The organism is Chitinophaga sp. (genome assembly GCF_035761305.1).
GTDB lineage: Bacteria > Bacteroidota > Bacteroidia > Chitinophagales > Chitinophagaceae > Chitinophaga.
In genome coordinates this window covers 1-57671 of sequence record NZ_DASTRI010000282.1, presented here as the reverse complement: position 1 = coordinate 57671, position 57671 = coordinate 1, and the positions used below count along the sequence as shown (strand labels likewise).

General features: G+C 50.9%; 43 protein-coding genes (1 of these 43 running past the window's edge). 22 read left to right on the top strand and 21 right to left on the bottom strand.

Features of this window, described 5'->3' with window-relative positions:
* Nucleotides 1-461, bottom strand: part of the annotated coding region (gene ytpR / locus VFS25_RS23760) for a YtpR family tRNA-binding protein (protein ID WP_349256405.1) (this coding region is incomplete at its 3' end). The annotated region extends 133 nt beyond the left edge of the window; 461 of its 594 annotated nt are in view.
* Nucleotides 462-957: 496 nt separating this feature from the next.
* Between ytpR and dnaB the strand changes: the two genes are divergently transcribed.
* From dnaB to VFS25_RS23745, 3 genes are all read left to right on the top strand, one after another.
* Nucleotides 958-2520 carry a replicative DNA helicase gene (dnaB, locus tag VFS25_RS23755; RefSeq protein WP_326464675.1) on the top strand — a complete coding sequence of 521 codons (1563 nt, stop codon included), beginning with the start codon at nt 958-960 and terminating at the stop codon, nt 2518-2520.
* Between the two features lie 142 nt (nt 2521-2662).
* Nucleotides 2663-4033 (top strand): MATE family efflux transporter, encoded by a 1371-nt coding sequence (locus VFS25_RS23750; protein WP_326464674.1) that lies wholly within the window; start codon nt 2663-2665, stop codon nt 4031-4033.
* A gap of 179 nt (nt 4034-4212) precedes the next feature.
* Nucleotides 4213-4920 carry an RsmE family RNA methyltransferase gene (locus VFS25_RS23745; RefSeq protein ID WP_326464673.1) on the top strand — a complete coding sequence of 236 codons (708 nt, stop codon included), beginning with the start codon at nt 4213-4215 and terminating at the stop codon, nt 4918-4920.
* A gap of 177 nt (nt 4921-5097) precedes the next feature.
* Here VFS25_RS23745 and VFS25_RS23740 read toward each other — a convergent pair whose 3' ends face one another.
* The gene (locus tag VFS25_RS23740; RefSeq protein WP_326464672.1) at nt 5098-5874 is read right to left on the bottom strand and encodes a TerC family protein; all 777 of its coding nucleotides are present in this window, start codon (nt 5872-5874) and stop codon (nt 5098-5100) included.
* Nucleotides 5875-5900: 26 nt separating this feature from the next.
* Complete coding sequence (locus tag VFS25_RS23735) at nt 5901-6929, bottom strand: quinone-dependent dihydroorotate dehydrogenase (RefSeq protein ID WP_326464671.1); 1029 nt, start codon at nt 6927-6929, stop codon at nt 5901-5903.
* 214 nt (nt 6930-7143) lie between these two features.
* Between VFS25_RS23735 and VFS25_RS23730 the strand changes: the two genes are divergently transcribed.
* Both VFS25_RS23730 and VFS25_RS23725 read left to right on the top strand, forming a co-directional pair.
* A complete protein-coding gene (locus VFS25_RS23730) occupies nt 7144-9798 on the top strand; it encodes a TonB-dependent receptor (RefSeq protein WP_326464670.1) in 2655 nt (884 codons plus the stop codon).
* Between the two features lie 3 nt (nt 9799-9801).
* Nucleotides 9802-10677, top strand: a complete 876-nt coding sequence (locus tag VFS25_RS23725; RefSeq protein WP_326464669.1) for a DUF4249 domain-containing protein — start codon at nt 9802-9804, stop codon at nt 10675-10677.
* Here the strand turns inward: VFS25_RS23725 and VFS25_RS23720 are convergent, their stop codons facing one another.
* Complete coding sequence (locus VFS25_RS23720; RefSeq protein ID WP_326464668.1) at nt 10678-10929, bottom strand: hypothetical protein; 252 nt, start codon at nt 10927-10929, stop codon at nt 10678-10680. It abuts the gene before it with no gap.
* A gap of 453 nt (nt 10930-11382) precedes the next feature.
* On the opposite strand from VFS25_RS23720, the gene VFS25_RS23715 reads away from it, so the two are divergent.
* From VFS25_RS23715 to VFS25_RS23675, 9 genes are all read left to right on the top strand, one after another.
* The gene (locus VFS25_RS23715; protein ID WP_326464667.1) at nt 11383-12219 is read left to right on the top strand and encodes a helical backbone metal receptor; all 837 of its coding nucleotides are present in this window, start codon (nt 11383-11385) and stop codon (nt 12217-12219) included.
* A complete protein-coding gene (locus VFS25_RS23710; RefSeq protein WP_326464666.1) occupies nt 12212-13258 on the top strand; it encodes an iron ABC transporter permease in 1047 nt (348 codons plus the stop codon). Before VFS25_RS23715 ends, VFS25_RS23710 begins: the two co-directional genes overlap by 8 nt.
* On the top strand, nt 13258-14103 hold the full coding sequence (locus VFS25_RS23705) for a heme ABC transporter ATP-binding protein (protein ID WP_326464665.1): 846 nt from the start codon (nt 13258-13260) through the stop codon (nt 14101-14103). The genes VFS25_RS23710 and VFS25_RS23705 overlap by 1 nt, the downstream gene beginning before the upstream one ends.
* A 5-nt stretch (nt 14104-14108) precedes the next feature.
* On the top strand, nt 14109-15146 hold the full coding sequence (locus VFS25_RS23700; protein ID WP_326464664.1) for a hemin-degrading factor: 1038 nt from the start codon (nt 14109-14111) through the stop codon (nt 15144-15146).
* A 381-nt stretch (nt 15147-15527) separates the two neighbouring features.
* On the top strand, nt 15528-15842 hold the full coding sequence (locus tag VFS25_RS23695) for a hypothetical protein (RefSeq protein ID WP_326464663.1): 315 nt from the start codon (nt 15528-15530) through the stop codon (nt 15840-15842).
* Between the two features lie 26 nt (nt 15843-15868).
* Nucleotides 15869-17917, top strand: a complete 2049-nt coding sequence (locus tag VFS25_RS23690) for a TonB-dependent receptor (RefSeq protein WP_326464662.1) — start codon at nt 15869-15871, stop codon at nt 17915-17917.
* A gap of 24 nt (nt 17918-17941) precedes the next feature.
* Complete coding sequence (locus tag VFS25_RS23685; protein WP_326464661.1) at nt 17942-19009, top strand: HmuY family protein; 1068 nt, start codon at nt 17942-17944, stop codon at nt 19007-19009.
* Between the two features lie 118 nt (nt 19010-19127).
* Entirely contained in the window at nt 19128-20048 is a 921-nt protein-coding gene (locus VFS25_RS23680; protein ID WP_326464660.1) for a J domain-containing protein, read from the top strand.
* Nucleotides 20049-20161: 113 nt separating this feature from the next.
* The gene (locus tag VFS25_RS23675) at nt 20162-20620 is read left to right on the top strand and encodes a response regulator (RefSeq protein ID WP_326464659.1); all 459 of its coding nucleotides are present in this window, start codon (nt 20162-20164) and stop codon (nt 20618-20620) included.
* On the opposite strand, the gene VFS25_RS23670 is transcribed toward VFS25_RS23675, so the two are convergent.
* From VFS25_RS23670 to VFS25_RS23660, 3 genes are all read right to left on the bottom strand, one after another.
* On the bottom strand, nt 20615-20827 hold the full coding sequence (locus VFS25_RS23670; protein ID WP_326464658.1) for a hypothetical protein: 213 nt from the start codon (nt 20825-20827) through the stop codon (nt 20615-20617). The genes VFS25_RS23675 and VFS25_RS23670 overlap by 6 nt on opposite strands.
* A gap of 257 nt (nt 20828-21084) precedes the next feature.
* Nucleotides 21085-22266 (bottom strand): TolC family protein, encoded by a 1182-nt coding sequence (locus VFS25_RS23665; protein WP_326464676.1) that lies wholly within the window; start codon nt 22264-22266, stop codon nt 21085-21087.
* A 527-nt stretch (nt 22267-22793) separates the two neighbouring features.
* The gene (locus VFS25_RS23660; protein WP_326464657.1) at nt 22794-23588 is read right to left on the bottom strand and encodes an SDR family oxidoreductase; all 795 of its coding nucleotides are present in this window, start codon (nt 23586-23588) and stop codon (nt 22794-22796) included.
* Between the two features lie 403 nt (nt 23589-23991).
* Here VFS25_RS23660 and VFS25_RS23655 point away from each other — a divergent pair, with 403 nt between their 5' ends.
* Both VFS25_RS23655 and VFS25_RS23650 read left to right on the top strand, forming a co-directional pair.
* Nucleotides 23992-27063: a SusC/RagA family TonB-linked outer membrane protein gene (locus VFS25_RS23655; RefSeq protein ID WP_326464656.1), complete on the top strand. Its 3072-nt coding sequence runs from the start codon at nt 23992-23994 to the stop codon at nt 27061-27063.
* A gap of 18 nt (nt 27064-27081) precedes the next feature.
* Nucleotides 27082-28464, top strand: a complete 1383-nt coding sequence (locus VFS25_RS23650) for a SusD/RagB family nutrient-binding outer membrane lipoprotein (RefSeq protein ID WP_326464655.1) — start codon at nt 27082-27084, stop codon at nt 28462-28464.
* Nucleotides 28465-28467: 3 nt separating this feature from the next.
* Here VFS25_RS23650 and VFS25_RS23645 read toward each other — a convergent pair whose 3' ends face one another.
* The 4 genes from VFS25_RS23645 to VFS25_RS23630 all read right to left on the bottom strand — a co-directional run bounded on the left by VFS25_RS23645 (nt 28468) and on the right by VFS25_RS23630 (nt 32858).
* The gene (locus VFS25_RS23645) at nt 28468-30843 is read right to left on the bottom strand and encodes an ABC transporter permease (RefSeq protein WP_326464654.1); all 2376 of its coding nucleotides are present in this window, start codon (nt 30841-30843) and stop codon (nt 28468-28470) included.
* A 144-nt stretch (nt 30844-30987) separates the two neighbouring features.
* Nucleotides 30988-31767 carry an Fpg/Nei family DNA glycosylase gene (locus tag VFS25_RS23640; protein ID WP_326464653.1) on the bottom strand — a complete coding sequence of 260 codons (780 nt, stop codon included), beginning with the start codon at nt 31765-31767 and terminating at the stop codon, nt 30988-30990.
* A 6-nt stretch (nt 31768-31773) separates the two neighbouring features.
* Nucleotides 31774-32520, bottom strand: a complete 747-nt coding sequence (locus tag VFS25_RS23635; protein ID WP_326464652.1) for a hypothetical protein — start codon at nt 32518-32520, stop codon at nt 31774-31776.
* A 20-nt stretch (nt 32521-32540) separates the two neighbouring features.
* A complete protein-coding gene (locus VFS25_RS23630; RefSeq protein WP_326464651.1) occupies nt 32541-32858 on the bottom strand; it encodes a hypothetical protein in 318 nt (105 codons plus the stop codon).
* Between the two features lie 110 nt (nt 32859-32968).
* On the opposite strand from VFS25_RS23630, the gene VFS25_RS23625 reads away from it, so the two are divergent.
* Nucleotides 32969-33829, top strand: coding sequence for a serine hydrolase (locus VFS25_RS23625; protein ID WP_326464650.1), 861 nt, complete (start codon nt 32969-32971; stop codon nt 33827-33829).
* Nucleotides 33830-33934: 105 nt separating this feature from the next.
* On the top strand, nt 33935-36061 hold the full coding sequence (locus tag VFS25_RS23620) for a GH116 family glycosyl hydrolase (protein ID WP_326464649.1): 2127 nt from the start codon (nt 33935-33937) through the stop codon (nt 36059-36061).
* Here VFS25_RS23620 and VFS25_RS23615 read toward each other — a convergent pair.
* From VFS25_RS23615 to dusB, 7 genes are all read right to left on the bottom strand, one after another.
* Nucleotides 36056-37492, bottom strand: coding sequence for an NAD(P)/FAD-dependent oxidoreductase (locus tag VFS25_RS23615; protein ID WP_326464648.1), 1437 nt, complete (start codon nt 37490-37492; stop codon nt 36056-36058). The genes VFS25_RS23620 and VFS25_RS23615 overlap by 6 nt on opposite strands.
* Nucleotides 37459-38016 (bottom strand): c-type cytochrome, encoded by a 558-nt coding sequence (locus tag VFS25_RS23610; RefSeq protein WP_326464647.1) that lies wholly within the window; start codon nt 38014-38016, stop codon nt 37459-37461. The genes VFS25_RS23615 and VFS25_RS23610 overlap by 34 nt, the downstream gene beginning before the upstream one ends.
* Complete coding sequence (locus VFS25_RS23605) at nt 38000-39622, bottom strand: hypothetical protein (protein ID WP_326464646.1); 1623 nt, start codon at nt 39620-39622, stop codon at nt 38000-38002. Before VFS25_RS23605 ends, VFS25_RS23610 begins: the two co-directional genes overlap by 17 nt.
* Before the next feature lie 25 nt (nt 39623-39647).
* Entirely contained in the window at nt 39648-41018 is a 1371-nt protein-coding gene (locus VFS25_RS23600; protein ID WP_326464645.1) for a DoxX family protein, read from the bottom strand.
* 21 nt (nt 41019-41039) lie between these two features.
* Nucleotides 41040-42383 carry a RagB/SusD family nutrient uptake outer membrane protein gene (locus VFS25_RS23595; protein WP_326464644.1) on the bottom strand — a complete coding sequence of 448 codons (1344 nt, stop codon included), beginning with the start codon at nt 42381-42383 and terminating at the stop codon, nt 41040-41042.
* A gap of 22 nt (nt 42384-42405) precedes the next feature.
* Nucleotides 42406-45471, bottom strand: coding sequence for a TonB-dependent receptor (locus VFS25_RS23590; RefSeq protein ID WP_326464643.1), 3066 nt, complete (start codon nt 45469-45471; stop codon nt 42406-42408).
* 374 nt (nt 45472-45845) lie between these two features.
* Nucleotides 45846-46883 carry a tRNA dihydrouridine synthase DusB gene (gene dusB / locus VFS25_RS23585; protein WP_326464642.1) on the bottom strand — a complete coding sequence of 346 codons (1038 nt, stop codon included), beginning with the start codon at nt 46881-46883 and terminating at the stop codon, nt 45846-45848.
* 46 nt (nt 46884-46929) lie between these two features.
* Between dusB and VFS25_RS23580 the strand changes: the two genes are divergently transcribed.
* Entirely contained in the window at nt 46930-47454 is a 525-nt protein-coding gene (locus VFS25_RS23580; protein ID WP_326464641.1) for a class I SAM-dependent methyltransferase, read from the top strand.
* A 6-nt stretch (nt 47455-47460) separates the two neighbouring features.
* Here VFS25_RS23580 and VFS25_RS23575 read toward each other — a convergent pair whose 3' ends face one another.
* From VFS25_RS23575 to VFS25_RS23565, 3 genes are read right to left on the bottom strand one after another with little or no spacing between them, the layout of a single operon-like run.
* Nucleotides 47461-48207 carry an SDR family oxidoreductase gene (locus tag VFS25_RS23575; protein ID WP_326464640.1) on the bottom strand — a complete coding sequence of 249 codons (747 nt, stop codon included), beginning with the start codon at nt 48205-48207 and terminating at the stop codon, nt 47461-47463.
* 12 nt (nt 48208-48219) lie between these two features.
* On the bottom strand, nt 48220-50343 hold the full coding sequence (locus VFS25_RS23570; RefSeq protein WP_326464639.1) for an alpha-glucuronidase family glycosyl hydrolase: 2124 nt from the start codon (nt 50341-50343) through the stop codon (nt 48220-48222).
* 16 nt (nt 50344-50359) lie between these two features.
* Nucleotides 50360-51388, bottom strand: a complete 1029-nt coding sequence (locus tag VFS25_RS23565) for a LacI family DNA-binding transcriptional regulator (RefSeq protein ID WP_326464638.1) — start codon at nt 51386-51388, stop codon at nt 50360-50362.
* 265 nt (nt 51389-51653) lie between these two features.
* Between VFS25_RS23565 and VFS25_RS23560 the strand changes: the two genes are divergently transcribed.
* The 3 genes from VFS25_RS23560 to VFS25_RS23550 all read left to right on the top strand — a co-directional run.
* Nucleotides 51654-54689 (top strand): TonB-dependent receptor, encoded by a 3036-nt coding sequence (locus tag VFS25_RS23560; protein ID WP_326464637.1) that lies wholly within the window; start codon nt 51654-51656, stop codon nt 54687-54689.
* A gap of 10 nt (nt 54690-54699) precedes the next feature.
* Nucleotides 54700-56475, top strand: coding sequence for a RagB/SusD family nutrient uptake outer membrane protein (locus tag VFS25_RS23555; RefSeq protein ID WP_326464636.1), 1776 nt, complete (start codon nt 54700-54702; stop codon nt 56473-56475).
* A gap of 9 nt (nt 56476-56484) precedes the next feature.
* Nucleotides 56485-57671: glycoside hydrolase family 3 protein (locus VFS25_RS23550; RefSeq protein ID WP_326464635.1), on the top strand; the 1187-nt coding region annotated here is incomplete at its 3' end.

Here is a 57671-nt window from a genome sequence, read left to right as displayed (position 1 = left end):
GCCGGGGTACCGGGTTGTAAGGCTGCATCCAGCACCAGTATGCCGGCATGGCTGCTGCCAAGGCCAATTTCATCTTCGGCGCATATCATACCGTGGCTTTCCTCACCCCGGATTTTGGCCTTTTTCATGGTCATAGGCTCGCCGCTGACAGGGTAAATGGTAACGCCAATGGGGGCTACCACCACCTTTTGCCCCGCAGCTACGTTGGGCGCGCCGCATACGATATGCAGGGGCTCGCCGGCGCCTGTATTTACAGTGGTTAGTTTCAGCTTATCGGCATTGGGATGCGGTATGGCAGTGAGCACTTCGCCTATCACCAGCCCTTCCAGGCTGCCTTTTACAGACTCAAATTTTTCCAGGCTCTCTACCTCCAGGCCTATACGGGTTAAAATAACAGATAAATCCTCCGGTGAGGGCTGTACCGGCAAATATTCACATAGCCAATTGTAAGAAATCGTCATTTTGCTAAAATAATAAAGTGGTGTAAAGATAGTCAAAAACTCCACAGTCAATGGTTTGTGCTTCAGCAGCAGGGAGGGAGGGGGGATAACGGCCGGCTGTGTTGTTTACAAAGACTAACGTTGCACGCGGTGAATGTGTGAATTACTTTCCAAGGATTATGTGGAAAATCTTTTTACACAAAGTGTGTGAATAATTGGAACTTTACAGGGTATTTTTGTGCCAATAAGTGGATAACCGATACACAGTCAGTGGATAACTGACATTTTGCGTGTGCATATCGTGTGCGCCGGGTTTTATAAATATTATCGGCTTGTCGTAAGGCTTTAATGAAAAAATGCCTTTACCTTAGTTTGGACGGCTCAAAAAAGTTTACAATTTATTAAAGGAGAACTGAACACCAGGATGCGAAAAAAATTGTAGGGAACCCACCATATTGGGGACACAAGCCATGACAGTAATCTATTTCATTCATTCTTTTTAATTCTTTGAACATAAATGGATCTTAATCTCAAGAAAGACCGTAATAATGTACGTAGGAAGCCGTCCATTGATGTTTCCAGCATGGTATACGGAAAAATTCCCCCGCAGTCCAAAGACATGGAAGAAGCGGTACTGGGAGCCATTATGCTGGAAAAGGGCGCTTTTGACACCGTGATAGAGATCCTGAAACCGGAATGTTTTTATGTGGAGGCGCACCAGCGCATCTTTATGGCTATGCAGCGGCTGGCGGCTAAATCCATGCCGGTGGATATTCTTACTGTAGTGGAAGAGCTGAAGTCTTCCGCGGAGCTGGAAATGGTAGGAGGGCCTTTTTATGTAACACGGCTTACCAACACCGTAGTTTCCTCTGCCAATATTGAAGCGCATGCGCGCATCATCCTGCAAAAATTTATACAACGCGAGCTCATACGTATATCCGGTGAAATACTGGGTGAGGCGTATGAAGATACCGCTGATGTGTTTGACCTGCTGGATGCGGCAGAATCCAAGCTGTTTGAAATTACCAATAATCACCTGCGCAAGAACTATGACTCTATAGACCGCGTGCTGGTGAATACCATGAAGCGTATTGAGGACCTGCGTAACAAAGGCGATGATATTACCGGGGTGCCTTCCGGCTTCCCGTCGCTGGATAAGGTTACCTATGGCTGGCAGCCAACGGACCTTATTATTATTGCGGCCCGTCCTTCAGTAGGTAAAACGGCCTTTGCGCTGAACCTGGCCAGGAACGCGGCGTTGCACCCGCGCTTTGCCAAAGGCGCAGCCATCTTTTCCCTGGAAATGTCGTCCGGGCAGATCGTACAGCGTATCCTGTCCGCAGAATCGGAGATCAAGCTGGAAAAAATTGCCCGTGGTAAGCTGGAAGAATACGAGATGAAGAAGCTGATGACCCACGGTATTGAACGGCTGGCCAAGGCGCCCATCTTTATCGATGATACGCCGGCGCTGAACATTTTTGAGCTGCGCGCCAAATGCCGCAGGCTGGTGCATAACCACGGCGTGGGGGTTATTATCATCGACTACCTGCAGCTGATGAGCGGCGGCGGCGAAGGCCGTAATACCAACCGTGAGCAGGAGATCAGTAAAATTTCCCGCGACCTGAAAGGCCTGGCAAAAGAGCTGCATGTGCCGGTAATAGCGCTTTCACAGTTAAGCCGTGATGTGGAAAAGCGTAAGGATGGCAATAAAATGCCCCAGCTGAGCGACTTGCGTGAATCCGGCGCCATTGAGCAGGATGCCGACATGGTAATGTTCCTGTACCGCCCCGAGTACTACGAGATCACCGCCAATGAAATGGGTGAATCCAACAAAGGGGAAACGCACGTGCGTATAGCCAAGCACCGTAACGGCCAGCTCGATACCATTAAGCTGCGTGCTGTGCTGGAGTTCCAGCGTTTTGAGGACGACGGCAGCCTGGAAGGCGGCGGTGGCGGCATGAGCAACCCGTATGCCGGCATGCGCCCGGGAAATGAAGACGCCAAGGTATTTATCCAAAAAGGTTCTAAAATGAACGATATGAACTTTGACGATGAAGGGTTAGAAGATGCTCCGTTTTAATAGAATGTAAAAGGTAAAATCCGATTGTAGCATGTAAAAGTTGGCGGATGTGCTTCAACGTGGCCCGGTTGTCATGATTGAACATTTCCACCAACTTTTGCATTTTACATTTAAAATTTTACATTTTTCCCCTCTTTTATCCATGCTATCACGATACAAGCCATTCTATAAAGAAAATTTCCGTTTAGCCTACCCCGTAGTTATATCGCAGCTGGGGCATACCCTGGTGGGTTTGTCGGACAGCATTATTATAGGCCATACCGGTGAAGTGCCGCTGGCAGCCGTATCTTTAGGGAACAGCCTTTTTACCATTTTTATGGTTACGGGCCTGGGCATTTCCTATGGACTAACACCGCTGATAGCGCAGGAAAACGGGCGGGGTAACTACGCCTACTGCGGCTGCCTGCTGAGCCAAAGCCTGTTGATAAATATTATAACCGGGGTGCTGCTGGGAGGCGTAATTATTACCGGCAGCTATTATATCCCCCTGCTGGACCAGCCGCCGGCGGTAGCCGTGCAGGCCAAGCCTTTTTTGCAGTTCCTGGGCTTTTCTTTTCTGCCGCTGATGATATACCAGTCGTTTAAACAGTTTGCAGAGGGACTGGGCTTTACCCGGCAGGCCATGCACATCAGTATTATCGGTAACATAATTAATATATTATTAGGTATTACGCTGGTGTTCGGGTTATTCGGTATGCCGCGTATGGGCGTAATAGGCGTGGGTATCGCCACTTTAACGGACCGCCTGCTTATGGGCACTGCCATGGGCTGGTATGTGCTTACCGCGCGCCGTTTCAAGCCCTATTTGCAGCAGTTCCGTTTCCGGGATGTATCAGGGGCCGTAATACGAAAAATACTGGGTATTGGCGCGCCGGTGGCCCTGCAATATATTTTTGAGGTGAGCGCTTTCAGCGGCGCTGTAATAATGGTGGGCTGGATTGGCGCGCGCGAGCAGGCGGCGCACCAGATAGCTATCAGCCTGGCCACCATGACGTACATGATGGCCAGCGGCGTATCTGCAGCAGCAGGCATTAAAAGCGGCAATTTTTACGGCGCCCGGCAGTTCCGGCAGCTGCGCCTGTCGGCCATAGCCAGCTATCATATGGTGCTGGTGCTTATGGGCACCTCCGCACTGGTATTTATGCTGGGCAACCATGTACTGCCGCTGATGTATGTGAAAGAGCCGGATGTGATTGTAATTGCAGGGCAGCTGCTTATTATCGCCGCCTTTTTCCAGCTGTTCGACGGCACACAGGTGGTAGGGCTGGGCATATTGCGCGGCATGGGGGATGTAAAGGTGCCTACTGTTATTACATTGCTGGCTTACTGGGGCCTGGGCCTGCCTATAGGTTACCTGTTGGGCATTCATTTAAAAGCAGGCATACAGGGCATCTGGTGGGGATTGTTACTGGGGCTGCTAACCGCTTCTGTGCTGCTGTTCATCCGTTTCCAGGTAAAAACCCGGCGGCAGGCCCTGGCTGTGCAGCCGGAAACGGTTGCCGCGGGCGGATAGTATTTCAGCAGGTACGGCCGGAGCTGCCGGGAGCAAGGAGAGGCGAAGGAGAAGGCCGGGAGAGTCGAAAGAGAAGCGGGAGAAAATGTATTGCAAGTCATGAACGCTGTCCCGGAACGTTTACAGGCTACAGGCCTGTTTTTAGAAGGATAGCATGTATTTAATCATTAATTGCTAGTATGGAATTACCTGTTTTTTATGCCAGGGGGCTGGATGCTACAGCTACTGCTTACACTATGGATGAAGCAACCTCTAAATACTGTGTGCAGGTGCTGCGCAGGGAAAAAGGACAGCCCGTGCTGCTGGCCAACGGGCAGGGACAAAAATTTTCCGCCATTATTACGGATGATAACCGGAAAAAATGCGTGGTACAGGTAACCCATTGTGAAACCCTGCCCAAACCGGCGCCCACCTTACGTATAGCCATTGCCTTTACCAAACACGCCGGCCGTATGGAGTGGTTCCTGGAAAAGGCCACGGAAATTGGTGTGCAAAGCATTATTCCCTTGCTCACCCACCGTACGGAGAAGGAGAAGTTTAAAACAGAACGGCTGGAGAGCATACTGGTGGCTGCCATGCTGCAAAGCCAGCAGTATTATTTACCGGAGCTGGCGGCCCCTGTTGCATTTGAAACGCTGGTACAACGGCCCGGCGTTGAGCAGCGTTTTATTGCGCATTGCCTGCCGGAGCAAAAAACGCCTTTACAGCAGGCTATGCAGCCGGGGCAGAACACATTGATCCTGATTGGCCCTGAAGGCGATTTTACACCGGCAGAAGTGCAACTGGCGCTGGAGCAGGGATTTCAGCCTGTATCACTGGGAAATACACGTTTACGTACAGAAACCGCGGGTATGGTAGCCTGTGTGCTGATGAACGCAAGTAAATAATGTGCGGATATGCAGCTGTGCAAGTGTGCAGATAATGAAAAGATGTGCAGGTGATTAAATGTAAACATTGCTGTTTTTCATCTGCACATCTGCATCCGCTCTATCATCTGCACATCTGCACATCTGCACATCTGCACATTTGCATATCTGCACATCCTATCGCCTCCTTACATTGGATCACTTTTCCTCTTTTACTACCGGCTCCCGCAGCTCAACTGGTTTGACGGTTTTTTTGCGCATCGCCATATTCAGCATTTCTACGCCAAAGGAAAAGGCCATGGCAAAATATACATAGTTCTTGAGGTGCAGCTCCTCTGTTTTCTCTGCATCCCATCCTTCTATGATCAGGATAGCGCCTACCATTACCAGGAAGGAGAGGGCCAGCATTTTAAGTGTAGGATGTTTATGTATAAAATCGCTGATGCGGGGTGCAAACAGGAACATAATGATCATGGCTATGATCACGGCAATGATCATGATTGGTATATGCTGCGCCAGGCCAACGGCCGTAATAATACTGTCAAAAGAAAAAACCATGTCAATTACAATAATCTGTCCTACCACATTCAGCAGCGATACTGCTTTCTTATCCCCGCCTTTTATATTCATTTCCTCTTCGTCCCCTTCCAGCTTATGGTGAATTTCACGGGTAGTTTTAATAAGCAGGAATAAACCGCCGCCCAGCATAATCAGGTCGCGGAGGCTGATGCCGTGGCTGCCGATGAAAAACAGCGGGCTTTTGGCTTTTACAATATATCCAATGCACAGCAGCAGTATAACCCGTACGCCTATGCCGGTGAACATCCAGATCCGGCGGGCCTGGGTACGTTTATGCGGCGGCAGCCGGTTCATAACAATCGATACGAAAATAACGTTGTCAATGCCCAGTACCACTTCCATTAATACCAGGGTCAGGAGGCTGATGAGCGCTTCTGTAGTGAACAATTGTTCCATAATAGGTTGATGTTATAGAATGGATATTATTTTTTTTCCAGCCCTTTACAAATATTTTTAACAATGGCCGGGCCTTCATAAATAAAGCCGGTGTACACCTGTACCAGGGAGGCGCCGGCATCCAGCTTTTCCCGGGCATCGGCAGCGGTAAAAATGCCGCCGGCTGCAATAATGGGCAGCTGGCCGCCGGTTTTTTCATGAATGTACCGGATCACTGCAGTGGACCTGTCTTTTACCGGCAGGCCGCTTAATCCGCCTGCGCCTATGGCTTCCACGGCCGCCGCCGGGGTTTGCAGGCCTTCCCGGCTAATGGTGGTGTTGGTTGCTACAATACCGGCCAACGCGGTTTCCTGCACAATTTCAATAATATCGTCCAGCTGCTCATGGGTGAGGTCTGGCGCTATTTTTAATAAAATAGGTTTGGGCTTGTTTTTCTGCGCGTTCAGCAGCTGCAGGTGATGCAGCAGCTGCTTCAGGGGCTCTTTTTCCTGGAGGGCGCGCAGGTTGGGGGTGTTGGGAGAGCTTACGTTCACCACAAAATAATCCACTACATCAAATAACGCATGAAAGCATTTTTCATAGTCGCTCACTGCTTCTTCATTAGGCGTTACCTTGTTCTTACCAATATTACCGCCAATGATAATGCCGGACCTGCGTTTTTGCAAGCGTTTGGCGGCGGCCACCGCGCCTTCATTATTAAAACCCATGCGGTTAATGAGGGCTTTATCCGCCGGCAGGCGAAACAGGCGGGGCTGCTCATTGCCGGGCTGCGGCAGGGGCGTAACCGTACCTATTTCTACAAATCCAAATCCCAGGCTGGCCAGTTCGTCGGTATAGCGCGCATCTTTGTCAAAGCCCGCAGCCAGGCCTACGGGATTGCGGAAAGTAAGTCCCCACAGCTCTTTTTCCAGGCCCGCAGCGTGCGGGTTAAAAAGGGCATTCAGCACGGTTTTGCCCAACGGCAGGCCATGGAACAGCTTAATGCCCCGCATTACGCTATGGTGAATGCTTTCAGGAGGAAATTTGAACAGTAGTTGCTTGATAAGATGGTACATGCGTGGTGCAAAGATATAAACTAATGCGCTAATATGCAGCCCTATGCAGGCATTACCACATCATTACATAATTCCTATTTTTGAGCCCGGAATAGGGGAAAGCAGCTGCCGGACCGTTTGTTAAAAAGGAGGCCGGCCGTATGTTCCCCGTTGTACTGTGCCGTCAATTTATATGTCACACAACCTGTTTAATCATCAAAACCGCTGTGTAGCTATGCCATTTACCGCAAAACTGCTGTTGGGAATACTTTTGAGCGCTTTCCCGCTGCAGGCAATGGGATGGGACTGGCATACCCGGGTTACGCTTAATGTAAAAGACCAGCCGCTGCTGGCAGTATGCCGGCTGCTGGAAACAAAGTACGGCATCCATTTTTCGTATAGCCGCGATGTGGTGGACCTTTCTCATAAAATAACGCTGCATGTACGCAATAAACCGCTGAAAAAGGTGCTGGAAGCCATGTTTGAACCCTATGATATTGCCTTTGACCGTATTGGCAACCAGGTGGTGCTTACTGTAAAGGCTACGCCGCTGCGCACCATCAGCGGTTATGTGGAAGACATCCGTACAGGCGAAAAGCTGATAGGCGCCACTATTTACTGCCCGGCGCAGCAGGCAGGCACAGTTACCAATCAATATGGTTTTTACAGTATTACCTTAAAAAAAGATACCAGCGGGCTGCTGGTTTCTTATATCGGCTACAGCCCGCAGCATTGCACACTGCCGGCTACGGGCAACCGGCAGCTTACCGTGGCGCTGCAGCCTGTAAATAGCCTGCAGGAAGTAATAGTTACAGAAAATATGCAGCCGCACCTGCAGGAGCAAACGCAAATGAGCAAGGTGGATATTCCAATTGCGGAAGTAAAGGCCATGCCCCGGCTGCTGGGTGAGGCCGATGTGCTGCGCACGCTGCAAAGCCTGCCGGGGGTTACCGGCGGTGCAGAAGGCAGCGGCGGTATGAGCGTGCGGGGCGGCAGTCCCGACCAGAACCTGTTTTTGCTGGATGGCACGCCGGTGTTTAATTCAGAGCATGTATTCGGCATTTTTTCCGTGTTTAACCCGGACATTATTAAGCATGCCGACCTGTATAAGGGCGCGTTCCCGGCCCGCTACGGCGGACGCCTGTCCTCTATTGTAGATATTTCGATGAAGGACGGGGATATGAAAAACTATCACGGAGAAGTATCTATCAGCACCATTGCCGCCAAGTTTATGGTAGAAGGCCCTTTGTGGAAAAACAAAACATCGTTCATTATATCCGGCCGCCGCTCTTATATAGACCTGCTGATGAATGGCGCCGTTAAGTCGCTGGCAGACCTGGGCGATAAGGGCGACTTTTATGCTTTTTTCTATGACGCCAACGTACGCATCAACCATATTTTCTCGCCCAGGGACCGCCTGTACCTCAGCGCCTATGGCGGAGAAGATGCATTGATCATAAAGCAGGACCATGATTATGAAACAGAAGATGCGCCGGACCAGCGGCGGTACCAGGAGCAGAGCGGCTTTAAGCTGGGATGGGGTAACCTTACAGGCACGCTGCGCTGGAACCATGTATTTAGCCAGCGCCTGTTTTCCAATGTAACGTTTAATTATTCCCAGTACTTTTTTCTTACGCACTATAACTACAATTTTAAATCCTACACGATTGATGAACGTTCGGAGCTGTATGGCCGCTACCACTCAAGAATACAGAATGTTGTAGGGAAAATAGATTTTGATTACCGTCCGCGTCCCGGCCATGCCATAAAATTCGGGCTGGGCTCTACCACCCATATTTTTAAGCCGGGTACTTTTTTCTTTGAGGATAATTCCGATTCCACCACAGCTTCCCTGCCCGATACAGCCTATAACAATTTTAATACTGTGGGAGTAGATATGGTATTGTATGCAGAGGATGACTGGCAGTTGTCGCCCAACCTTCACCTGAATGCAGGCATACATGCCGCGGGCTTCCTGGTGGAGAAGCGTTTTTATAAATCCCTGCAGCCCAGGCTGGGCTTGCGTTACCTGCTGCCGCAAGGCTGGGCGCTGAAGCTGGCCTATACACATATGTACCAGCCCATACACCTGCTTACCAACAACAGCACCAACCTGCCTACGGACCTTTGGGTGCCCTCCACGCACAAGGTAAAGCCCATGCTATCCCGGCAGCTGACCATAGGCGCCGCCAAAACCACGGATGATCATCAGTACGAGTTTTCACTGGAAGGCTATTATAAAACCATGAATAACGTAATCGAATATACGGAGGATGCTTCGGTATTCAATTCGGCCGGTAAAAAGTGGGATGAGCAGGTGATTGTTGGTAAAGGCCGCAGCTATGGCGCAGAGTGGCTGGCGGAAAAAAAGCAGGGCCATCTCCGGGGTTGGCTGGGTTACACGCTGGCATGGTCCGACCGGCAGTTTGCAGCCGTAAACAACGGTAAACGGTTTCCTTATAAATATGATGCACGCCACAACCTGGAGCTTACAGTAATACAGCGGCTGGGCAAACACTGGGAGCTGTCGGCCGGCTGGCAGTTCACTACCGGCAAACCGCTCACGCTGCCCGTGGCCAGCTACGAAGGCGTGCTGGAGCCTTCGCCTTACAACCCGCCGGGGCAAACATTGCCGCCAAGGGTAGACGACCTGGGAACGCGTAACCAGTTCCGCGCCGGCAGCGTGCACCGCCTGGACCTTAGCATTACCTACACTAAAAAGAAAAAGCGATGGACCAAGAGCTGGAACCTGAGCCTGTACAATGCCTATAACCGGAGAAATCCTTTTTATTACTATGTAAAATCAGACGAGGAGCGCAACCAGCGCTACCTTGCACAGGTAACTATTTTACCCATACTGCCCAGCATTGCTTACTCCGTTAAATTTTAAAAAATGCGCCTGCGTTTCATTATCGTATATACTATAGGGTTAGCCATACTGGCTACCGGCTGTGAAAAAAAGGCCAGGCTGAACCTGCCCTATGAAGGAGATAAAATTGTGCTGAACGCTTTTATACAGGCAGATAGCCCCGTGTATATCCGCGTTACCAAAAGCGAGCCGGTAGTATCGGATAATGATACGGAGTTTACGGCGCTGGCGCATGCGCAGGTAACCATGCTGGAAAACGGGCTGCCCTTTTCAGCCGTGCACTGGCGGGAAATAAACGGTCGCGGTTATTTTGTATCTGATACAGCGGCGCGACCAGGAAAGGTTTATACCATTATGGCGGCGGCTACCGGTTTAACGGCTGTAACAGGTACCGACAGTATTCCCGGCCTGCCGGAAGCAAGCGGTCTTTTTGCACAGCAAACCGCCAGCCAGGTAAAATTTACCCTGAAAGACCCGGCAGGCATAGCCAACTATTACCGGGTTCATTTATATGCGGCAGACAGTATAAACGGCAGCATACAGCCGCTGAGCATGATCAAATACCGTATGGACCCCTCTCTCAATGATAACTTTGCGGATATTATCAGTGACACTTACTACCAGGACCTGGTGGTAAAAGATGAGCGTTTTGACGGAAAAGCCATACGCTTTGTGCTGCAAACCGACAAGCCGGTTACATACAAATACCTGGTAGCGGAGGTGACCGCCCTTACAGCACAGGGCTACCGTTACCTGAAAAGTGTGGATGAGCAGCAGAACGGGCAGGACGATGGTAATTTCTTGTCGCAGCCGGTAAAGGTTTACTCTAACGTAACAAACGGGTATGGCATAGTAGCCGGGATGTACACCCAAAGAATGGCCTGTAAGGTAACAAAATAACTATTCGTTAATATGATACCGGTTAATTACCTCATTGATCTTACAGGAAAACTTTACGCATTCCGTGATAATAACAGATTCCAGCTCCTTATAACCTTCGGACTCCAGGTGATATAGTTGTGGATATACCGTTTCTATCATTTTTTTTGTGGCGTCTATCAGGCCATCCTGCATACTTACCAGCTGCTGCTGTTCATACATAGCATCCTGGTATAGTGGCGATAGCGGGTTCAGAATTTCATCCCAATCCATATTGTTTGAGTGGTTTTAATGAACGGATATGTTTTACAGATCAACGCAGGGTCCCTTAATTAGAACAACTTTCAACCGGTTTGGTTCAGCAGCGGGTGCATTTGTTTTTCCTTTTGCGTAAATGCTCCCTGTTTAAATTCCCGATTTGATTAAGGTTTTACATTTTCATGACCTAGCTTTGCCTTACTCCTTTACTCCGCCGCATGAATGTAGCAGCCTGCCGCCCCTGTGTAATATCCGCTTACACGGGCAGGCCTGGTATTCACAAGCAATCTGCTGTTTAATAACGTGACCCTGTTCCGGGCGTATGGAACAGGAGAAGATCGCTATGCCCCTGAAGATACTTGCCGGAACATGGCGGAGTAAAGTGTTCCTTGCAGGTGGTGGTTGGCCCGATCCCGGGTAGGGTCAGCCATTTTTTTTAATACATACTATTAATAAATCAAATCATTTATGCAACGCATCCGGCTAAGGCCCTTTCTTATATTATTACCTGTTTTCCTGTTTATTGCTGCAGCCCTGTGTGCGCAGCGCCGTATTGTATCGCTGAACGGTACGGTTACAGAAGTGGTTTGCGCCCTTGGTTTTGAAAAGGCGCTGGCAGGGGTGGATGTTACCAGCACTTACCCGGCCACCGTACAAAAGCTGCCTAAAGTAGGGCATAACCGGAATATTTCCGCTGAGCCGGTGCTGGCGCTGCAGCCCGACCTGGTACTGGCCACCACTAATTTTCTGTCGCCCACTGTAATTGACCAGCTGAAGGCTACCGGTGTAAAAACAGTAGTGCTGCAGCAGGAGTATTCCATAGCCGGCACAAAAAAGCTGATCCGCGCAATAGCTGCTGCGCTGCAGGCAACGGCCAAAGGCGAAGCCTTGTGCAAACAGCTGGAACAGCAGCAACAGGCATTACAGGTAAGCCCGCAATCTAAAAAAGTATTGTTCATTTATGCCCGCGGCGCCGGCACATTGATGGTAGCGGGGCAGGACACGCCATTGGATAAAATAATTGCGCTGGCCGGCGCAAAAAATGCCGCTACCGGTTTTAAAGATTTTAAACCGCTTACCACCGAAGCGCTGGTAGCCGCCAACCCGGACGTGATTCTGCTGTTTGACAGCGGCTTGGAAAGCATTGGCGGTGTAAACGGGTTGTTGCGGGTGCCGGGCATTCCGCAAACCACGGCCGGTAAGCAGCAGCACATTATTGCCATGGACGGGCAGCTTCTCTCAGGTTTTGGGCCGCGCGTTATTGAAGCCATTAAGGTATTGTCGGAGAAAATTAAAGATGCGTAAAAAATACATCAGTCTTGCCATATTAAGCGCAGTACTGTTGCTGGTAATGATCGTTGCCATTGGCACCGGCGCTATGCATATGTCGCCGTTACAGGTAGTGGCTATTTTACTCAAGGGCATAGGCATACAGCTGCCGGTTAGCTACCCGGCACAGCTGCCTGCCGTACTATGGATGATCCGTTTGCCACGCGTGGTGCTGGCGGCGCTTGTAGGAGCCGGATTGGGAATTGCCGGCGCTGCCCTGCAGGGGCTGTTCCGCAACCCGCTGGCAGATCCCGCACTGATAGGCGTCAGCGCCGGTGCATCCCTTACTGCTGCTATGCTTATAGTGCTGCATGCGTATATACCGTTTATGGCAGGTAGCGGCATTTTACAGGCCTATGCACAGCACTGTATTACTTTCGTGGGAGCGATGCTTACCGTGCTGGTTGTTTTTCGTATGTCCGTTTACGGTAGCAAGGCCATTGTATCTGTTATGCTGCTGAGCGGTATTGCCGTAAATGCCATGTGCGGCGCCTTTACCGGCTTAATAACCTATGTAGCGGATAATGAGCAGCTGCGCAGCATTACCTTCTGGACGCTGGGCAGCCTGGGAGGAGCCTCCTGGCAAACCGTAGCAGCGGTATTGCCCTTTGTGCTGGTGCCGGTAATTATGCTGCCCCGCATGGCGCCTGCGCTGAATGTATTTGCACTGGGAGAGCAGGAGGCAATGCATAGCGGCGTACAGGTGAACAGGTTAAAGACACAGCTTATTATTTACGCTACCATGGCCGTAGCAGCCGGTGTGGCGGTAGCAGGTATTATTGGTTTTATAGGATTGGTGGTGCCGCATATTATCCGGCAGTTCACCGGTCCGGACCATCATATGCTGATACCTGGCGCAGCCCTGGCAGGTGCGGTGCTGCTTACGGTGGCCGACCTGCTGTGCCGCACCATTGTGGCACCGGCAGAGCTGCCGGTAGGCATTATTACGGCTATTACCGGCGCACCGTTTTTCATTTGGCTGATCATAAAAGAGAAGCGTTTAAATACTGTATAATGCTGGATGTAGAAAATGTATCGCTGTCGTTTGGAAATACGCCGGTGCTGACGCAGGTAAGCCTGCAGGCTCATCCGGGCGAGCTGTGTGTGCTCATGGGGCCTAATGGCGCCGGTAAATCAACCCTGCTGCGTGCTATTGCCGGCGAGTATATGCATTACCGCGGCAGCATTGCCATTAACGGGCAGGAGCTGCATCAGCTTCCGGCAGCGGTGCAGGCCCGGCAACGCGCCGTACTTTCACAACAGCTGCATTTGCAAATGCCTTTTACCGTAGCAGCGGTAGTGGCCATGGGCCGCTATGCGTACCGCCTGCAGGAGCACGCGCACCACCAGGAGATTATCACCTATGTTTTGAAATTACTGGAGGTGTATGACCTGCGGCACCGTACCTATCCCACATTATCAGGCGGGCAGCAGCAACGCGTGCAAATGGCCCGGGTGCTGGCGCAGCTGCTGGAAGCGCCCGACCTGCACGCCATGGACTACACCGGTAAAAAAATGCTGCTGCTGGACGAGCCGGTAACGGGCATGGATATACTGCATCAGCAGCTGTCGTTACAGCTGGCCGCGCAGCTGGCCCGGCAGGGTGTGCTGGTAGTAGCAGTGCTGCACGATTTTCAGCTGGCAGCTGCTTATGCGCAACGTATCTTTTTCCTGAAAAACGGGCATGTATATATACAGGGACCAGTGCAAACGGTATTGTCGGCCTCCCACATCCGGGGCTGTTTTGGCGTAGAGGTTTCCGTACTGCAGCATCCATTGTTTGCCTTTCCCCTGGTGGTCACCGGTACCACTACTACCTTATTTCCATCATTTGCCGCACAGGCAATAAAAGCTTGTTAATAACTATGAATAATACACTCACTTCCGGCTTAAAAGAACAATGGCAGGCGTTCCGCCTGCAAAATCCTAAAACCAGGATAAGGGATGCCGCCCGTGCGCTGCAGGTAAGCGAAGGCCAGCTGGTGGCTGCCTGCACCGGCGCTACCGTGGCGCATTTGCGCAATGATTTTCCGGCGCTGCTGCAACGGATGCCCGGCGTTGGGAAAGTAATGGTGCTTACCCGCAACGAAAGCTGTGTAATTGAAAGAAAGGGCATATTTGAAGATGTACGTACAGGAAGCCGGCATGTAGGCGTAGTAGTTGGGAAAGATATTGACCTGCGCATGTTCTTCTCCAAATGGGTACATGGCTTTGCAGTGAGGGATGATGAAGCCCTGGGCTTTAAAAATTCCCTGCAGGTATTTGACGGGCAGGGGAATGCGGTAATAAAAATATACGCCCTGGCCGAAACCAACCTGCCTGCATGGGAGCAGCTGGTGCATGATTTTACAGCTGCCGCGCAGCCAGCTGCTATGGCGCCTGTACCGGCGCCGGCGCCGCCTGCTAACGCACAAAACGTGGATGTTGCTGCTTTCCTGGAAGACTGGGCCGCCCTGCAGGACACACATGACTTTTTTCCCATGCTCAGTAAATACAAGGTAGGCCGTTTGCACGCCCTGGAAATGGCCGCGGGCCGTTTCACGCAGCAGGTTCATACGGGCTGTGTAAAAACATTGCTGACACGGGCAGCAGCCGACGGGCAGGAAATCATGGTGTTTGTAGGCAACCACGGTAACATTGAAATTCATACCGGCCCGGTGCAGAAAATAGTGGAAATACCAGGATGGATCAATGTAATGGATGCCGACTTTAACCTGCACCTGAAAACAACCGATATTAACCAGTGCTGGGTGGTGGAAAAACCGTCGGCAGATGGGATTATAACTGCTGTAGAAGTATTTGACAACAATAAAGAGATGATTGTGCAGTTCTTCGGAAAACGCAAGCCCGGCCAGCCCGAACAACAGCAATGGCGGGCGCTTGTGGGAGAATGTAAAATGTAAAATTTTAAATGTAAAAGCAGGCGGCGGTGAGTTTATGAAACCCACGTGGTTTTAATGAAGCGCATGCAGCCATTAACTTTTACATTCTACAGTGTTATTATAAAGTAAACACTGCCCTGACTTTTACATTCAACATTTTACATTTAATATTTTGCATTTTTTCTTTTGTCGTAAATACTTTTCCTGATCCGATCATTACTACTACCTGCTGCTGCCTATTTTTGTAATGCCGTTCTCCGCCGGCTTATAATAATCAATTTTTCTACTGATAATATCTGCTGGTCTATGAAACTCGCTGTCTGCCCGCTGTACCGGCAGAATGCTGCATGCGTATGGCGGGTATGACAGGCCAATCATAGTCGTTTGTTAAACAAGTAATCTATGTGTGAAACCAGGATGCTGGCCCATAAAGGGCACACGCATATAGGGCATTGTATGCAATGTAAAACCGTTTTCCTGTGGCATGGCAATGTGCTGCTGAATTTTACTCCGGACGATTTTATTCATTTCAGCAAAGCGCTGAACCGGGGAAAGTTCAGCGAGTGTGCGCTGCCTTTCCCTGATAACCAGGAGCGGGTGATTGTGCATACGCCCTGCTATGACATTAGCTTCACTTTTACCAGGGCAGAATGGGAAGTTATGGTGGCAACAGTGCAAGAGGCGCTGCTGATGCAGGAGGTATATACCCTGGTATAAGCAAAACAATAATAAACTGATCCCTGATGAAACAATTAATGGCGCTGTTCTTTTGCTGGCTCCTGTGCCGTGTGAACAGCTTTGCGCAAGACACTGCCGTGCAGCTGAAAGATGTGGTGGTAACCGGCCAGTACCAGGCGCAATCCATGAAACAATCCGTGTACCGGGTGCGCACTATTAACAGCAGGCACATACAGCTGCGTGGCGCCACCGATGTGCTGGGTGTGCTAAGCAATGAGCTGGGCATCCGCTTTTCCAATGACGCTACTTTGGGTGAAACAGACGTGGAGCTGATGGGCATGTCGGGCCAGAGCGTAAAAGTATTGCTGGACGGCGTGCCGCTGGTAGACAGGGGCAGCACTAAACAAAGCTTAAGCCAGGTAGATGTTAACAGCATTGAACGTATAGAAATTGTAGAAGGCCCTATGTCGGTCGTTTATGGTACAGATGCGTTGGCAGGCGTTATCAACATCATTACCAAAAAGCAAACAGATAATCTTACGGTTACAGCACGTGTGCAGGAAGAAACAGCCGGTACGGAATACCAGCCATTTAACGGCAAAGGACTGCATAATGAGCACCTGGGCATGCAATGGGGCCACGGCAGCTGGTTTGCCAATGGCAGCTATACCCGCAACGGTTTTGGCGGCTGGCAGGGTGATTATACCGCGCGTAAAAAGGAATGGCATCCCAAAGACCAGTCTTTCGCCAGCGGCATGCTAGGTTATGGCAACAATAAATGGGAAATGTGGTACCGCCTGGATTACCTGCATGAGAATATCAAAAACCTGGGTGATATTAATACCGGCAACTACAAGTCAACCGACCAGTATTTTTATACCAACCGTTATACCCACCAGGCGCAGGCCGCCTGGAAACCCGGTGAGCGCCTGAGTGCGAACGGAGCGTTCTCTTACCAGGACTACCGTCGTAGAACAAAAACTACCATTAAAGATTTTCGTACCAACACATCTGCCCTGTCGGAAGATGCCGGTGCGCAGGACGTGTCAAAATTCAATACCCTCTTTTTCAGGGGCACGGTACAATATAAAATATCCGGCAGGGTTGCGCTGCAGCCGGGTGTTGAAATTAAAAGGGATGCCAGCAGCGGGCAGCGTATTGAAGGTTCGCCGGTGATTACGGACTATGCGGTGTTTGCATCTGCAGAAATAAAACCGGCGCGCTGGCTGAATGTACGGCCGGGCGTGCGCGTTATCCATAACTCCGTGTACGATGCGCCGCCGGTAATACCTTCCGTTAATACCAAAGTGGCGCTGGGGAATAGCGTGGACCTGCGGTTGTCCTATGCGCGCGGTTTCCGGGCGCCGGCCCTGCGCGAGCTGTATTTTTATTTCTTTGACGCCAGCCATTCCATTAAAGGTAATCCCAACCTGGAAGCGGAATATTCGCACAGCGTAAACGGCTCGCTTACCTGGCAGGCAGCCAGTAACAACAAGCTGCATTACGCGGTGGCCTTATCGGGCTTTTATAATAATTTCAGCAACCTCATAGATATTGGATATGATGCCGCAGATCCATCCATTAGCACTTACATCAACATTAATAAATTCAAAACCACCGGCGGCATGCTGGAACATACGCTGCAATGGGAAAACCTGCAGGCCGCAATAGGACTGCTGTACGCGGGCCGCTATAACCGCTTTGCAGATGACACTGCGTACAATAAACGTATGCCATCACCTTCCTTTACCTGGGCGCCTGAAGTGAACGCCAACATTACCTGGCAGCTGCTGCGTATGGGCGGTACCGTTAGCTTGTTCTATAAATTCAGCGGCGTGCGGCCAACCTATGAGCTGGCAACGGTAAATAATGCGGAAGCTGTGCACCTGGCCAAAACAGCTGCGTTCCATTATGCGGATGTAACGGCATCCAAAAGGGTGAACAAATACCTGACCTTACAGGCAGGCGTAAAAAATGTATTTAATGTAGACCGGCTTAAAAACACGTCTGCCGACATTGGGCAGGCGCACAGCACCGGCGGTCCGGTGCTTATGTGGTATGGCCGCTCTTATTTCCTGGGCCTGCGCTTTTGCCGGGCCGCCAATAGCAACTAACAACCAATAAATATTAATAAGCACATGTACACAAAAAAACAATCACAGTGGCAGCGCATGCGCCGGGTTTTGTTTTCTCTTACTTTAATAGCAGCCCTGGGCGCCTGCAGCAATGATGATGATACAGCCCCGGTAATACCGCCTTCAGACGGCGCATCTATGAAGCTGGATGGCGGGGGCGGTACCGGCGCGCCCAATGCTGTGTATGTTGATTTCAGCGCCGACAAGCAAACTGCCGTTGCACGCACCGGCTGGGACCTGGGTTTTTATAGCGGCGGCGATTACCGTGTGATCCTGAACTATACTTCTTCCATGGCGGTAAAAGCCCTGGATAAAACAGACATTACCCAGGCAGGCCTGGACGATACAACCGGCATTAGCCTGGCCCTGGGACAGGGCGCCGGCACCCTGGATATGGTAGACGATGTATATGGCAGCCTGTCCAAAACCGCCATAGCAGCCGTAAACGCTGCAGATGCAGCTAACAGGGTGTACCTGGTAAAGCCGGAAACCGCTTCAGCCACGGACCCGGCTACCTGGTATAAAATAAAGATCAGCCGTAACGGTAACGGCTACAGGCTGCAATATGCCCTGCTGGCGGCAACCGCCATACAAACTGCCGACATCAGCAAAGACACCCGTTTCAATTTTACCTTTTACTCCTTTACGGGCAATAAAGTAGTAAGCGTGGAGCCGGAAAAAGCAGCGTGGGACATTCAATGGTCATACGGCGTGTACTTTGCCGGCAGCGGTACAGCAGTTATTCCCTACCTGTTCTCGGATTTTGTGTTCAGCAACAGCCTGGCCGGCGTACAGGCCGCGGAAGCTACTACGGCCGATGGGTTTAATTATGATACCTTTGCCGCCGCTGATCTTACCAGCTCCAAGCTGGTATTCACTGCCACCCGCGATGCCATTGGCAGTAAATGGCGGGCTACTGCCGGCGCTACTTTGGGCATAAAAACAGACCGTTTTTACATAGTAAAAGATACGGGCGGCAATTACTATAAGCTGAAGTTTGTAAGCGCCGGCATAGGCCAGGATGGCGGACAGCGCGGATACCCTGAAATTGCGTATAAGTTGATAAAATAGCGTAAAGAGCACAAGGCAGGGGCTGGCGTTTGCCGGCCCCTTTTTTTGCCCCTGCCGCTCCCGGTAAAAGTGACAGGATTGCAGCCGGTGGTATATTTATTGATAGCTTTAAGGCATTATGGAATTCAAGGATTATTATAAAACACTGGGCGTGGAAAAAGGCGCAACAGAAGCGGAGCTGAAAAAGGCTTACCGTAAGCTGGCGGTTAAATACCATCCCGATAAAAATCCTGGTGACAAAGCGGCAGAGGAGAAGTTCAAGGAAGTGAACGAAGCATATGAAGTGCTGGGCGATCCCGAGAAACGGAAAAAGTACGACCAGCTGGGCGAGAACTGGCGGGATTATGAAAGACACGGCGGCCGCGCGCAGGATTATGACTGGGGCCAGTGGGGCAGCGGCGGCCATACTTATACGTACCAGGGGAATGCAGAAGATATATTCGGGGAAGGCGGGCATTTTTCCGACTTCTTTGAGCAGCTGTTCGGGCGGTCTTTTGGCGGCGGCGAGCGCAGGCAGCGGACCAGCCGGGGGCAGGATGTTACGGCTACTATGGAAGTATCGCTGGAAGATGCCTATGCCGGCGGTTCCCGGCAGGTAAGCGTAAACGGGTCGCGGTTAAACATAAAGCTGAAGCCCGGTTTATACGACGGGCAGGTGATACGCCTGAAAGGCAAGGGGGCTCCCGGCCGCAACGGCGGAGAAAACGGCGACCTGCTGATTACCATACAGCTGGCGCCTCACCCGCAATTTGAGCTGAAGGGAAAGGATGTATATGCCGATGCGCCGGTAGACTTATACACTGCCGTATTAGGCGGCAAAACTACTGTGCAGGGGCTGGGTGGTCCGCTGAGTATGAACATACCGGCTGGTACCGACAGCGGGCGCGTATTCCGCCTCAAAGGAATGGGTATGCCGGCCTATAATAACGCCAGCCAGCCCGGCGACCTGTACCTGACGGCCATGGTGCATATACCACAGCACCTGAGCGAGCAGGAGAAAGCGTTGTTTACCCAGCTGGCGAACCTGCAAAAGAAGTAAAACAGCCCGTAAAAAACCATCATTCAATATATTTTTAGAATTTTTGACAGCGGGAAGTAAAAGCGTACTGAACAAAGAACAATTGTTGTATTTTAGCTTCAAACCCAATTTGAATGATCATTAACGGTAATGGCCAGGCCAATAGGAAATGCATATTGGTGGCGGACGATGATGCCGATGACAGGGAGTTAATAAAAGTAGCTTTTGAAGAAAACGGGGCAGATACGGCTATTTATTTTGTAGAAAACGGAGAGGAATTATTACACTACCTGCACCGGCAGGGCAAGTACAGCGATGAAATAAGCTATCCTTTTCCCAGCCTGATACTGCTGGACCTGAACATGCCTAAGAAAGACGGCAGGGAAACCCTGCACGAAATCAAGAATGATTGCCGGCTGAAAACACTGCCTATAGTGATCCTCACAACCTCCACCGCAGCCAAAGACATCAGCCATTGTTACGAGCTGGGAGTTAACAGCTATATGATCAAGCCCACCAACTTTGCCGACCTGGTACAATTTGCCGCTATGTTACATGCTTATTGGTTTAACACTGTGCAGCTGCCCTTATAAAACCCTTTTGAAAAAATCAGTTTCCTTTGCCCACTCCACCAGGAAAGAAACCAGGAAATAGGCTGCGGAAAGGATCATGAGGCCCAATGCAAAGAAGCCAAGTTTAAAAAACGTTTTAATGCCAAGAAGATTTGCTGCATTTGCGGCATAGGTAAAGAGTGCGAGTAGTACACCAGCTATAAGTATGGTAAGGGCGAATTTTTTCATTGCCAGTTTTGAACATTCAAATATACCATATTGGTGTTACAAATGCTCAAACCCCGCAGGAATAAAATGACTTTCAGACACAAAAATATTTTTATAATATAAAAACAACTGGCTGAAAGGTGTATCAAAATGATGTTGTAACAACCGTTTCAGCCGGTTTTGAGCGTATAAATTGTACTTATTGCAAAATATCGCTTTCAGCAGGTTTTGATTAGTTGCTCTAACACGTTAGTGGTAGTTGCACGCCTTGCTGTTTATTATAACCGGTTAATAAGGCCGGTTACAAATAACAGCTGCAGATAACTTTGATAATACGATTGCAGAGCATCATAATACAGCAGGCGTGTATCGTACCAGCTGCGCTGCGCATCCAGGAAATCTATAATAGTGGTGCCGCCGTGCAGGTAAGTATACTTTACATGGTCCAGTATCTGCTGTGATTGTCGTAGCACGCCTTCATACCGGCTTATATTGTTCTTTTGGGCCAGGTAAGTTTTATATGCGGTGCTTACATCAGTTTGCACCTGCAGCTGTGTGGCCTGTAGGCTTTGTTCTGCCTGTGCTTTCTGTATCCGCGCTTTTTTGATCTGCCCCTGGTTGCGGTCAAAAATGGGCAGGCTAATGGTGCCGAAGAAGCCAACATACGGTATGGCGTTCTGCGGGTTGTAAATAACGCCCAGTTCAGGTTGCGGCCAGGAAAGGGATTGCTGGTACTGAACGTTGCTGGCGCTTTGCGCAATGGTGCTTTTAACCAGCATTACATCCGAACGGTTTTCAATGCCCTGGTTTATAAGACTGTCCAGCGTAACAGCGGGCACCAGTACTTCGGCAATGCTGCCGGTATCTACCTGCACGCTATCGGCCGCGCCGGTTAAAAGCTTCAGGGTAGCCAGCTCATTGTTATAGTCCTGGAAAAATACGGTTAGCTGCAGGTTGTATTGCTGCAGCAGCACCTGTGTGCGGGCCAGGTCTGTTTCTGCGATCACCTGGTTTTTTAAGCGCGCCTCGTTGATCTTCACCAGGCTATCCAGCCCGGCACGGCTTTGCTGCAGCAGGGCAAGCTTTTTTTCCAGTACCCAGGTGCTTATCCAGCTGGAACCTACGTTCATAGAAAGATTGCGCACATTTTCCTCATACGTGTTATTGGCAACCGCAATGTTTCGTATGGCGGATTCAATTTTATACTTCCGTTGCGCCGGCCATTGTATGGGTTTGGTTAATTGCCACCATACCTGCCGGTTATTGTTATCGGACCATTTGGTGCCGGGCGGAAATTGACCGGCATCTGCCAGCTGCAGGGTTTGATTATTAAGATTGGGATTGGGCCGCAACCTGGCGGTTACCACATCCGCCCGGGCAGCGCCAATGTTCATATACTGCGCCTTTAGCACCGGACTGCTTTGCCGCGCCGTGTCAATAGCTGAAGACAAGGTAAACACGGTTTGGGCAGCAATTTTTCCGCAGGCAGCAAACATAAGGACAGCCGCGGTTATTAACATCTTCTGGTTCATATTAAAAGTGTGTACACTATTTGCAGATAACCGGTACAAAAGTTAAGCCGGGTGGGGAGGCCGTTATGCAGGGCAAAAAAAAACCGCCTGAAAAGGCGGTTACACAAATATCACGTTATGAAAACCCAAAAACAAACACCTTTATGGTGCTGTAATCGCTTGATGATATGCAATATTAGAGCTTTCCCAATCCCTGGGTAGTTAATCCCCGGTTAAGAAACCACGGAAATGGCTACAGGCGTGGCAAATTGCGTTTTTGCGTATCTGAATGAACCGCTTCGCATTATTGAACAGGAGCCTGGTACACGGCTACTTTAAATACTTCGCCTATATGCCAATAGGGAGAAAGATATTCTGTGTAAAGAGCAGTGCTGCCAGGTTTTCGGCAGGGTGGGTAACGATTAAAGGGAGGGATAAACCGTTCTGCGTATGGGCAGAACGGTTATGGGAGGTACTTATACAATTGATTTTACAATGCCGCCGTCTGCACGCAGGGCAGCGCCATTGGTGGCAGCGGAAAGCGGGCTGGCCACATAGGTAACCAGGTTGGCAATTTCTGCAACATCGGCAAAGCGCTGTATCAGGGATGAAGGCCGCATGGTTTTAAAGAAATCGGCTTCCACCTCTTTTTCGGTAATGTTTTTGGTAACGCCTACCTGTTTAATAAATTCGTTTACACCTTCGGAACGGGTAGGGCCGGGCAACACGCTGTTCACGGTTACGCCGGTGCCTTTGCTCAGCTCTGCCAGGCCGCGGCTAACAGCCAGCTGCGCGGTTTTAGTGGTGCCGTAATGGATCATTTCTTCCGGGATGTAGATGGATGATTCGCTGGAAATAAAAATAATGCGGCCCCAGTTCTTAGCCAGCATTTTGGGAAAGAAAGCGCGTGCCAGGCGTACGCCGCTTAATACGTTCACTTCAAAAAAACGCAGCCATTCCTCATCTGTAATATCGGTAAAGGCTTTGGGCTCAAAAATGCCGGCATTGTTTACCAGGATGTTTACCTCGCCCAGCTGCGCAACCAGCTTGTTTACTTCTGCTGCTTTGGAAAAGTCGGCCGCTATGCCTGTTACAGCGCCGCCAGGCACCTCTTGTTTCAGTTTGGTTACTGCCTGGTCAACTTTCTGCTGCGACCGGCCGTTAATGGTAACAATAGCGCCTTCCTGCAGCAGCTGCTTGGCAATGGCAAAGCCTATGCCTTGTGTTGAGCCGCTGATAAAGGCTGTTTTGCCTTTTAACTGTAAATCCATTTTATCGTGTTTTTATGATGTTTACTATCAATTTTAAGAGCAAATTTCAGCAGGAATTTGTTATAAATAAAATAGTTTGGCTGCAACCCCGCAACCTGGCGCCGGCACTGTAGTTACCGTATTTCCCCAAATATTTGCCCGATTTCAGCCTGGCCGGTGAAAACTGGTTAAGATATGGTGATCTTAGGTAAAGATCATTGAAGGTAATTGCCAGGGCAATAAATAATTTTATGTCAACACAGTAGGAAGGGGGGAAACATTACCTGTAATATACTTTACCTGGCTTTGGCCTGTTAAGAGATCGTGTGTTGCTGCATGCCAACTCGCAGCACAAGCTGCGTTTCCCTGCAATAAGAAATGAACAATGAAACAACAGTGAACCAAAACTAAAATCTAAATCCACATGAATCCTAAGCCGTATCTGCTATTGATCGTAGCAATGCTGTGCTGTGCGGTAATGCGCGTGTATGCACAACCGGTGCCGCTGAAAGGCCGGGTAACAGATCAAAACGGCAGCCCTGTTCCGGGCGCCACCGTAAAAATACTGCATACCGGGAAAGGCACTACTGTAGCTGCCAATGGCGATTTTGAGATCAGCCATGAAGGCAATGCTGTATTGGAAATAACCGCTATTGGTTATGATCCCGTACAGGTAAATGTAGCTGCCGGCCAAACTACTGTAGCCATTACATTAAGAGAAAGCAAAAAAGAGCTGAATGAGGTAGTGGTAACTGCGCTGGGCGTTAAACGCGAAAAAAGGGCGCTCACCTACAGCACGCAGGAGGTGAAAGGCGCTGCGCTGGTGGAGGCTAAAGAGCCTAACATCGTAAATGCATTATCCGGCAAGGTAGCCGGCGTTCAAATCACCAGCTCTTCCGGTACGCCCGGCAGCTCATCACGCATTGTAATACGCGGCGCTACCTCTTTTTACGGGGAGAACCAGGCGCTGATTATTGTGGACGGCGTTCCCGTTAACAACGACGAAACAGGCAACCTGAACTCAGGCCCTGGCACCAACCGCCTGGCAGATATTGACCCCGCTATTATTGAGAACATCAGCGTGCTGAAAGGCGCTGCTGCTACCGCCCTATATGGCTCTGCGGGCGCGCGCGGCGTTATTATGATCACTACCAAAAGCGGCAGCGCTGCAGCTAAAAAGCCTGCTGTTACTTTTTCGCAGGATGTTTCTTTTGAAACGCCCTGGCTGCCCGAAACGCAGGATAAATATGCACAGGGGGAGTACAACTATGACACGAAGCAATATGAATATTTTGACGGTGATATTAAAAAGACCAGCAGCTCTTTCGGTCCTTTAATGGACACGTTAATGATCAACGGGCAAAAAGCAAAAAAGTATAACCCGGCCAAAGACTTCTTTAAAACCGGCGTTACCAGCAACAGCACGGTAAGCGTAAATGGCGGCAACGGCCTGTCCGACTACTTTTTATCTTACTCTTACCTGAAGCAAACCGGCACCACGCCTAAAACAGATTATGACCGGCATGCCCTGTTTGCCAAGTACAACACCAAAATATTAAAGAACCTGAACAGCACCTTTCAGCTGAACTATTCCAGCTCGCTGAACGACCGCCTGCCCGAAGGATATATACTGGAAGCGCCTATATGGACCGTGCTTACCGCGCCGGTTTCCTGGAACCCGTTACCCTACCTGAATCCCGATGGTACGCAGCGTGTGTTCCGCTACTCCCGCAACAATCCCTACTGGGTGCTCGATAATATTTACAACAAGGCCCGGGTAAACCGTTTTATACCGGTGGTAACCTTAAACTATTCACCCCTGGGCTGGTTAACAATAACAGAAAGAATGGGGGCGGATATTTATTCCGAGCAGGATAAATACCGCGAGTCACGTGGCTCGGCCGCCAATCCTACCGGCCGTATTATTGAGCAGAATATTAACTTCCGGCAGTTTAACCACGACTTTATTGTGAATGCCACCAAAGACGTTGGTAATTTTAACCTGAACCTGCTGCTGGGCAACAACGTACTTTCTACCTACACGCAAACGGAATATGCCAAAGGCACAGGGTTGAGCATAGATGGTTTTGACAACATTGGCCAGGCATCTTCCATCAGCTATAATGAAACGCATTACCAGAACCGGAAGGTGGGCTTTTATGCGCAGGCCAATGTAGACTATAAAAGAACCTTTATTCTTTCGCTTACGGGCCGGTATGACGGCAGCTCTGTGTTGTCGCAGGAAAAAAGCTTTTACCCCTATGGTTCCGTTGCCGGCAGCTTTGTGTTTTCCGAGCTGCTGTCGCCCGCAGTAACAGATGTAATGAACTTTGGCAAAATACGGCTATCCTACGCAACCGTGGGTAATGACAATGTGCGTCCCTACCAGCTGAATACACCTTACCAGCTGCCACAGGGCGGCGGAGACGTACCAGGCGTGGCCGGCATTATTTTCACCAACTATTCCTTTCCTTTCCAGGGACAAACCGGTTACCTGTTAAGCCAAACGCTTGGCAATCCCAGCCTGAAGAATGAACGCCTGAACGAATTTGAGATAGGGCTTGAAACCAACTTTTTCCATAACCGTTTAGGGCTCGAAGCTTCTTATTTTGCGCGTAAAACCAATGACGGCATTATACCGGGTGTACCCATTGCGCCATCAACCGGTTACAGCGGCACTACCGTAAACGCTGCGCGGATGCAGAACAGGGGTATTGAAATATTGCTGAATGCCAGGCCGGTGCAAAGCAAGGATTTTAGCTGGGATCTTACCTTCAACTTCAGCCGCATCCGCAACAAGGTGCTGTATATTTATAATGGCCAGTCGCAGATAGGCAATGGTTTTACCAGCATTATTGTAGGCCAGCCCTACGGCGTGATTGTAGGCAGCCTGTTTAAAAGAACGGCCGGCGGGCAGCTGCTGATTGATGACGCAGGGCTGCCCTTTTCGGACTCCACCGGTGTAATAGGCGACATTAACCCCGACTGGATAGCCGGTATTTCCAATACCTTCCGTTACAAACATTTCAGCCTCAGCTTTTTGTTTGACATGAAGAAGGGCGGCGACATACAGAATAACGTTGATGGCTACGGGTACTTTTATGGTACGCCCAAAGTAACGGAAGACCGCGCAGACCGCGTGGTGCCGGGCATCAATGTATCGGATAACAAGCCAAATACAACTGTAGTGAACGGGCAGGACTACTGGAGAAGGTTAAGCGGCGTAACAGAATCGGTAATACAGGACGGCACCTATGTAAAGCTGCGCACCATCAGCCTGGGCTATGATTTCGGCAGATCACTTTTCCCGAACACATTTGTAAAATCAGCTTCGCTGATCGTAACCGGGCGTAACCTGTGGATATACAGCCCGCACTTTACCGGCGGTGATCCGGAGGTAAGCTCGTTTGGCGCATCCAGCGGATCACAGGGCATCTACTCTTTTTCCACGCCTACTTCACGTTCCGTAAACTTCACGCTGAAAGTAAGTTTCTAAAAGCTTAATTGAACTGTCATGAACAAAGTACTATATATTATTGCTATAGCAGGGTGCCTGCTGGCCGGCGGCTGTAAGAAATTTATTGATGTGAACCAGGATCCCAACCGCCCTTCTTCTGTACAGGAAGCGCTGATACTGGCGCCGGCAGAGCTGGTGGTTACACAATCCATGTATGCGGGTAATGCGGCCGTTATTGTGCAGGAGTATCTGCAAACTATTGCGTTGAACCAGCCGGTGCCCAATGCCGGCACCTATTACATGGTGCCATCGGATATGGATGGCGACTGGACCATTTTATACGCTACCTGCCTGAATAACGTGGTGCGGCTGGACTCTGTTGCGCAACAGAACAATCATCCCAACTATGCGGCTATTGCTAAAATACTGCAGGCATTGTGCTGGGGCCAGGGTACGGACCTGTGGGGCGATATTCCTTTCAGCGGAGCGCTGGCCGGCGCAGATAATTTTACGCCGGAGTATGACAAACAGGAGGATATTTATAAAGGCATGCAGCAGCTGCTGGACGATGCTATTGCTGCTATTGACCAGCAGAGCACTGTGGTGCCGGGTGATGATGATTACCTGTATAAGGGAGATATGACCAAATGGAAAAAGCTGGCTTATACCTTAAAGGCGCGTTATTACATGCACCTTACCAATGCACCGGGTTATGATGCCGCAACCCAGGCAGGGTTGGCCCTGGCTGCGCTGGACAAAGGCATGGAAGCCGATGATGACGATCTGAAATTTCCCTACCAGGGCATTGCCGGCCAGGAAAACATCTGGTACCAGACCTTTTTACCGGGATCTACCCTGATACTGGCTTCGGGATTTATAGACTCTTTGAAAGCGCGTAACGATCCCCGTTTAACATACATGGTAAAGCCTGCGGAAGAAACAGGTTTATATACCGGCCGGCAAATAGGTTCAGCGCCGGGCAGCCTGGAGGCTTACTCCCGCCCCAGCGATTTTTACCAGGGCGCAGGCGCTTATAATTACGTGGTAAATTATGAAGAAGCGCTGTTCCTGAAAGCTGAAGCAACATTGATTAAATCGGGCTATGCAGCAGCGGAACCTATTTACCGGCAGGCCATACAAGCCCATATGACAAAGCTGAATGTAAGCGGCAGCGCAGTAAGCGCCTACATGGCAGCGCGCGGCACCTTAACTGCGGCAAATGCGCTGCAGCGTATTATGGAAGAAAAGGCTACTGCCGATTTCTTGTCTGTTGAAAATTTCAACGACTGGCGGAGAACCGGTTTCCCGGTGCTGAAGAAAGTGCTGAACGGGCTGTCGGAAGTGCCACGCCGCCTGCTATACCCGCAGGTTGAGGTGATCTCCAACCCGCAGCCGCAGCAAAGCGCCCGGCTAACAGACCGCGTGTGGTGGGACCAATAACTTTTATTCGCTTCTCAAACTCTTTACCGGGTTCATAAGCGCTGCTTTTACAGACTGCAGGCTAATGGTGAACAGCGCCACCACTACCATCAGCATGCCGGCCATGGCAAATGCCCACCAGGGTATGCTAATGCGGTAGGCAAAATCCTGCAGCCATTTGTTCATGGTCCACCAGGCAAGCGGGGTAGCTATGGCAACCGCTATGATCACCAGGCGAATGAAATCTTTTGTGAGCAGGTGCACAATGCCGGTAACGCTGGCCCCCAGCACCTTGCGGATGCCTATTTCGCGGGTACGGCGTGATACGCTGTACACTGTTAACCCGAGCAATCCCAGGCAGGTTATAAAAATGGTGAATATGGAAAAAATGGTAACGATGGTGCCTAAACGGGCATCTGCCTGGTATTGCTGGTTAAAGCTATCGTCCAGGAAAAAATATTCAAAAGGATGATCACGGAAATAGGCCTGCCACTTTTTCTCGATATTGGCTACTGTGTTGCGTACGTTACGGGCCTGTATTTTTACTGCAAAGTACTGGGTGTGCCGTGGTTCGTACCGGTGTATCATGGGTAGCAGCGCGTCTTTCAGGGAAAGCTGGTGATAATTTTTCATTATGCCCGCTATTACCGGCTGTCCGCCCCAGAAGCTTATTTTGCTGCCAACAGCCGCTTCGGGTGATGTAAAGCCCAGCAGGCGCGCTGCCTCTTCATTGATCAGCACTTCGTCTTTATTAGGCGCGCCGGCAATGAAGTTGCGGCCGGCAGCCATTTTAATGCCCATAACCGGTACAAAATCAGCGTCTACCCCATACAGGTAATAGTTGTAGCTGGATTTTTGCGCTCCCCCTACCCGGGTAATATTGCTGGTAGAGGATATATGGCTAAGGTCCATACCTGGCATGGCATCGCCCATGGCTACCCTGGTAATGCCTCCCAGCTGCAGCAGTTCGTGTTTAAAGGCCAGGTTGCTGGTGCTGTCGTTTACCAGCTGAGGCGCTTTCACCACCATTACCTGGTCGAGGTTCATGCCCAGGTCCTGGCTGCGCATAAAGTTCAGCTGCCGGTACACAACAATGGCAGCCACCAGCACTACTGCCGCAATGGTGAACTGGCCTATTACCAGCGCTTTTCTTAAAGCGCCGCCCTGCAAGGTATTAGTAAAGCTGCGGTTTAAAGCGGCTACTGTTTTTATCCGCGACAGGGCAATGGCCGGGTACAGGCCGGACAATACGCCATTCAGCACGAACAGGGCTGTGCTCAGCATCCAGAATTGGGCTGTGCTGAAAATGCCTGCGGCGGCGCCTTTTCCTACAATGTTGGCATACAGGGGCCGGCAAAGCTGTATCAGCAGCAACGCCAGTACAAATGCCATCATGTTAATGAGCAGTGACTCTGTGAAGAATTGTTTCACCAATGTCCACCGGTTGGCGCCCAGTATCTTTTTAATGCTGGCCTCTTTTAAACGTTCGGCAGCCCTGGCGGTGGTAAGGTTCACATAATTAATTGTGCCTACCAGCAGTATCAGGAAAGCTACCGCCAGCATAAACTGTACGGTTTTAATATCACTGTTCACCTCTGGCTCGTAGGTTTTTTTGGAGTGCAGGTGTATATCTTTAATAGGTTCTGCTTTAAATATCTTGTCTTTTAAATGTTCCCGGGAAAAGGCTTTCAGCTTGGCGTTAAATGCATCCAGGTTGGTATGCGGCGCCATTTCCAGGTAGGTAAAATTGTTGTTGGCGCCCCAGCTGTTCAGATCATAGCCGGCCTGGGTTACAAAGTTCAGGGATAGCAGGATATTGTATTTCAGGTGGGTATTTTCCGGCTGGTCTTTTATTACGCCGGTTACCGTAACCGTTAATGAGCTGAAATTTAATGTTTGCCCAATCGGGTCCTGGTTGCCGAAAAGCTTTGCTGCCGTGCTTTGCGTAACTACCGCATCCATAGCGCCGGTAAGCGCAGTGGCGGGATTGCCTTTAATAAAGCGGCAGTTAAAAATGGAAAAGAAAGAAGGGTCTGCGGCGTATACCTTATCTACCATAAACGCCCGGTGCTGCGCGGTAGCTACTTCTGTCCGGCCAATCCGCTGCACGCGCACATAATCTTTTACTTCGGGCAGCTGTTTTTTTACAGCCGGCGCCATGGGCGGGTGCGTTTCGCAGTCTGTTACTACATAGGCGCCGTCTTTATACAGGTCCAGTGTTACGCGGTAAATATGACCGGCCTTGGTATAAAAATTTTCGTAGCTGCGCTCAAACCGCACATAGTTGACAATAAGCAGGAAAGCGGCCATGGCTACGGCCAGCCCGGTTACATTAATAAAGGTATAGAAGCGGTCCTTCCGGAGGCTGCGCCAGGCCATGTTCGGGTAGCGGTTTAACATAAGGGAAAGCATGAGTTACAGGTAAGGCACAGCCTTTATGCCAAATACACAGGTGGCTCATTTCCAATGGGTAACTAATAAGGGAAGCTGGTGTATTGTTCATTTCCGGACATGTGTTGTCCGTTATCTGAACAGCGCCGAACATCAATTATACAGCTCCTGCTCTTCGGTATAATAGGTTTTACGGCCGCCTACGGATTTATGCTGTATGGGTGCGCCGGAGGGGCTGTGGGTTTTATGCGGATTATGGATGTTCATGAAGTCGCGTATTTCCCCGCTGATAATATCGGGGTGCGTTTTCAGGATATGTTTTTCTGCTTTCTGCAGCACATCTTTAATGGATTTGGCCAGCGCTTTTATTTTGGCTTCCGGTATTTTATTGCTGCTGGAAAAAGGGGAGATGCCGGCATCCCACAGTATTTCATCGGCATAGGCATTGCCAATGCCGCGTATAATGTGCTGGTCCAGCAGCAGGTTTTTGATGTTGCCTTTTGTTTGTGACAGCTGCTCTTTTAAAAACGCGGCCGTCATTTTGGGTGAAAGCGCATCTATGGCTTCGCGGTCTTCGGGGTTCAGCGTAGGGGTGGCTTGTCCAAAACCATCTGTCATAGCCAGCCCGGTGTCATCGTCAAACAGCAGGGCTATAATGGTATGCTTTTGCGTATTCTTTTTTTCAAAAAGGTGCAGCTGTCCGCGCAACATTAAATGCAGGGCCAGCACATCGCCGCTGTCGAAATCAAAATGCAGCTCCTTGCCTACGCGGTGCACTTTTTTGAGCTGGCGGCCTTCCAGTGTTTTTTGCAGGGTAGCGGCAGGCACATTTAACTTTTTGTTGTTGCCAACAGTAATCTTCTCCAGCTTTTTTCCTGCCAGCTTTTTTTCCAGGTTACGGCTAAACACCTGCAGGTCCGGTAATTCAGGCATAACGCATTATTTTTTGTTGTACCAGTTTGATATTTCCTGGCCAATGGCGTTTATAAATTTTTTATCCGCATTGCTATCTGTTTTCCAGCCGCTTTTCAGGTAGCGGAGAATGCCTATCTGCTCATCATTCAGCGTAACATCCAGCTTGGTGCAAACGCCGTTTAAACAGGTTTGTGTAATGGGCAGGGCTTCTCCCTGGTATGCTTTACCATTATAGTTAAATGCAATGGGAATAGGTTCCTGCTCCAGCTGCGTTATGAGCTCCTGCAGAAATGCTATCAGGTGCTTGCGCTGTGTTTTGGAGCTTACGCTCCACTTTTCACTGTCGGCGCGCTTATGCGCCAGCTTTAACTTAAGCCCGCTCATAGAGGTGGTATAATCATCTGCATTGAGCTTGCGCACATTCTGGTGGGCGAATATGTACCAGTGGTAAGCAGTGCCCACAGGTACTCCCGAGCCTTCGGGCGCTTTGCCTGCACGGCGTTTGGTAACGGCATAAGCTATTTCCCAGAGGTCGGGTGTTATTTTTGTTTCATGCCATTCTCCTTTATCATAATACCATTTATGGCTTTTGCCCACCTTCATGCCGGTGTAGCGCTGTCCTTCAAATTCCTTGAACTGGTTATAGGTAACGGACAGGTCTTTCAGCGCCTCCTTTTTTTTACGGGTAGCCGGCACCTTTTCCGTAGCAGTCGTTTTTTTGGCTGGTTTCCGTTTAACAGGGTTTCCCCCGGATTTAGATACAGTGGCCATAATAAGAAGTTTAATGCACGTTATTGGGTATATGCTTCCACAATGCCTTTATCGATGCAGTAAATAAACCGGCTTTCTTTATGGAAAATGGGATCAACGGACATGGTTGTACCAGTGGTATCATCTATTGTAGTGCCGCTGGTATGCATTTCAACCAGGCGGCGTATATCGGGGGTAGCATTCCAGTTATCAGCACTGGAAACAGTAAACCGCACGGTATCTGCATCATGATTTACCTCCTCTACCCGCACCACAAAAGTAAAAGGGCCATATTTGCGCTCCAGCTCATCAATGGCAACACTTTTTACCTGGTATAATTCTCCGGGTTGTAGCTGCATACTGCATTTTTAAATAGCAACCTCAAACCATGTGCCGGGATGTAGTAAATATGGCTGCTTTGCCGTATTTTGATAGTATGATTGGTCGTTTAGGACTATTAACTTTTCTGATGATGCAGTTTTCGCGGCCCGTTATGGCACAATCGTCTGAAATAGCTTTACAGCAGCAGATACAGGACACCCTGGCAAAATATGCCGGGGTATATGCCGTGGCATTTAAAGACCTGCAAACCGGCAAACAAGTGCTGATAAATGCGCAGGAAACCTTTCATGCCGCCAGCACTATGAAAGTGCCGGTAATGATAGAAGTATTCCGGCAGGCAGCGGCAGGGCATTTTACGCTGGAAGATACCGTACCGGTTAAAAATGAGTTTAAAAGCATTGCAGACAGCAGCATTTATCACCTGAGCCGGGAAGATGACAGCCAGCAGGAGCTATACCGGCAAATAGGCGCCCGCCGTACTTTATATGCGCTCATGTATGAGATGATTATCATGAGCAGCAACCTGGCTACCAATATTATCATCGAAAAGGTAGGCGCGGAAAATGTAACGCAAACCGCACATGCGTTGGGAGCACCGCACATACAGGTGCTGCGCGGCGTTGAGGATGAAAAGGCTTTTGAAAAAGGATGGAATAACACCACCACTGCTTATGACCTGCTGGTGCTGTTTGAAAAAATTGCCGAAGGCAGGGCTGTGAGCGCCGATGCATCGCAGGCGATGATAAAAATATTGCTGGACCAGCATTTTAATAATGTAATACCGGCGCACCTGCCGCCGGAGGTAAAAGTAGCGCACAAAACCGGCGAAATAACCGGCGTGCGGCACGATGCCGGTATTGTGTTTTTGCCCGACGGCCGTAAATATGTACTGGTGCTGCTTTCCAAACAGCTGCCGGATATAGCGCAGGGCGTACAGGCCATGGCCAATGTTTCCGCTATAGTGTACCGCTACATGCAGGGAAAATAAACTATGCTATAGTATACTACCTTTTTGTATTGTATATTGCAGGCATTGATCATTCCTGTTATGAAGAAATTTGCATTTCCCGTTTGTTTATTAATAAGTGTCTTTTTGACAGATATTGTACATGCGCAGTCCAAAGCCACCTGGATCTGGTACCCCGGTGATTTTGAGATATGGCTGGGCAACAAAATGCAGAACCGGCGTACGGAGCGCGACACTTTCCTGCCTCCTTTCTGGCGTATGGACAGCCATTATGTTTTAATGGATTTTCATAAGGTGTTTAACCTGGCGGCGCCGGAAGAAGTGCGCCTGTATACGGAGGGGGATTACAACGTAAAGATCGACAGTAAAATGCTGCACGGGCACCCGCAAACAATCACTATGCCTGCAGGGCAGCACCGGCTGAGCATAAAGGTGTATAACCAGGATAAGGTGCCTGCTGTTTTTGTACAGGGCAAAACAGTGGTGTCAGACTCCAGCTGGAAGGTTACGTATGAAGATAAGGAGTGGATTGATGCTTCCGGCATGGTATCGTCCCAATCAGGCACGCAATGGCTACAGGCCGGCTCCTGGAATTTTAACGATCCCGCGGCGCCGCCTTCCCAATTTAAGCTGAATGTAAAACCGCAGTCGCCGGTAAAAACTACCAGCGGCCCGCAATCGCTCCTGGTGGATTTTGGTAAGGAAACATTTGGCTTTATTCAGCTGCACGGTTTAAAAGGAAAAGGAGCTGTATCTGTTTACTACGGAGAGTCGAAAGAGGAAGCGCTGGACACTGCCGCCTGCGAAACACTGGACCGCCTGCCTATTGAGCAGGCAATGGCCAAAGATACTACTATGGCGCTTTCCAAAGCATTCCGTTTTGTTAATATAAGATACAATGGTGATGTGCGCATAGACTCCGTGTCTATGCTGTACGAATATTCGCCGGTAGTGAACCGCGGCAGCTTCCGCTGCTCGGATGAGCAGGTGAACCGTATTTGGGATGTAGCTGCTTATACCCTGCATTTAAATACCCGCGAGTTTTTTATTGACGGTATTAAACGCGACCGGTGGATATGGTCCGGCGACGCTTACCAGAGCTTTCTCATGAACTATTACCTGTTCTTTGACTCGCCTACGGTAACGCGCACACTAATGGCGCTGCGTGGTAAAGACCCGGTAAGCAGCCATATTAATACCATCATGGACTATACCTTTTACTGGTTCCTGGGTATTTATGACTATTACCTTTACACCGGCGACCGCTCCTTTATACAACAGTTTTACCCGCGCATGCAAAGCCTCATTGACTTTTGCCTGCAACGCCGTGATAAGGACGGTATGCTGGAAGGCCAGGCCGGCGACTGGGTGTTCATTGACTGGGCAGACGGGTTAAGCAAACAGGGAGCAGTAAGCTTTGAGCAGCTGCTGTTCTGCCGCAGCCTTGAAACCATGGCGCTTTGCGCCGATCTTGTGAAAGACCGTGCAAGTGAAGCAAAATACAAGCAGCTGGCTGCCGATTTGCGCAGCAAGTTATTCAGCTATTACTGGGATGCCGGCAAACAGGCATTTGTGCACAGCCGTGTAAACGGAAAACCTACCAGCAATGTAACCCGCTATACCAACATGTTCTCTATCTTCTTTAATTACCTGGACGATGCACAAAAGCAGGGCGTAAAGCAGCATGTATTGTTAAACGACAGCGTGCAGCAGATTACCACGCCTTATATGCGTTTTTATGAGCTGGAAGCTTTATGCGCTATGGGAGAGCAAGGCTATGTGCTGAAAGAAATGAAGGATTACTGGGGCGGTATGCTGGCATTGGGCGCTACCTCTTTCTGGGAGAAATATGATCCCAGGGAAAAAGGCACGGCGCACCTGGCCATGTATGGCCGTCCGTATGGCCGCAGCTTATGCCATGCCTGGGGCGCCAGCCCTATTTACCTGCTGGGTAAGTACTACATTGGCGTGCGGCCTACTGCGCCTGGTTATAAGACCTGGCTGGCGGAACCGGCGCTGGGTGGCCTTCAATGGATGGAAGGCACCGTACCCACACCTGGTGGTAATATTACCGTGTACTGCAGCACCAGGCAGATAAAAGTAAAGGCAGATACGGGGACGGGCACACTGCGTTTTAAAAGTAAAAGCAAACCGGTGTGCATGCAGGGTGAAATTATTGCCAAAGGAAACAATGTATACGAGCTACAGGTAGAAAAGGGCAAGCAGTATGAAGTAAAGTACAGCAGCCTATAAGGTAATTCCAAATACATCTTTCAGCGCCCTTCGTGCTGCATGATGCCCGCACATGCCGTGCACGCCGCCGCCCGGCGGGGTGGAAGAAGAGCAGATATATACGCCTTTAGCCGGCGTGCTGTAAGGCGACCAGCGCAATGCAGGGCGGGTGTACAGCTGTTGAATGTTTTGCACACCACCGTTTATATCGCCGCCGATGTAGTTAGGATTATAGGCCTGCATTTGAGCAGTGTTCATGGTATGCCGTGCAATGATCAGCTTTTTAAAGCCCGGTGCGAAATGCTCCACCTGCTGCTCTATAATATCCGTCATATCCTGTTGCGACCCGTTGGGTACATGGCAGTAAGCCCAGGCTACCTGCTTGCCTTGCGGCGCGCGTGTAGTATCAAACAAGCTTTGCTGCGCCAGCAATACAAAAGGTTGTTTTACCAGCTGCCCGTTGGCAGCGGCCTGCTCACCGGCTGCAATTTCTTCAAACGTACCGCCCAGGTGTATGGTGCCTGCCTGCCTGCATTCGGCTGCAGTAAAGGGAATGGGGCCATCCAGCGCCCAGTCGATCTTAAAAACCCCCATACCATACCGGTAACGCTGCAGCTGCCATTTGTATAAAGGTGTGAACCGGTCACCGGCTATATCCAGCAGCTGTTTAGGCGTTACATCCAGCAGCACGGCGCGCGACGGCGGCAGCTGGTTCAGGTGCTGCACATAAAAATTGGTTTCAATTTTTCCCCCGATAGCAACAAAATAACTGCCCAGCGCTTTTGCAATGCTGATGGCGCCGCCAACAGGCACCGGCCAGCCCAGGGCATGCCCGGCAGACAAGAGCACCAGGCCAATGGCTGAAGTAGTGAGATTGGAGAGCGGTTGTATGGCGTGCGCCGCCATACCCGCCCATAGCCCCCGGGCTTTTTTCGTGCGAAATCGTTTAGCCAGGAACGTTGCAGCTGTTAATGCATGCAAGCCAAAGCGGGCCATCACCAACGGATGTTTGGGAAAATGCAATGGCCCCAGTATATCGGGCATCAGCTGCGGCAGATCTTTTACCAGTGGTTGTAACAACTGTAAGTAAGCCTGTTCATCCTCACCCAGCAGCTGCGCGGTTTCATGTACTGACTTTTTCAGCACTGCTGCGCTGCCATCATCAAAAGGATGTGCAGCTGCTATTTCAGGATATATGAACTGCAGGCCGTGCTGCGCCAAAGGCAGCGTGCTGAAAAAAGGAGAGATCACCGCGGTGGGGTGAATGGCGGAACAAATGTCGTGCACAAAACCCGGCAGTGTTAGCGCTGCGGAACGCAGGCCGCCGCCAATGGTATCTTTTGCCTCTACCAGCAGAACAGACAGTCCTGCCTGCTGCATGGTAATGGCTGCCGCCAGCCCGTTAGGGCCGGAGCCTACTACAACTGCATCGTATTGCGGGGAGGACTGCATGGTTGTGAAAGTAAATGTTTTTTGCTGATAATGACATATAAAAGGTAAGCAGTAAGGCTGTACACTTCATTATCCGTTAAGGTGCCCGGCGCATTGTAAGGCATGGCCCTGCGTATGTAATCAAAAATAGTAGTGGCGTACGGCCAGTAATTGCCAGTGGTGCGCAGCCTGCTGTAATCTGCGCCGGCGCTGTCGTTCATGAGCACAGGTGCAGGCAGCTTTGCATCAACCGGTTCCTTGCCGGTACCGTGGCAGGCAGCGCATTTAGCCATGTAAATAATTTTGCCGTTGCGGGCGTTACCGGCGCCGGGCGGTAATCCTTTCCCATCGGGGCGCACATCAATATCCAGGGCTGCAATCTCCGCCTGCGTAGCCGGCCTGCCTATTTCAAAGCTGGCCGGCCAACGGGCGGTATCTTGTGTAAAGGCGGCGCTGCTTGCGCCGCTGTTACAGGACGCACAGCATATATAACAGCACAGTATATACGTAGCTGTGGGCTTCCGGCTGCTAATATTTACCTGCATCCAGTGTGCTGGGTTTTACCTGGTAAGGCCTGTTAATGCGGTCCAGCACTATGTAAAGCGAGTCTTTATGCTCATCAGTGCCTTTTAGTATAATATGCGCGCCATCTGTGGTTTCGTATTGCAATACCATGCGGTTCCTTTTTTCATTTTTGGGCGCGGCAGCAAACTCGCGGTCGCGGCGTGCGGTCCATACGGTTTTATCTATCATATGATTTTCGTTGCCAATATGCGCCCAGGCTGCGGCGGATATCCAGCTGCCATCAATGGTATCATCAGGCTTTTGCCGGCGGGCATAAGGGCTTTGCCTGTCACCGTCACTATCGCCTGCTACCCGGTTCCTCCGGTCGGGAATGGCTTTGTATTTATCCTGCAGGTACAGCACATGATCAATGGTATCGGCATAATAATGAAATACGCGTTGTCCGCCGCCGGTGCCTGTAAGCTCGAAAGTGCGGTTAATATCCCGCATGGGACCGCCGCCGCCATTGGAAAGATCTATGAAGGTGGCGCGGTTAGCCTTGTACGTGAGCGTGGTCCATTTTTCAAATGTAACCTGCTGCCAGCGTACACTGTCTGTAGGATCATAGGGAATAACCCTGTTGTTGATGCGGAACTCCGTTACACGGTAGTTGCCCCGCAGCGCTTTTACGCCTGCTGTGGATGGCTGCTTATAGGGATCGAACTTATAGTTCACGTACTGCAGGTAATACAGTACGCCCAGGAATAACACGATCACCCCGGCTTTTAAAGTAATACGGGCATACTGCCATGCTTTTGATAAAACAGGATAGTAACAGGATGGCGTGGTATAGGTTTCCCGGATCCAGAAACGGTATAGCACGGGAATGTCTTTCACCAGCAGGAAGCCGCCCAGCAGCACAAAGTAAGAGCTGTACACATGCACGCCGCCATCGTAAGCAAAGTTTACATATACAATATCGCCAAGAGCGCCTACCAGCAGCGCCGCGCCCAGCGTAGTGGTTTTACGGAAGAACAGGAGCGTGCCGGCCGTTACTTCCACAATACCGGCAAATACCTGGTACCAGGGCACTATGCCAATGGAAAGCCAGTATATTTTTTGGGCAGAGAAATCACCGAAGTTAGTATTCAGCAGCCCAAGGGATGGAAAGGGCATTTGCACCGGCAGCAGTTTGGTAAAGCCAAAACCAATAATGCCAATGCCCGCGCGGTAACGCACTACTACCCGCAACCAGTAGTACAGCCGGTTATATTCCTGTGCCGGTGATTTACGGCGGCTGTCAATTGCCGTCCATATAAAGCCGCCCGCAATGGCTATCAGCAGGGTAATGATCCAGTTGGCATAACCATAAAGGGAGCTGCCGAAAATGGTATTGCCAAAGAAATTAATGCCGGAGCCAAAGCGTGCAATGTCATACAGGTCACGGTAATGCAGGCGCAGCCAGTTAATGTGGGCTACGTGGCTGTACCATTCCAGGTTGTTGGGAATGGATATGGCTATGAAAAAAATGAATGCAATGCGAAAGGCAATGAGCTCATATGTTTTCCAGCGTGCGGGTGTAGCGGGCAACGGCGGCAGCCCGTTATCCTTTACGGCATGTATTTCGGGGATGGAGATAGTAGACATAATGAATGTTTTTCAGGTTAGCTGATTAGCGTTTAATGGCCCTGCGGCGGCCTTTTCTGGCAACTTCTTCCAGCAGGTATTTTTTGTTTACCCGTTCCAGCACCACGTACACCGCGGCTTTGTTTTCATTAACGCCGGTAAGGATAATGGTAGCGCTGTCCGGCCTTTCGTAATGCAGCAGCAATTGCTCTCCTTTGTAATGCGGGTTGCGATTCTGCAGCACCAGCAGGTGTTTGGCGGTATCGGCTACGTAGCTGTAATAGTGCCGTGCGGCAGCGCCGTGCAGCTCAAAGGTGCGAAGGCTGTTGTTTGCAGGAATGCGGTCGGTGTTGGTGCTGTCAATTATTACAGGGCGGTTGGAACGTATACTGAGCGTGTTCCATTTTTCCAGCACTACATCCTGCCATCTTACGGGGTCAATATCGCTATAGGGCAGCACCTGGTTATTGATACGGAACTCGCGCACATTATACAAACCCTGTGCGCCGGCCAGGCCGGCATCAGCAGGATATTGATAAGGGGCGCGGTGCGCGGCTGCATATGTTTGTACTCCATACACCACTATAAAAAGCAGTATAACCAATCCCTTAGCGGCCAGCCTGGCATTGCGCTGCCAGGCATGGGTAAAGGAATACCTGTAACGGACAGGTGCAGCAGGCCGGCCCTGGGCCAGCAAACGGGTAAGCTGCGGCACATCATGCACAAACAGGAACAGCGCTATCAGTACCAGGAAAAGGCTGTACACATTCTCCCCGCCGCCATATGCCAGGTTAGACATGAACACGTTGCCTGTAAAGGCCAGTACAATAAAAGCGCCCAGGGTAGTGGTTTTGCGGTATAGCAGCAGCAGCGCTGCTATAATTTCCACCAATCCTAAAAATGATTCATAACCCGGCACAATGCCCAGCGTAAGGGAGAATAATTTCCACTCTGTAAAATCGCCGTAAGGCGTATTAAGATTGCTCAGGGAAGGGTAAGGCGACTGCAGGGGAAAAAACTTAATGAACCCATAAGCCAGCAAAGCAATGGCCAGCCGGTAGCGCAGCAGCGCCCGCAGCCAGTAGTACAGGGCATCATAGTTGGCGGGGTGCTGTTTGTTTTTCTCCACAATGGTCCATATAAAAGCGCCGGCAAGGGCAACACCCAGGAAGATGGCCCAGTCGGCATAACTGGTTGTTCCTGACAACAGCGCCGGTGTGTAGTGTGCAATGTTAAAGATGTCTGCATATTGCAGGTGTAGCCAGCTAATAGCAAAAAGCTGCCGGTAAAATTTCCAGTCCAGGGGTATCACCTGGACCAGGAAATAAATGAAGATCACGCGGAAGATGATCTTTTCATGCTCCTTCCATCTTGTAACAGGAGGCGTATATGCGTTGCTGTAAGTACCTGTTGTCATGTTATAAGTTTTTAATAACGCTTAATATCCGGGATTTTGTTCCAGGTCAGGATCGTTCAGCACTTCAGCGGCCGGTACGGGCAGCAGCAGCTTGTTAGGATCTGTAATGCCCAATACCGCTGCGGCCCTGCCGGTGCGCACCAGGTCGAACCAGCGGTGGCCTTCAAATGCAAACTCCAGCCGCCGCTCATTTTCTATTGCCAGCAGCAGGTTGGCTTGGGTGGCGGCCTCGGTTGGCGCAACGCCGGCCCTGGCGCGTACCGCATTCAGATCGCTGATAGCGCCAGCAAGATCATTGCGCTGTGCACGGGCTTCGGCACGTATCAGCCACAGCTCTGCTATGCGTATGGTATAAGCCGGGTCTGTAGCGGGACTGCGGTAATACAGGTTGCCATACCAAAGCCCTGCAGCTGTTTTGGCCACCAGGCTGCTGCGGTTGCCGCCTATGGCAGGGTCATTTACCAGCGCCAGCAAAGCATCATTGGGCGCCCACTGGCGGGTGCCGCCGTTGGCGGGCGGCTGCCAGTAGTTACGGTGATTGTTTGTATAGGTAGTGCTGTAAGACAGCTCCAGCACAGATTCTGAGGTGGCGGTGGCGTTATTGGCAAAGAATGCGCTGTAGGGCTGCACCAGCTTATAGTTTGCAGAGTCGGCAATCACTTTGCCTGCATAGTTTTCGGCGTCCGCCCATTGCTGCCGGTATAGATGATACCGCGCACGCAGCGCCCACACTGTTTTGCGGGTAGCCCTGAAGCGGTTGGTGGTAGCTGGCAGCAGCGAGTCTGCGGCAACAAGATCGCTCAGTACCTGGTCGTAGGTTTGGGCCGCGGTGCTGCGTTTAATGCCGTATTTATCATCCGGCGTAGTGGTAGGTGTAAGTGTGATCTGTACCCCGCCCCATGTACGTGCAAGGTCAAAATAGCAAAGGGCCCGTGTAAAATAAGCTTCTCCCAAAAACTGGTTCTTCAGGTCCTGCGTAAGCAACGGATCGGTAACTGCCTGCACTTTATCAATGATATAGTTGGCCCGGTTAATAGTGGCGTAAATGCCCGACCAGGCGCTGGCAACATTGGCATTATCTGCCCTTATATTGTGGCTGATGAACTGCTGGATAACGGATTGGGAGCCGGTCCATACAATGTTATCGCCGCACAGATACCCCAGGGTTACAAAGGTGCTGCCATAATAGGCATTGTCGGACAATGCCCTGTAAAGACCGCGCACTGCTGTTTCGGCGGATGACTTGTCGGTAATTACGCCTGCATCGTCGGCAATGGCGTCTTGCGGCTGTACGTCCAGGAACTTTTTGCACGACAGCAGCAGCACTGCAGCAAGGTAGGGAAGTATATATTTATGTATTTGCATTATTATACTGTTTAACGGTTCATTAAAGCGTTACATTCACTCCAAACTGCACGGTGCGGGGCTGCGGCGCAGTACCCAGGTCAAGCCCCTGCACGTTCTGCAGGGAGGTTACATTTATTTCCGGGTCGGGTCCTGAATATTTCTTCAGCAGCAGCAGGTTGCTGCCGGTGAAGTAAAGGCGTACGGTCTGAAAGCCTGCACGGGAGGTAATGCGTTTGGGAACAGTGTAACCAAGGGTGAGGGCGCTGAGCTTCAGGAAGGAGCCGTCTTCCAGGAAGCGGCTGTTCTGTTCCAGCGTATAGTTGTTACCGTAAGCAGTAAGCCTGGGCACATCCGTAACGTCGCCGGGCTTTTGCCAGCGTTTCAGCTGGTCGGCAAACAGTACGCGGTTCGCATCGCGGGTGCCGCCGCCTTCACCAAAAAAGCGGTTCAGGTTGTACACTTTATTGCCATACTGGAAAGTGAAAGCAATGCCCAGGTCAAAGCCGTCAAACGTAAAGTCGTTAGTGATGCCGCCAAAGAACGTTGGAATAGCGCTGCCCATGATCTGCCGGTCTGCCACAGTGATTTGCCCGTCTTTATTTACATCTTCAAAAACAGCATCGCCGGTTTCAGGATCAACATACAGCTGCCTGTACAGCCAGAAGCTGTACATGGAGTAGCCCTGCTGCAGCTTTACCCAGTCGCGGTTGTAATAGGTTACCGGTACCGGCAGCTTTTCTATTTTGTTGGTGTTGCCGGAAATATTAAAGCTGGTTTGCCAGGTAAAGCGGCTGTTGCGGATGTTGGAGGTATTAATGGCCACTTCGTAACCTTTATTGCTGATCTCACCGGTATTGCTGGCATAAGTGTTAAAGCCGGAAATAGCATTTACCGGCAGCTGCAGCAGCGCATCTGTAGTGTACTTGGAGTAAAGGTTTACCTCAATGCCGATGCGGTCATTTAATAATCCCAGGTCCAGGCCGATGTTTGCCTGCCGGGTTTTCTCCCAGCGCAGGTCGGGGTTAGCCAGCTGCAACGGATAAATGCCGGGTTGATCGCCGCCGGTGGTATTATCCGGGTAGCCTGCGCCGCCGGACCATAATCCCCGTGCTGCAAAGTTGTTAATGCCGTTTTGGTTTCCGGTAATACCAACGCTGCCGCGCAGCTTTAATTCGCTGATGGGGTTCACATCTTTCAGAAAACCCTCTTCCTTCAGGCGCCAGGCGGCGCCCACTGCGGGAAAGTACCCGAACTGGTGATTGGCGCCAAAGCGGGATGATCCATCGGCACGGATGCTGAACTCCGCAAAATATTTGTTGGCATAGTTATAATCTACCCTGCCGAAGAAAGAGGCCAGGTTGGCTTTGGTCCATAGCTGGGAAGCCGTGCGCGTTGCGGCGGCAGATATAAGCTTGAAAGCATTGCTTGGAAAACCGGAGCCCTGCGCGGCGGTAGTGCTTTGTATGTTGCTTTGTAAAGTGTTGCCGATCAGTATTCCAACAGTATGCGTGTTGTTAAATGTTTTGTGGTAGGATAATGTTTGTTCATTTATCCAGGTAGTATTTTGTGTAAGCGCCGATGTGGCCAATCCATTGGTTGGCGCAGCGCCCAGCTGTGTAAGGTTGTTCCAGTATTCTGATTCATCGTAATGGTTATAATCCAGGCTCCAGCTGGTGCGGAATTTCAGCGCCGGTATAATTTCCACTTCTGCATACAGGTTGCCGATATAACGAAGGCTGGTAGTATTTACATCATAATTGTTCAGCAGCACATCCAGGTTGTCAAAGCCCGCGTAACGCGCCGGTGTGCCATCGGGGTTTACTTCGGGCAAATAGGTGGGCGTGTGTAGCGCCGACTGTAGCAGGCCGCCCTGTGGGCCGTCGCCGGAGCGGGCCTGGTTGCGGAAGCTGCGGTACAGGCTGTTGCTGGTGCCTACCGTTATTTTGTTGCCTATGTTCTGGTCGAAATTGAATTTTAAGCTGGCGCGGTTAAAATAGATGGGCTTTATATCTGCCTCCTGCTGCGTATAACCGGCGCCGATATAATACTTATTGGTGGGGGTGCCGCCCTGTACAGACAGGTTGTAGTTATGCAGCAGGCCGGTGCGGAACAGCTTATGCAGGCGGTCGTAGGTTTGCTGTTCTTCGGGTGTGCCGCGCCCGCCGTCTGCTACGGGACGGAAAGGCAGCTGCGCATATTTTTTAATACCGGCCTGGTCGCCTGCTGCAAGCGCATCTGCTTCTGAATTTTTGTAAAATTCGTTAATGAGCATGGCGTGCTCAGGGCCGGTGGTAAGGTCCCACAATTGCGGCGCCCATGCCCAGCCATGGGAGGTGTTAAAGTTAATGGATGGTTTAGTGCCCAGCTTACCGCGTTTGGTGGTAATGATCACCACACCATTGGCGCCGCGTGAACCGTAAATGGCGGTTGCGCTGGCGTCTTTCAGCACTTCAATACTCTCAATATCTGCCGGGTTAATATCTGCAATAGGAGAGGTGGCCCTTCCGCCGGTGCTGATGGTTTGCAGGCTGGTGTTGTTGATGAACACACCATCCACCACGTACAGCGGATCGTTGCCGGCATTAATAGAGGTTGCCCCGCGAATGCGTATAAATACCCCATCGCCAGGTACGCCTGTATTGGAATTGATTTGCACACCGGCTGCTTTCCCCTGCAGCTGCGCATCAACGCCCGCTACAGGAATATCTTTAATGCCGGCTGCATTTACTTTGGAAACAGAGCTGATCAGGTTTTTCCGTTGCCGGGTGCCGTAGCCCACTACTACCACATCATTCAGCTGCGTGTTAACAGCGGTTAACCCAATAACAATGCCGGTACGCTGGTTCAGCGTTACTTCTGTTTGTTTATACCCTATATAAGAAACCTGGAAGGTGATGGGCAAATGCTGCCCGGTGAGGAAGTTAAATTCACCTTTATCATTGGTTAATGCATCGTGCGTGGTGTTCTTAAGATGCACGGTTGCGCCGGGCAAAGGTGTTTTGGTTTGAGCGTCTATAATTACGCCTGAAAGTGTAATGTTATCCTGGTACTGGGCATAGGTAAATAGCGGGAGCAGTACGATCCACGATATAATGGCAATCTTCATTATATTTGTATTGGTAATAAATAATAAGGCGGTAGCCGGTGATTTACTCACCAACTACTTAATTACTCAGCCTGTTTTTTACTCGCCGGGATTGTTGCAGCAATTCCGGTTTTTTTTTAGCATGCATGATAACACAGGCAGTCACGCGGCCTGGCCTGGCCCTGACAGTGAAGGCCAATAATTTTAATTGTGTTCATTCCCCTTGTATTAATAAATAAATTGTAAGTAGCACCCAAAGACCTGTGTGCAAGATTACAGCCATGCTGCCGGATAGTGGTGGGCTTAGCGGCAGCATGTTATGTAAGCTGTTAAATCTGCCACAATATTAGACAAAAAATATTTAGTCTACAAGAGTGGTGGACTATTTTTTTGAATTAAAGGGGGCATTTCTCGTGGTAGTCGATCAGCTCAATTGGCGTGTAGGGTATTTCATAACCGGCATACACCTGCAGTATTTCATCCAGCACGGCGTTTACTTCTTCCGGTGTGTTTAACCTTACCAGCTTGTTGCGGTATTCTTTAATGTTGGGTAATCCTTTGAGATAGCTGGCATAGCGGCCGCGCATTTCATTAATGGCAACACGCTGGTTCTGCCAGCCGGCAGCTTCCTGCAAATGTTTCCTGCACACGGCTACACGCTCTTCCACAGTGGGTGGGGGCAACAGCTCGCCGGTTTTGATGTAGTGTTTTATTTCGCGGAATATCCATGGGTAGCCGATGGCGGCGCGGCCTATCATCACACCATCCACGCCGTAACGGTTTTTATATTCCAGCGCTTTTTGCGGGCTGTCAATATCACCATTACCAAAAATGGGAATGTGTATGCGGGGATTGTTTTTCACTTTAGCGATCAGGCTCCAGTCGGCTGTTCCCTTGTACATCTGGCTGCGGGTGCGGCCGTGGATGGAAAGAGCTTGTATGCCTACATCCTGCAGGCGCTCGGCTACTTCCTCAATGTTTTTGGATTGCTCATCCCAGCCCAGGCGTGTTTTAACGGTTACCGGCAGTTTGGTGGCCTTTACGCAGGCGGCGGTTAAGCGCACCATCAGGTCTACATCTTTCAGCACGCCTGCGCCTGCGCCTTTGCAGGCTACTTTTTTTACCGGGCAGCCAAAGTTAATGTCCAGCAGGTCGGGGTTGGTAACGTCTACAATGCCGGAGGCCAGCGCCATGCTTTCTTCATCGCCGCCGAATATCTGTATGCCTACGGGGCGCTCTGCTTCAAATATATCCAGCTTGCGGCGGCAGTTAATGGCGTTGCGGATCAGTCCTTCGCTGGATATAAATTCGGTGTACATCAGGTCGGCCCCGTTATCCTTGCAAAGAATACGAAAGGGCGGGTCGCTCACGTCTTCCATGGGCGCCAGCAACAGCGGGAAATCCGGCAATGATATGTTTCCGATCCTGATCACGGCAATCTTTGTAATTTGAGCCCGCAAAGATACTCAATTTTCAGGGATGGAACTTCAAGATGCAAGCGCGCTGATACGGCATGAGGGAATAACAGCCAACGGCCCCGCGGCCTGGGCCGACCTCGGCTGCGGCACCGGCCTGTTTACCAGGGCTTTGGCCGGACTGTTGTCGCCCGGCAGTACTATCTATGCGGTGGACAGGGTGTTGACGCCGTTACAGGATAACCGCTTTCCGCAGGGCATTGCTGTTAAGCACCTGCAGCTTGATTTTGTAGCGAATGAGCTGCCTTTTCAAAACCTGGATGGTGTGCTGATGGCCAACTCCCTGCATTTTGTGAGCGATCAGCAGGGGTTTATCCGCAGCATGGGCCGGTATTTAAAAGCGGATGGGTGTTTCCTGGTTTGCGAGTATGATACGGACACTGCCAACCGCTGGGTGCCGTACCCGCTCAGCTACCACACCCTGTGGCGGCTGTTTCAGAAAGCAGGTTATACCAACATACAGCGGCTGCATGAGCAGCCGTCCATCTATGGCCGCGCCAATATTTATTCAGTGCTCATCAGCCGTTAAAGCTTTTTAAAACCCGATGGAGTTGCCCCCATCCACCGGCAGCACCACGCCGGTAATATAACGGGAGGCATCGCCGGCCAGGAACAGGGCAGCATCGCCAATATCGGCAGGTGTGCCTAATACACCCATGGGGGTGCGCATCATTACCTTTTGCTTTCTTTCGGGGTCGTTATTCAGCGCTTTGGCCGACATGTCCGTGGCTATAAAGCCCGGCGCAATACAGTTTACACGGATGCCCTGCGGGGAAAGCTCCACGGCCATAGCTTGCGTCATGCCCTCAATGGCCGATTTGGAAGCTGTATAGGCAATCACTTTGGGAATACCATATTGCGCCGCCATAGAGCTGATGTTAATGATAGCGCCTCCGCCATTGCCCAGCATGTGCTTCACTACTTCGCGCGACAGGGCAAACACCGATGTTACGTTGGTGAGCAGTATGCGCTGAAATTCTTCGTCTGTTACTTCTGTGAAGATCTTCTTCATGTTAATGCCGGCATTGTTCACCAGTATGTTTACCGGCCCGTGCCCGGTAACAATCTGCTGCACCAGCGCGGGAAGGTTGTTAAGCTGCGCAAGATCGGCGCTTACCGGTATACAAAGCGTTCCCAGCTGCTGCTGTGCTGCCCGCAATTTTTTTTCATCCCTGCCGATAATAACAGTACGAATGTTTGCCTGTACAAATTTTGCAGCAATGGCCAGTCCAATGCCCGATCCGCCGCCGGTTACAATTGCCAGTTTACTCCGTTGTTCCATAGTGTATTTACTTTAGTGCGGCGCATAAGGAAATTTCAGCTCCTTATAATATTCCAGCGTATGCGCCGGCGCCGGTACGCCCTGTGGTAAGGGCATTTTAGAAAATGTCTGAAAATAAGCCAGGCAGGCATCCCGCCACCAGCGGGCTTCTGTAAGCTGTATCTGCAACAGCATTTTTACCTGCTGCGCCCTTTCTTCATCAATAAAGATACTCACACTATCCCAGGTATTGCACATTTGCTGCACTCCCTGTACGCCGGCTTCATACTGGTAACACATCTCATTCCACAACGTTCGGCCTGAGTGCAGGGTATAATTCCAGGGCACATGGTGAAACCACAGCACATAAGCATCGGGACAAGTGCGCAGGTTTTCCCATTGCCGCCGTACTTCCGGCGCATATTGGGCCAGCGCATTGCTGCCGCTGGCAGTGCGGTCAAACCCAATGCCGGCGCTGTCTGCACGGTGGTAATACACCGGGTTCCAGTCGGGCCGCGCGCCTTTGTTGAACCATGGCGCCGGCCCGTAATGATGCCCGTAGCCCATAATGTGATGCAGCCCCAGGGGCGTCATATATTTCACCAGCGTTTCACGGGAGCTGAGCATCATTTGCTTTACCGGTGCTATAAAACGCGCGTCGTTGGTAAAGGTTTGCCGCAGCCATTCATCCGCTATCTGCGCGGAGCTGAGCGTGTAATCCCATGCCAGCCTGCCCAGGGCATACCAGTTGGCCTGCCCAAAGGGATGGCCGGTCCAGTTACGGTCGTTGCCTATGTTGGCTACGCCGGCCATGCCGGAAATAGCATGGTTTTCCAGGGAGCCGTCAATCACTTTTGCCACGGTAGAGCCCTTGCCTTTTTCATAGGTATCTGCCGTTAATACTTCTTTAAATAAGGGCGGCATATATACCAGGTGCGTGGCAAAGCCCAGGTATTCCTGTGTGAGCTGCAGCTCCAGCATCAGGGGCGTATGCGGCATGGCGCCAAATAAAGGGGAAAAGGGTTCCCTGGGCTGAAAGTCAATAGGCCCGTTCTTTACCTGTATGGCTACATTGCTGCGGAACTTTCCGTCCAGCGGCTTAAACTCTTCATAGGCCTGCTTAAAACGGTCTGCATCTGTATTGCTGTACACAAATGCCCGCCACATGATAATGCCGTTAAAAGGCGCAACCGCATCGGCCAGCATATTGGCGCCGTCTGCATGGGTGCGGCCATAGTTCTGCGGGCCGGGCTGCCCTTCCGAATTGGCTTTCACTAAAAAGCCGCCGAAGTCGGGTATGTAGCTGTATATCTCTTTTACCTTGTTTTTCCACCACTGCTGCACCTGCGCATCCAGCGGGTCGGCTGTTTTTAAGCCGCCTATTTCCATGGGTGCGCTAAAGCGTGCGGTTAAAAATACTTTAATGCCATAGGGACGGAATACATTGGCCAGCGCTGCTGCTTTTATTAAATAATCTTTGGTGAGGGATAAAGCATTGGCGTTTACATTGGTAAGCACGGTGCCGTTAATGCCAATGGAAGCATTGGCCCGCGCATAATCCGTATAACGCCGGTCAAGATATAAAGGCAGCTTATGCCAGTCCCAGATGGAGATGCCGGCATAACCCCGTTCCACGCTGCGGTCAAGATTATCCCAATGGTCCAGTATGCGGTAGCGTATTTTAGGTGCGCTGCTAATGTTTAAAGATTGTACGGGTTGTTGTGTTTGCAGTAAGCGTAAAAAATGGAACACGCCATGCAGCACACCTGCATCGGTATTGCCGGTGATCACTACCTGGTGTAAAGGCGTGGTAAAAATGTGAAAACCTTCTGTGCCTGCATCCTGTAAAGAAGCAGTAACCAGTTTGCCCAGCTGTGCGGCGGTGCCGGCAACAATGCTGCCGGCCTGCGGTTGCGCTTGTGAGGCTATGGGCTGGCCTAACAGCGCGGGCAGCGCCAGCTGCAGCTCATGCCGGGCAGCCGCCATGGTAGCGGAGCTGCCGGGGATATAAAAGCCGGAAAGCTGCTGCCGGTAAGCTTTCAGCAGTGCTTTATCTGTAACCTGTTCATAACGGAGCCACAGGCGGTACCCATCTTCTGCCTGCAGGGTTAACAGGCTGCCTGATAATAAGCACAGGAGTAAAAGAAGTTTTCGCATAACGGGAACGTTTAAACTATTGCTTTCGCAGCGATGAGCTGCGGACAATCAGCTCTGACCGCAGCAGAATGGTATTGGTGGCAGCTGTTAATGTGTCGCCGCTTAGCTGGTTAATCAGCTGGCGGGCCGCCACTTCCCCCATTTCATAGCCCGGGTAATTGATAGTGGTAAGGTTAGGCTCTATCACCGTGGAAACAGGATCATTGTTAAAGCCTGCGAAAGCAATATCTGCAGGTATCTGCATTCCTTTTTTCTTCAGGGCCAGCATGCAGCCTACGGCGCAGTTGTCGTTGGCCGCAAAAACGCCGTCGGGCCGGGCCGACATGCTCCATATTTTCTCCGCAGCATCGGCCCCTGCTTCCTGGCTCAGGTTATTACGGATTATATAGCTTTCCTTAAAGGGTAGCTTGTGCGCGGCCAGGGCCTGCTGGTAACCGGCCAGGCGATCCGTATATACGGCACGGTTAGTATGCGCTGTAATGTGTACAATACGTTTGCAACCCTGCGCAATCAGGTGTTTGGTGGCTTCAAACGCTGCCTTGCGGTTATCTATGAGCACACTGGTGGCATTGGTGTTATCTGCGCAACGGTCAAAGAACAGCACGGGAATGCCCTTTTTAAAGAAGGGATCAAAGTGCGTCATGCTATCCGTATCATAAGCCAGGGAAGCCAGCAGCCCGTCTACCCGGTTGTTGAACATAGTGCGGGCGCTCATTACTTCTTTTTCCACCGACTCCGACGACTGGCTGATGATAAGGTTATACCCCTGGCTGTTGGCTACATGCTCTATGCCCGCAATTACGGTTGACATAAAATAGCTGTTCAGCCGGGGCACTATTACGCCAATAGTATCAGTGCGCTGGTTGCGCAGGTTCCTGGCAAAGTGGTTGGAGCGGTAACCCATTTCCTCTGCCAGGTCAAAAATCTTCTTCTTGGTTTTTTTGCTCACCACCGGGTCGTTTTGCAGTGCCCTGCTTACGGTAGCCACAGAAATGTTCAGCTTTTCTGCCAGGTCATAAATGGTAACTTCTTTACGTTTGTCCATACATTATACAATCGGTTACATGACGCTGGATAAAGGTAATAGAATAATTTTGTAAAAAAATAATGTAATCGGTTACATTTTTGAATATTCTTCCTACATTAGTCAAGAATTCCGGTACTGAGTACAACACATTCCACTTAAAAATTAACATGTTATGAAAAATTTTACCCGCCCTGCGCCCCGGCCACACCCTTTGCCTATGCGTTTCCGGAGGGCTTTTGCAGCATTAATCCTGTGCGCGGGATGCTGCTTGTTACCATTATTTATGTATGCGCAGCATAACCCGTCTGTAAGCGGCCGTATTACAGATGAAAAAGGCCAGCCCATACCCGGCGCTACCATCATCATAAAAGGCACCACTACCGGCACCGTAAGCGACGAGCAGGGGGCTTATAAATTAAATGTACCGCCGGGCAGCGTGCTGGTGGTATCTTCCATTGGCTTTACCACACAGGAAATAGCTGTAAACGAACGGGCAAACATACCTGTAACCCTCAGCACCGGCAGCAAGGGGTTGGATGAAGTAGTGGTAGTGGGTTACGGTACCCGTAAAAGAAGCGATGTTACCGGCTCTATTGTATCTGTAAGCAGCGCCGCCCTGCAGGAAGTACCGGCCGCCAACCTGCAGCAGGCCTTACAGGGCCGCGCCGCCGGCCTTGAAATACAGAAGGTGGGCACCACGCCCGGCGCCGGCGCACAGATCAGGATACGCGGCGAGCGTTCCATTACCGGCTCCAACGATCCGCTGATAGTGCTGGACGGCATTCCCTTTGAAGGCGGCAGCATCAATGATATTAACCCGGATGATGTAGCCTCCGTTGACGTGCTGAAAGATGCCTCCGCCACGGCCATTTACGGCTCACGCGGCGCTAACGGCGTTATTATCATCAGCACCAAACGCGGTAAGCCCGGCGAAACGCACATTTCCTACAACGGCTATTACGGCATTACAGATGTTACCAAAAAATATCCCGTATACAATGCCGATGAATACAGGGCGCTGCGCGATATTTCACCCTGGAACCAGGGCTATATGCCGGAAGAGCAGGAGTCGATAGACAAAGGCAGATCTACCGACTGGCAGGACCTGATGTATGAGCATGGCTTTATTACCGACCATAACCTGGGCGTGTACGGCGGCAGCGCCAATGGCAGCACGTTTTCACTGGGCGGCGGCTATTACAGGGAAACCACGGTGCTGCCCGGGCAGGATTTTACCCGTTATTCCCTGCGCGCCACCATTGACTCCCGTATAGGAAAGCGGCTGAAAATAGGGCTGAACACCATGAACAACGTGGGCGTGCGCAACGGCTCACAGTTTGTAAACCCGGTGTTTGCCATTCTTGCATTGAGCCCGTTAATGCCGGCGTATGATAACGCAGGCAACATTCTGCAGTCGCCCACCGGCAATGTGGACGAACGGCAGTCGCAATACAACCCGTTATACTTAAAGCATAACAACAACGACTGGGCCGACCGCGTGCGCCGCCTGCGCACCTTTAACAGCCTGTATGGCGAGTATGAAATTATAGACGGCCTCAAATACCGGCTGAACCTGGGCCTGGACTACAGCCAGCAGGAAAGCGACCAGTTCCAGGGAGCCGACAGCTATTTCCGCCCCAAAAGAGGCAACACCGCCAGTGTGAATAATGAAGATGCATGGGGTTACACTGTTGAAAACCTGTTGATGTACGACAAAACCTTTGCGCAAAAACACCATATTACCTTTACCGGTTTATACAGCATACAGGAAAGCCATCTGCATAATACCTCCATCAGCAAAGACTCTATTACGGAAGATTTTATACAGTACTATGACCTGAACCAGTCCAGCCCTACGGCGCCGTTAAGCCTGGGCGGCAGTGAAAGCTCCTGGGCGCTTATATCCTACATGGCAAGACTGAACTATGTATATAACGACCGCTATATGATAACGCTCACTGCCCGGCGCGACGGCTCCTCCAAACTGGCGCGCAAGTGGCATGAATACCCGGCTGTATCGCTGGGGTGGAACATCACCAAAGAGCCGTTTATGAAAAAAGCGCCTTTCATATCAGCGCTGAAGCTGAGGGCCGGCTGGGGACAAACCTCCAACCAGGCAGTGAACCCTTATACCACATTAGGCGGCGTATCGGGCTATATAACGCAGGGCACCAACCGGGTGCCGGTGCGTTACAACTACGGCGGCACCCTGGTAACCGGCTATGTGCTCAGCAGCATTCCTGATCCATCGCTGGACTGGGAGTACACCAAGAACACCAATATAGGACTGGACTTCGGGTTGTTCAATAATCGTATAACCGGCAGCGTTGATGCGTATAAAGCCCATACCAATAAGATATTGTATGCAGTTAACCTGCCGGCATCTTCCGGTATTTCAGGGCAGTTTGTAACCAATGTGGGCGAAATGGAGAACAAGGGGCTGGAAGTAGCCATATCTACCATTAACATTACCAGCAACAGCGGCTTTACCTGGAGCACAGACCTGAATATTTTTCTGAACCGCAACAAGCTGCTGAAGCTGAACGAAGGCGTAACGCAGAACATCGGCAACCAGCTGTTTGTTGGCCATCCATTGTCTGCTATCTATGACTATACGAAATTAGGTATCTGGCAGCAAAACGAAGCTGCGGAAGCCGCGGAATACGGCGCCGTGCCCGGGCAGCTGAAGCTGGCCGACATCAGCGGACCGGATGGCAAGCCCGATGGCAAAATAGACCTGAACGACCGTTCTGTAATAGGCAGCGGGCAGGCCGACTGGCAGGGCGGCATCACCAACCGGTTTGCATATAAAGGCTTTGACCTTTCTGTAGTAATATATGCGCGTGTGGGTGGTATGCTTATCAGCGGCATACACCAGCCCACTGCTGCCTACCTTACCATGCTGGATGGCAAAAGGAACGGTTTAAAAGTAGATTACTGGACGCCGGATAATCCTACCAATGAATTTCCCATGCCGTCGGCACAAATGAGCAACCCGCCGGAAGCCATCAGCACATTGGGGTATTACAGCGCCAGCTTTATGAAGGTGCGCAGCATTAACCTGGGATATACATTTTCGCAAAAGATTATCAGCCGCTTAAAGGCGCAATCCATCCGCCTGTATGTAACAGCGCAAAATCCATTTACGCTGTTCTCTCCTTACATGAAGGCCGGCGGCGTGGACCCTGAAGCTACCGGCACCGGCACTACCGGCTTTGTATCTGTACCGGGCGGCAACATATCCAACCGCGCGCTCACCATTGCAGTTACCACACCGCCTACCCGTGCCTTTATACTGGGCGCTAACGTAAACTTTTAAACAGCAACATATGCGATCTACATATAAATCACTAACCACTTTATTAACCGTTGCCGCGCTGCTGGTAACCGGCTGTTCCAAAAAGCTGGAAGAGCATCCCTACACGGCTTTTACCACGGAATTTTTTAAAACGCCCGCGGGCCTGCAGGATGCTGTGAATGCCATTTACGCCGGTATGCGTTATGATTATGGTCCTAATGGCGCGCTGGCCATTGCCAACGTTGGCACCGATGAATGGACGTACGGCGACCAGCCGCGCATTGGCGCGGACGGGGACGTACTGGTGCTGGGCACCTACAACAACCTTACGCCCAGCAACGGCGCTATACAAACGCCCTGGAACCGCAATTACTCCCATATTAATCTTTGTAACGCCGTGGTAGACCTGGCCCCCGGCGTAGAAATGGATGCCAGCGCCCGCAATGTACTGCTTGCAGAAGCGCGCTACCTGCGCGCCAATTATTACCTGCTGCTGGTGGAGCAGTTCGGCGCTGTGCCGCTGGACCTGGGCAGCGGCGATCTGAAGTTCAACACCGTACCCTTCACCGGTTTTAACCGCCTGCCTGTAGCGGAGCTGCTGGTAAAAGACTACCAGGCCATGATAGATGATCTCGTTTTTGCCACGCAAAACCTGCCCGACAAGCGGCCGGCCAATGCCTTCAAGCTCTCCAAGGCAGCGGCTTTTTGCCTGCTGGCCAAGGTGTATATTTTCCGCGCTTACTCTGCCGCCAAACAGGCAGATGATTTCCAGAACGCGTACAACGCTGCCATGCAGGTGATCAATAATAAAGATCAATACGGCATGGACCTGCTGGCGGATTATGGTGATGTGCACAAACAGGGCAATGACTACAATAAGGAGATATTGTTTTCCGTAGAGCGGTTGCCGCTGAATTATACCAATAATGAAGTGGTGAACCCCGGTTCTGATTTTTCTGAAAAGGTGAACATTGCCAACAACATGTTCAACGCGGATTATACAGGCATTGAGGTGCCGGCCGGTTCGGGCAAAAAGCCGGTTGACCGTGTATTGCAGTACGGGCGGCCCTTACGGCGCTATTGCCCTACCAAATGGCTGCTGGAAACTGCTTTTGCCGACCGTGTGAACGACAGCCGCTTTGATAACTCTTTCCGCGTAATGTGGCGGGCTACCAATACAAACTCGCCCGGTATCGCCGTAGGCGATACCGCTATTTACCTGCCGCCTACCAACCGCGCGGCCGACTCTATGGTGGCCCTGGGCACCAAACCATACCGTATAATCGCACCCAGGGAATTTTACAGCAACCAAAATACAGCGCTGAATATTTACCCGAACCTGAAAAAGTATGACGACAGCTTACGCGCTGCGGTGAACGATGTATCGGGCCGCCCGTTTGTAGTAAGCAAATTTTCAGAAGTATACCTGCTGGCAGCAGAAGCCGCGCTGGGCGCCGGCCGCCCGGCAGATGCCGTGCCGTTGCTGAACGTGCTGCGGGAGCGCGCTGCTTACCGCCCGGGCCTTTCTCCTGCGGAACTGGCGGCGCGTAAGGCCGCAATGGATATAACAGTTAGCCGTGTTAACCTTGATTTTATCCTGGACGAGCGCACCCGCGAGCTGTGCGGCGAAAGCCAGCGCTGGCCCGACCTGGCCATGCGGGGCAAACTGGTAGAGCGTGTAAAGGCCTACAACCCCGACGGCGGACCTAACATACAGGCCTTTCATGTGCTGAGGCCCATTCCCAAAGGACAGCTGGATAATGTTTCCGCTGCTGATAAAAACCAGTATCAGAACCCGGGCTATTAAAAGAATATTATGTACAAATACTTGCTTTTAACCGTTATGAACGTGCAGGCGTTCCTGTTGTGCGGCTATGCGCAGCAGGACACGCCTTACCTTAACACTGCGCTGCCGCTGGAAACCCGTGTGCAGGACCTGGTAAGCCGGCTAACGCTGGAAGAAAAGATTATGCAGCTGAACTATAACAGCCCGGCCATTCCCCGCCTTCACATACCTGCCTATAACTGGTGGAGTGAGGCGCTGCATGGCGTAGGCCGCTCCGGTCCGGCTACGGTATTCCCCCAGGCAATAGGGCTGGCCGCTACCTTTAACGACAGCCTGGCGCGGCAGGTAGCCACTGTTATTTCAGATGAGGCCCGCGCCATGTACAACGCCGCTATACAAAAAGATCATCACCTGAAATACGGCGGTCTTACATTCTGGACGCCCAACATCAATATTTTCCGCGATCCCCGCTGGGGACGCGGACAGGAAACCTACGGCGAAGATCCTTTTCTTACCAGCCGCATGGGCGTGGCTTTTGTGCAGGGCCTGCAGGGCAATGATCCGCGCTACCTGAAAGTAGCTGCCTGCGCCAAGCACTATGCAGTGCACAGCGGGCCGGAAAGACTGCGGCATGAGTTTAATGCAAAGCCCACCATGAAAGATCTTTGGGAAACTTACCTGCCGGCCTTTAAGGCGCTGGTAGATGCAAAGGTGGAAGCTGTAATGTGCGCCTATAACCGCACCAACAACGAGCCATGCTGCGGCAATACTTACCTGCTGCAGGATGTGCTAAGGCAACAGTGGCATTTCAAAGGGCATATTGTTTCCGACTGCTGGGCCCTCACGGATTTTTACCAGGGGCATAAGGTAGTAAGCAACCCTGCACAGGCAGCGGCCCTGGCCCTGCAAAGAGGCGTTAACCTTGAATGCGGCGATACCTACCCGCATCTTACCGAAGCTGTAAAACAGGGGCTGGTACAGGAAAAGCAGATAGACACTGCGCTTGCAGTGCTGCTGCGCACCCGCTTTAAGCTGGGCATGTTTGATCCTGCGGGCGACAATCCGTATAATCATATACCCGTTTCCGTTATTAATAATCAGGAGCACCGCGCGCTGGCCCGTAAGGTTGCACAGCAGAGTATTGTGCTGCTGAAGAACAACGGCGCATTGCCTTTAAGCACAGGGCTGAAGAAGTATTTTATCACCGGGCCTAATGC

Coding starts and splice junctions, on each gene's coding strand:
- VFS25_RS23705 (WP_326464665.1), top strand. CDS start 13,258: ATGCTGGATGTAGAAAATGTATCGCTGTCGTTTGGAAATACGCCGGTG.
- VFS25_RS23655 (WP_326464656.1), top strand. CDS start 23,992: ATGAATCCTAAGCCGTATCTGCTATTGATCGTAGCAATGCTGTGCTGT.
- VFS25_RS23675 (WP_326464659.1), top strand. CDS start 20,162: ATGATCATTAACGGTAATGGCCAGGCCAATAGGAAATGCATATTGGTG.
- VFS25_RS23590 (WP_326464643.1), bottom strand. CDS start 45,471: ATGAAGATTGCCATTATATCGTGGATCGTACTGCTCCCGCTATTTACC.
- VFS25_RS23605 (WP_326464646.1), bottom strand. CDS start 39,622: ATGTCTACTATCTCCATCCCCGAAATACATGCCGTAAAGGATAACGGG.
- VFS25_RS23625 (WP_326464650.1), top strand. CDS start 32,969: ATGATGCAGTTTTCGCGGCCCGTTATGGCACAATCGTCTGAAATAGCT.
- VFS25_RS23650 (WP_326464655.1), top strand. CDS start 27,082: ATGAACAAAGTACTATATATTATTGCTATAGCAGGGTGCCTGCTGGCC.
- VFS25_RS23600 (WP_326464645.1), bottom strand. CDS start 41,018: ATGACAACAGGTACTTACAGCAACGCATATACGCCTCCTGTTACAAGA.
- VFS25_RS23630 (WP_326464651.1), bottom strand. CDS start 32,858: ATGCAGCTACAACCCGGAGAATTATACCAGGTAAAAAGTGTTGCCATT.
- VFS25_RS23640 (WP_326464653.1), bottom strand. CDS start 31,767: ATGCCTGAATTACCGGACCTGCAGGTGTTTAGCCGTAACCTGGAAAAA.
- VFS25_RS23570 (WP_326464639.1), bottom strand. CDS start 50,343: ATGCGAAAACTTCTTTTACTCCTGTGCTTATTATCAGGCAGCCTGTTA.
- VFS25_RS23560 (WP_326464637.1), top strand. CDS start 51,654: ATGTATGCGCAGCATAACCCGTCTGTAAGCGGCCGTATTACAGATGAA.
- VFS25_RS23735 (WP_326464671.1), bottom strand. CDS start 6,929: ATGTACCATCTTATCAAGCAACTACTGTTCAAATTTCCTCCTGAAAGC.
- VFS25_RS23720 (WP_326464668.1), bottom strand. CDS start 10,929: ATGGATTGGGATGAAATTCTGAACCCGCTATCGCCACTATACCAGGAT.
- VFS25_RS23740 (WP_326464672.1), bottom strand. CDS start 5,874: ATGGAACAATTGTTCACTACAGAAGCGCTCATCAGCCTCCTGACCCTG.
- VFS25_RS23725 (WP_326464669.1), top strand. CDS start 9,802: ATGCGCCTGCGTTTCATTATCGTATATACTATAGGGTTAGCCATACTG.
- dnaB (WP_326464675.1), top strand. CDS start 958: ATGGATCTTAATCTCAAGAAAGACCGTAATAATGTACGTAGGAAGCCG.
- VFS25_RS23685 (WP_326464661.1), top strand. CDS start 17,942: ATGTACACAAAAAAACAATCACAGTGGCAGCGCATGCGCCGGGTTTTG.
- VFS25_RS23745 (WP_326464673.1), top strand. CDS start 4,213: ATGGAATTACCTGTTTTTTATGCCAGGGGGCTGGATGCTACAGCTACT.
- VFS25_RS23580 (WP_326464641.1), top strand. CDS start 46,930: ATGGAACTTCAAGATGCAAGCGCGCTGATACGGCATGAGGGAATAACA.
- VFS25_RS23690 (WP_326464662.1), top strand. CDS start 15,869: ATGAAACAATTAATGGCGCTGTTCTTTTGCTGGCTCCTGTGCCGTGTG.
- VFS25_RS23715 (WP_326464667.1), top strand. CDS start 11,383: ATGCAACGCATCCGGCTAAGGCCCTTTCTTATATTATTACCTGTTTTC.
- VFS25_RS23750 (WP_326464674.1), top strand. CDS start 2,663: ATGCTATCACGATACAAGCCATTCTATAAAGAAAATTTCCGTTTAGCC.
- VFS25_RS23700 (WP_326464664.1), top strand. CDS start 14,109: ATGAATAATACACTCACTTCCGGCTTAAAAGAACAATGGCAGGCGTTC.
- VFS25_RS23575 (WP_326464640.1), bottom strand. CDS start 48,207: ATGGAACAACGGAGTAAACTGGCAATTGTAACCGGCGGCGGATCGGGC.
- VFS25_RS23595 (WP_326464644.1), bottom strand. CDS start 42,383: ATGCAAATACATAAATATATACTTCCCTACCTTGCTGCAGTGCTGCTG.
- VFS25_RS23635 (WP_326464652.1), bottom strand. CDS start 32,520: ATGGCCACTGTATCTAAATCCGGGGGAAACCCTGTTAAACGGAAACCA.
- VFS25_RS23565 (WP_326464638.1), bottom strand. CDS start 51,388: ATGGACAAACGTAAAGAAGTTACCATTTATGACCTGGCAGAAAAGCTG.
- VFS25_RS23660 (WP_326464657.1), bottom strand. CDS start 23,588: ATGGATTTACAGTTAAAAGGCAAAACAGCCTTTATCAGCGGCTCAACA.
- VFS25_RS23555 (WP_326464636.1), top strand. CDS start 54,700: ATGCGATCTACATATAAATCACTAACCACTTTATTAACCGTTGCCGCG.
- VFS25_RS23680 (WP_326464660.1), top strand. CDS start 19,128: ATGGAATTCAAGGATTATTATAAAACACTGGGCGTGGAAAAAGGCGCA.
- VFS25_RS23615 (WP_326464648.1), bottom strand. CDS start 37,492: ATGCAGTCCTCCCCGCAATACGATGCAGTTGTAGTAGGCTCCGGCCCT.
- VFS25_RS23710 (WP_326464666.1), top strand. CDS start 12,212: ATGCGTAAAAAATACATCAGTCTTGCCATATTAAGCGCAGTACTGTTG.
- VFS25_RS23695 (WP_326464663.1), top strand. CDS start 15,528: ATGTGTGAAACCAGGATGCTGGCCCATAAAGGGCACACGCATATAGGG.
- VFS25_RS23670 (WP_326464658.1), bottom strand. CDS start 20,827: ATGAAAAAATTCGCCCTTACCATACTTATAGCTGGTGTACTACTCGCA.
- VFS25_RS23610 (WP_326464647.1), bottom strand. CDS start 38,016: ATGCAGGTAAATATTAGCAGCCGGAAGCCCACAGCTACGTATATACTG.
- VFS25_RS23730 (WP_326464670.1), top strand. CDS start 7,144: ATGCCATTTACCGCAAAACTGCTGTTGGGAATACTTTTGAGCGCTTTC.
- VFS25_RS23645 (WP_326464654.1), bottom strand. CDS start 30,843: ATGTTAAACCGCTACCCGAACATGGCCTGGCGCAGCCTCCGGAAGGAC.